Annotated in this window: 56 protein-coding genes (1 of these 56 cut by a window edge); 34 read left to right on the top strand and 22 right to left on the bottom strand. The window is 69.5% G+C overall.

Features of this window, described 5'->3' with window-relative positions; translation table 11 throughout:
* From GGQ93_RS10255 to GGQ93_RS10225, 7 genes are all read left to right on the top strand, one after another.
* On the top strand, positions 1–565 hold the 3' portion of the coding sequence (locus tag GGQ93_RS10255) for an alpha/beta hydrolase (RefSeq protein ID WP_183216789.1). 410 nt of this gene lie to the left of the window's left edge; only the last 565 of its 975 coding nucleotides appear in the window; its start codon lies off the left edge, out of view; it ends in the stop codon at positions 563–565.
* 96 nt (positions 566–661) lie between these two features.
* Complete coding sequence (locus tag GGQ93_RS10250; RefSeq protein ID WP_183216787.1) at positions 662–1,642, top strand: sensor histidine kinase; 981 nt, start codon at positions 662–664, stop codon at positions 1,640–1,642.
* A 629-nt stretch (positions 1,643–2,271) separates the two neighbouring features.
* Positions 2,272–3,315, top strand: a complete 1,044-nt coding sequence (locus tag GGQ93_RS10245) for an ABC transporter substrate-binding protein (RefSeq protein ID WP_183216785.1) — start codon at positions 2,272–2,274, stop codon at positions 3,313–3,315.
* Entirely contained in the window at positions 3,308–4,078 is a 771-nt protein-coding gene (locus GGQ93_RS10240) for an ABC transporter ATP-binding protein (protein WP_183216783.1), read from the top strand. The genes GGQ93_RS10245 and GGQ93_RS10240 overlap by 8 nt, the downstream gene beginning before the upstream one ends.
* Positions 4,075–4,845, top strand: a complete 771-nt coding sequence (locus GGQ93_RS10235) for an ABC transporter permease (protein ID WP_054764877.1) — start codon at positions 4,075–4,077, stop codon at positions 4,843–4,845. Before GGQ93_RS10240 ends, GGQ93_RS10235 begins: the two co-directional genes overlap by 4 nt.
* 35 nt (positions 4,846–4,880) lie before the next feature.
* Entirely contained in the window at positions 4,881–5,774 is an 894-nt protein-coding gene (locus GGQ93_RS10230; protein ID WP_183216781.1) for a hypothetical protein, read from the top strand.
* Positions 5,771–6,889 (top strand): DUF2336 domain-containing protein, encoded by a 1,119-nt coding sequence (locus GGQ93_RS10225; RefSeq protein ID WP_152949617.1) that lies wholly within the window; start codon positions 5,771–5,773, stop codon positions 6,887–6,889. Before GGQ93_RS10230 ends, GGQ93_RS10225 begins: the two co-directional genes overlap by 4 nt.
* A 111-nt stretch (positions 6,890–7,000) precedes the next feature.
* Here the strand turns inward: GGQ93_RS10225 and GGQ93_RS10220 are convergent, their stop codons facing one another.
* The 3 genes from GGQ93_RS10220 to cysK all read right to left on the bottom strand — a co-directional run bounded on the left by GGQ93_RS10220 (position 7,001) and on the right by cysK (position 9,833).
* Positions 7,001–7,429 (bottom strand): Ros/MucR family transcriptional regulator, encoded by a 429-nt coding sequence (locus GGQ93_RS10220; RefSeq protein ID WP_054764874.1) that lies wholly within the window; start codon positions 7,427–7,429, stop codon positions 7,001–7,003.
* A gap of 149 nt (positions 7,430–7,578) precedes the next feature.
* Entirely contained in the window at positions 7,579–8,799 is a 1,221-nt protein-coding gene (locus GGQ93_RS10215; protein WP_183216779.1) for a DUF2336 domain-containing protein, read from the bottom strand.
* 47 nt (positions 8,800–8,846) lie between these two features.
* Positions 8,847–9,833, bottom strand: coding sequence for a cysteine synthase A (gene cysK, locus GGQ93_RS10210; protein WP_054764872.1), 987 nt, complete (start codon positions 9,831–9,833; stop codon positions 8,847–8,849).
* 221 nt (positions 9,834–10,054) lie between these two features.
* Here cysK and GGQ93_RS10205 point away from each other — a divergent pair, with 221 nt between their 5' ends.
* Complete coding sequence (locus GGQ93_RS10205) at positions 10,055–11,692, top strand: DNA methyltransferase (RefSeq protein ID WP_183216777.1); 1,638 nt, start codon at positions 10,055–10,057, stop codon at positions 11,690–11,692.
* On the opposite strand, the gene GGQ93_RS10200 is transcribed toward GGQ93_RS10205, so the two are convergent.
* Positions 11,689–13,632 carry a methyl-accepting chemotaxis protein gene (locus GGQ93_RS10200; protein WP_183216775.1) on the bottom strand — a complete coding sequence of 648 codons (1,944 nt, stop codon included), beginning with the start codon at positions 13,630–13,632 and terminating at the stop codon, positions 11,689–11,691. The two genes, GGQ93_RS10205 and GGQ93_RS10200, sit on opposite strands and share 4 nt — an antisense overlap.
* 153 nt (positions 13,633–13,785) lie before the next feature.
* On the opposite strand from GGQ93_RS10200, the gene GGQ93_RS10195 reads away from it, so the two are divergent.
* Positions 13,786–14,991 carry a carbohydrate porin gene (locus tag GGQ93_RS10195; protein WP_183216773.1) on the top strand — a complete coding sequence of 402 codons (1,206 nt, stop codon included), beginning with the start codon at positions 13,786–13,788 and terminating at the stop codon, positions 14,989–14,991.
* Here GGQ93_RS10195 and GGQ93_RS10190 read toward each other — a convergent pair.
* The gene (locus tag GGQ93_RS10190; protein ID WP_182714391.1) at positions 14,988–15,467 is read right to left on the bottom strand and encodes an Lrp/AsnC family transcriptional regulator; all 480 of its coding nucleotides are present in this window, start codon (positions 15,465–15,467) and stop codon (positions 14,988–14,990) included. The two genes, GGQ93_RS10195 and GGQ93_RS10190, sit on opposite strands and share 4 nt — an antisense overlap.
* A gap of 85 nt (positions 15,468–15,552) precedes the next feature.
* On the opposite strand from GGQ93_RS10190, the gene GGQ93_RS10185 reads away from it, so the two are divergent.
* From GGQ93_RS10185 to GGQ93_RS10170, 4 genes are all read left to right on the top strand, one after another.
* On the top strand, positions 15,553–16,455 hold the full coding sequence (locus tag GGQ93_RS10185) for an EamA family transporter (RefSeq protein WP_182714390.1): 903 nt from the start codon (positions 15,553–15,555) through the stop codon (positions 16,453–16,455).
* 65 nt (positions 16,456–16,520) lie between these two features.
* Positions 16,521–17,864 (top strand): flagellar protein export ATPase FliI, encoded by a 1,344-nt coding sequence (fliI, locus tag GGQ93_RS10180; protein WP_183216771.1) that lies wholly within the window; start codon positions 16,521–16,523, stop codon positions 17,862–17,864.
* 4 nt (positions 17,865–17,868) lie between these two features.
* On the top strand, positions 17,869–18,279 hold the full coding sequence (locus GGQ93_RS10175; protein WP_054764866.1) for a flagellar export protein FliJ: 411 nt from the start codon (positions 17,869–17,871) through the stop codon (positions 18,277–18,279).
* Between the two features lie 181 nt (positions 18,280–18,460).
* Positions 18,461–19,495: an endo-1,4-beta-xylanase gene (locus tag GGQ93_RS10170; RefSeq protein WP_224764344.1), complete on the top strand. Its 1,035-nt coding sequence runs from the start codon at positions 18,461–18,463 to the stop codon at positions 19,493–19,495.
* Positions 19,496–19,559: 64 nt separating this feature from the next.
* On the opposite strand, the gene GGQ93_RS10165 is transcribed toward GGQ93_RS10170, so the two are convergent.
* Positions 19,560–19,808: a hypothetical protein gene (locus GGQ93_RS10165; RefSeq protein ID WP_183216767.1), complete on the bottom strand. Its 249-nt coding sequence runs from the start codon at positions 19,806–19,808 to the stop codon at positions 19,560–19,562.
* A gap of 195 nt (positions 19,809–20,003) precedes the next feature.
* On the opposite strand from GGQ93_RS10165, the gene GGQ93_RS10160 reads away from it, so the two are divergent.
* The 5 genes from GGQ93_RS10160 (at position 20,004) to GGQ93_RS10140 (ending at position 24,363) form a co-directional block, all read left to right on the top strand.
* Positions 20,004–20,714, top strand: coding sequence for a response regulator (locus GGQ93_RS10160; RefSeq protein ID WP_054764863.1), 711 nt, complete (start codon positions 20,004–20,006; stop codon positions 20,712–20,714).
* Positions 20,702–22,048 (top strand): ATP-binding protein, encoded by a 1,347-nt coding sequence (locus GGQ93_RS10155; protein ID WP_183216765.1) that lies wholly within the window; start codon positions 20,702–20,704, stop codon positions 22,046–22,048. Before GGQ93_RS10160 ends, GGQ93_RS10155 begins: the two co-directional genes overlap by 13 nt.
* Positions 22,049–22,130: 82 nt before the next feature.
* Positions 22,131–22,442 carry a type II toxin-antitoxin system HigB family toxin gene (locus GGQ93_RS10150; RefSeq protein WP_042823454.1) on the top strand — a complete coding sequence of 104 codons (312 nt, stop codon included), beginning with the start codon at positions 22,131–22,133 and terminating at the stop codon, positions 22,440–22,442.
* A gap of 17 nt (positions 22,443–22,459) precedes the next feature.
* A complete protein-coding gene (locus tag GGQ93_RS10145; RefSeq protein ID WP_152949606.1) occupies positions 22,460–22,843 on the top strand; it encodes a helix-turn-helix domain-containing protein in 384 nt (127 codons plus the stop codon).
* A gap of 143 nt (positions 22,844–22,986) precedes the next feature.
* Positions 22,987–24,363 carry a serine hydrolase gene (locus tag GGQ93_RS10140; protein WP_221233663.1) on the top strand — a complete coding sequence of 459 codons (1,377 nt, stop codon included), beginning with the start codon at positions 22,987–22,989 and terminating at the stop codon, positions 24,361–24,363.
* A gap of 66 nt (positions 24,364–24,429) precedes the next feature.
* On the opposite strand, the gene ctrA is transcribed toward GGQ93_RS10140, so the two are convergent.
* The gene (ctrA, locus tag GGQ93_RS10135; protein WP_054764860.1) at positions 24,430–25,131 is read right to left on the bottom strand and encodes a response regulator transcription factor CtrA; all 702 of its coding nucleotides are present in this window, start codon (positions 25,129–25,131) and stop codon (positions 24,430–24,432) included.
* Between the two features lie 367 nt (positions 25,132–25,498).
* Between ctrA and GGQ93_RS10130 the strand changes: the two genes are divergently transcribed.
* A complete protein-coding gene (locus GGQ93_RS10130) occupies positions 25,499–25,855 on the top strand; it encodes a chromosomal replication initiator DnaA (protein ID WP_152949605.1) in 357 nt (118 codons plus the stop codon).
* Positions 25,852–26,574, top strand: coding sequence for a DUF6456 domain-containing protein (locus tag GGQ93_RS10125; protein ID WP_183216763.1), 723 nt, complete (start codon positions 25,852–25,854; stop codon positions 26,572–26,574). Before GGQ93_RS10130 ends, GGQ93_RS10125 begins: the two co-directional genes overlap by 4 nt.
* Positions 26,575–26,576: 2 nt before the next feature.
* On the opposite strand, the gene GGQ93_RS10120 is transcribed toward GGQ93_RS10125, so the two are convergent.
* Positions 26,577–27,812, bottom strand: a complete 1,236-nt coding sequence (locus GGQ93_RS10120; RefSeq protein ID WP_260171199.1) for an acetyltransferase domain-containing protein — start codon at positions 27,810–27,812, stop codon at positions 26,577–26,579.
* A gap of 12 nt (positions 27,813–27,824) precedes the next feature.
* Between GGQ93_RS10120 and GGQ93_RS10115 the strand changes: the two genes are divergently transcribed.
* On the top strand, positions 27,825–29,912 hold the full coding sequence (locus GGQ93_RS10115) for a TonB-dependent siderophore receptor (protein WP_183216761.1): 2,088 nt from the start codon (positions 27,825–27,827) through the stop codon (positions 29,910–29,912).
* Between the two features lie 76 nt (positions 29,913–29,988).
* Positions 29,989–30,585, top strand: a complete 597-nt coding sequence (locus GGQ93_RS10110) for a methyltransferase domain-containing protein (protein WP_082382613.1) — start codon at positions 29,989–29,991, stop codon at positions 30,583–30,585.
* 13 nt (positions 30,586–30,598) lie between these two features.
* Here the strand turns inward: GGQ93_RS10110 and GGQ93_RS10105 are convergent, their stop codons facing one another.
* From GGQ93_RS10105 to GGQ93_RS10095, 3 genes are all read right to left on the bottom strand, one after another.
* On the bottom strand, positions 30,599–31,753 hold the full coding sequence (locus GGQ93_RS10105) for a glycosyltransferase family 4 protein (protein ID WP_183216760.1): 1,155 nt from the start codon (positions 31,751–31,753) through the stop codon (positions 30,599–30,601).
* A gap of 2 nt (positions 31,754–31,755) precedes the next feature.
* The gene (locus GGQ93_RS10100; protein WP_183216758.1) at positions 31,756–32,709 is read right to left on the bottom strand and encodes a glucosamine inositolphosphorylceramide transferase family protein; all 954 of its coding nucleotides are present in this window, start codon (positions 32,707–32,709) and stop codon (positions 31,756–31,758) included.
* Positions 32,710–32,875: 166 nt separating this feature from the next.
* A complete protein-coding gene (locus tag GGQ93_RS10095) occupies positions 32,876–33,313 on the bottom strand; it encodes a SufE family protein (protein ID WP_183216756.1) in 438 nt (145 codons plus the stop codon).
* A gap of 159 nt (positions 33,314–33,472) precedes the next feature.
* On the opposite strand from GGQ93_RS10095, the gene GGQ93_RS10090 reads away from it, so the two are divergent.
* Positions 33,473–35,176, top strand: coding sequence for a sensor histidine kinase (locus GGQ93_RS10090; RefSeq protein WP_224764345.1), 1,704 nt, complete (start codon positions 33,473–33,475; stop codon positions 35,174–35,176).
* A gap of 25 nt (positions 35,177–35,201) precedes the next feature.
* On the opposite strand, the gene GGQ93_RS10085 is transcribed toward GGQ93_RS10090, so the two are convergent.
* Complete coding sequence (locus GGQ93_RS10085; RefSeq protein WP_221233662.1) at positions 35,202–36,098, bottom strand: hypothetical protein; 897 nt, start codon at positions 36,096–36,098, stop codon at positions 35,202–35,204.
* A 55-nt stretch (positions 36,099–36,153) separates the two neighbouring features.
* Between GGQ93_RS10085 and GGQ93_RS10080 the strand changes: the two genes are divergently transcribed.
* From GGQ93_RS10080 to GGQ93_RS10070, 3 genes are all read left to right on the top strand, one after another.
* Positions 36,154–36,483, top strand: a complete 330-nt coding sequence (locus tag GGQ93_RS10080; protein WP_183216754.1) for a DUF1491 family protein — start codon at positions 36,154–36,156, stop codon at positions 36,481–36,483.
* Positions 36,484–36,593: 110 nt separating this feature from the next.
* A complete protein-coding gene (locus tag GGQ93_RS10075; protein WP_054764852.1) occupies positions 36,594–37,595 on the top strand; it encodes a GAF domain-containing protein in 1,002 nt (333 codons plus the stop codon).
* 61 nt (positions 37,596–37,656) lie between these two features.
* Complete coding sequence (locus GGQ93_RS10070; RefSeq protein ID WP_152949596.1) at positions 37,657–37,830, top strand: hypothetical protein; 174 nt, start codon at positions 37,657–37,659, stop codon at positions 37,828–37,830.
* 42 nt (positions 37,831–37,872) lie between these two features.
* On the opposite strand, the gene GGQ93_RS10065 is transcribed toward GGQ93_RS10070, so the two are convergent.
* Positions 37,873–38,274, bottom strand: coding sequence for a winged helix-turn-helix transcriptional regulator (locus GGQ93_RS10065; protein ID WP_224761268.1), 402 nt, complete (start codon positions 38,272–38,274; stop codon positions 37,873–37,875).
* Between the two features lie 112 nt (positions 38,275–38,386).
* Between GGQ93_RS10065 and GGQ93_RS10060 the strand changes: the two genes are divergently transcribed.
* Positions 38,387–39,139, top strand: coding sequence for an SDR family oxidoreductase (locus GGQ93_RS10060; RefSeq protein WP_183216752.1), 753 nt, complete (start codon positions 38,387–38,389; stop codon positions 39,137–39,139).
* Between the two features lie 74 nt (positions 39,140–39,213).
* Here GGQ93_RS10060 and GGQ93_RS10055 read toward each other — a convergent pair whose 3' ends face one another.
* From GGQ93_RS10055 to GGQ93_RS10040, 4 genes are all read right to left on the bottom strand, one after another.
* Complete coding sequence (locus tag GGQ93_RS10055) at positions 39,214–40,674, bottom strand: hypothetical protein (protein ID WP_183216750.1); 1,461 nt, start codon at positions 40,672–40,674, stop codon at positions 39,214–39,216.
* Between the two features lie 178 nt (positions 40,675–40,852).
* The gene (locus tag GGQ93_RS10050) at positions 40,853–41,137 is read right to left on the bottom strand and encodes an Hpt domain-containing protein (protein ID WP_183216748.1); all 285 of its coding nucleotides are present in this window, start codon (positions 41,135–41,137) and stop codon (positions 40,853–40,855) included.
* 7 nt (positions 41,138–41,144) lie between these two features.
* On the bottom strand, positions 41,145–41,528 hold the full coding sequence (locus tag GGQ93_RS10045) for a response regulator (protein ID WP_054764848.1): 384 nt from the start codon (positions 41,526–41,528) through the stop codon (positions 41,145–41,147).
* Positions 41,525–44,002, bottom strand: a complete 2,478-nt coding sequence (locus tag GGQ93_RS10040; RefSeq protein WP_183216746.1) for a CHASE3 domain-containing protein — start codon at positions 44,000–44,002, stop codon at positions 41,525–41,527. Before GGQ93_RS10040 ends, GGQ93_RS10045 begins: the two co-directional genes overlap by 4 nt.
* A 45-nt stretch (positions 44,003–44,047) precedes the next feature.
* Here GGQ93_RS10040 and GGQ93_RS10035 point away from each other — a divergent pair, with 45 nt between their 5' ends.
* The gene (locus GGQ93_RS10035) at positions 44,048–44,401 is read left to right on the top strand and encodes a response regulator (RefSeq protein ID WP_054764846.1); all 354 of its coding nucleotides are present in this window, start codon (positions 44,048–44,050) and stop codon (positions 44,399–44,401) included.
* Here GGQ93_RS10035 and GGQ93_RS10030 read toward each other — a convergent pair.
* Entirely contained in the window at positions 44,364–45,137 is a 774-nt protein-coding gene (locus GGQ93_RS10030) for a sterol desaturase family protein (protein WP_183216744.1), read from the bottom strand. The two genes, GGQ93_RS10035 and GGQ93_RS10030, sit on opposite strands and share 38 nt — an antisense overlap.
* Positions 45,138–45,211: 74 nt before the next feature.
* Here GGQ93_RS10030 and GGQ93_RS10025 point away from each other — a divergent pair, with 74 nt between their 5' ends.
* Complete coding sequence (locus tag GGQ93_RS10025) at positions 45,212–45,697, top strand: sterol desaturase family protein (protein ID WP_054764844.1); 486 nt, start codon at positions 45,212–45,214, stop codon at positions 45,695–45,697.
* Here the strand turns inward: GGQ93_RS10025 and fni are convergent.
* Positions 45,664–46,716: a type 2 isopentenyl-diphosphate Delta-isomerase gene (gene fni, locus GGQ93_RS10020; protein WP_182714372.1), complete on the bottom strand. Its 1,053-nt coding sequence runs from the start codon at positions 46,714–46,716 to the stop codon at positions 45,664–45,666. The two genes, GGQ93_RS10025 and fni, sit on opposite strands and share 34 nt — an antisense overlap.
* A gap of 139 nt (positions 46,717–46,855) precedes the next feature.
* Here fni and GGQ93_RS10015 point away from each other — a divergent pair, with 139 nt between their 5' ends.
* Genes GGQ93_RS10015 through GGQ93_RS10005 form a run of 3 tightly spaced genes read left to right on the top strand, consistent with a single transcriptional unit; the run spans position 46,856 to position 49,723 of the window.
* On the top strand, positions 46,856–47,752 hold the full coding sequence (locus GGQ93_RS10015) for a polyprenyl synthetase family protein (protein WP_182714371.1): 897 nt from the start codon (positions 46,856–46,858) through the stop codon (positions 47,750–47,752).
* Positions 47,742–48,659: an ABC transporter ATP-binding protein gene (locus GGQ93_RS10010; RefSeq protein WP_183216741.1), complete on the top strand. Its 918-nt coding sequence runs from the start codon at positions 47,742–47,744 to the stop codon at positions 48,657–48,659. Before GGQ93_RS10015 ends, GGQ93_RS10010 begins: the two co-directional genes overlap by 11 nt.
* Entirely contained in the window at positions 48,656–49,723 is a 1,068-nt protein-coding gene (locus GGQ93_RS10005; RefSeq protein ID WP_183216739.1) for an ABC transporter permease, read from the top strand. Before GGQ93_RS10010 ends, GGQ93_RS10005 begins: the two co-directional genes overlap by 4 nt.
* Before the next feature lie 6 nt (positions 49,724–49,729).
* Here GGQ93_RS10005 and GGQ93_RS10000 read toward each other — a convergent pair whose 3' ends face one another.
* From GGQ93_RS10000 to crtY, 3 genes are read right to left on the bottom strand one after another with little or no spacing between them, the layout of a single operon-like run.
* On the bottom strand, positions 49,730–50,662 hold the full coding sequence (locus tag GGQ93_RS10000; protein ID WP_183216737.1) for a phytoene/squalene synthase family protein: 933 nt from the start codon (positions 50,660–50,662) through the stop codon (positions 49,730–49,732).
* Complete coding sequence (locus tag GGQ93_RS09995) at positions 50,659–52,140, bottom strand: phytoene desaturase (protein WP_183216735.1); 1,482 nt, start codon at positions 52,138–52,140, stop codon at positions 50,659–50,661. The genes GGQ93_RS10000 and GGQ93_RS09995 overlap by 4 nt, the downstream gene beginning before the upstream one ends.
* Positions 52,140–53,318, bottom strand: a complete 1,179-nt coding sequence (gene crtY, locus GGQ93_RS09990) for a lycopene beta-cyclase CrtY (protein WP_183216733.1) — start codon at positions 53,316–53,318, stop codon at positions 52,140–52,142. The genes GGQ93_RS09995 and crtY overlap by 1 nt, the downstream gene beginning before the upstream one ends.
* A gap of 80 nt (positions 53,319–53,398) precedes the next feature.
* Here crtY and GGQ93_RS09985 point away from each other — a divergent pair, with 80 nt between their 5' ends.
* Positions 53,399–54,133 carry a fatty acid desaturase gene (locus GGQ93_RS09985; RefSeq protein ID WP_183216731.1) on the top strand — a complete coding sequence of 245 codons (735 nt, stop codon included), beginning with the start codon at positions 53,399–53,401 and terminating at the stop codon, positions 54,131–54,133.
* Positions 54,134–54,237: 104 nt separating this feature from the next.
* Positions 54,238–54,558 (top strand): hypothetical protein, encoded by a 321-nt coding sequence (locus tag GGQ93_RS09980; RefSeq protein ID WP_183216728.1) that lies wholly within the window; start codon positions 54,238–54,240, stop codon positions 54,556–54,558.
* The last annotated feature ends 79 nt before the right edge of the window (positions 54,559–54,637 follow it).

Raw genomic sequence — 54,637 nt, 5'->3', positions numbered from 1 at the left:
CTATATCGACGCCGCCATCGCCGACTGCCTGGCCGCCGCCCACTGGACCGTGACCCATGTCGACGATCTGGGCGCCGCGACCGTCTTTCTGACCGGGGAATCCGCCGGCGGCCATCTGGCGGCCCTGACCGCCGTCGCCCTGCGCGACCAGGGCCTGATCGACAAGGTCAAAGGCTGCGTCTTCACCTATGGGGTCTTCGACCTCTCGGGAACCGAGGACGTCCGCTCGGCGGGACCCGAGACCCTGCTGTTCGACGGCCCGACCATGCAGGCGGATCTGGCGCGGCTGGCGCCCGACCGCGACGAGGAGGCCTTGCGCCGGCCCGACGTCTCGCCCCTCTACGCCGACCTCGAGGGCCTGTCGCCCGCCCTTTTCCTGGTTGGGGAATACGACCCCCTGTTCGAAGACAGTCTGCTGATGGCGACCCGCTGGGGCGAGGCGTCGGACGCCGATCTGATCCGCGTCCCCGAGGCGCCCCACGGCTTCCTGCATTTCGGCGGCCCGGCCGCGCGCGGGGCGCGGGCGGCCGTCCGTCACTGGCTCAACAGACACCTGAAGTCCTAAGGAAAATTCCCGATTGTGGGACTGAGGGATTTCCCTTACCTCCCAAACCTTCACCACCGCGCGATCCGGACGCGGGAATCGGGGAGAAGTGAGGCTTTGAACCCGGTCCTGTTTCGCCGCCCCCTCTATGGCTACGGCCTGGCGGTCTGCGCCTGGCTGACCGCGTTCGGGGTGCGCATGGCCCTGGCCGACTGGTTCCCGCCGGGCTTCCCCTATCTGACCTTCTTCCCGGCCGTGGTGGTGATCGCCTATTTCTGCGGACTGGGGCCGGCGATCCTGACCGCCGTCCTGTCGGGCCTCAGCGCCTGGTGGTTCTGGATCGGGGCGCCGGGGTTCGACTGGAGCGCAGCGACCGGCCTGGCCCTGGCCTTCTACGTCTTCGTGGTGGCGGTCGACATCTTCTTCATCGTCGGCATGAATGCGGCGACCGACGGTCTGAAGCGCGAGGTGGCGCGCAACGCCGCCCTGGCCGAGAGCCGCGACCTCTTGCTGAAGGAGGTCCAGCACCGGGTGTCCAACAACATCCAGGTGGTCTCCAGCCTGCTGCGGCTGGAGGCCGGCATGACCCGGGACGAGACGGCCCGGCGCGTCCTGTCGGAGGCTGCGGCCCGCACCGCCCTGATCGCCAAGGTGCAGCGCAGCCTGTTGGACGCCGACGGCGCCGCCGCCCCCTTCGACGACCTGGCCCGCCGTCTGGTCGCCGACGCCCTGGAGGCCACGGGCCGCACGGATGTGACGATCGAGGTCGAGCGCGCCTGCCACGCCCTGACGGCGGAAGAGGCCACGCCGGTCGCCCTGATCCTGCTGGAATGCGTCAACAACGCCCTGGAGCACGCCTTCCCCGGCCGCCCCGGCCGGATCGAAATCCGCCTGTACGAGGCGGACGGGGAGCGCCGGCTGGAGGTGCGTGACGACGGCTGCGGCCCGCCGCCCGCCTTCGACCCCGGCCAGAGCCGCAGCCTGGGCCTGCGGATCGTTCTGGGCCTGACCGAACAGCTGCGCGGTCGGTTCAGTCTGGTCGACGGCGCGCCCGGCGCCCTGTGCCGCCTGACCTATCCGCGTCCCGCCGATCACTGATCGCCCGGCTTCCGTTTCTGTGGAAGACGCAAAGCCCTGATCCGCAAAAGCGAATTTGATCCGTCCACCGATGTTCACAGGCTTGTCCACCGCCGCCGGGCCGGTCATGCACATCGGGGCGAGTTCGGGCGCTTGCCTCATACCGGCTTTCGCGAGAACGTCAACAGGCCGAGGGACACGGCGGCGCGGAAAACGGGGGAGACCCCGGCTTCAAGCGGACCGGCCCGGCTCTCCGACCCGGCGTAACGGGCGATCTTCAGGATCGTAACGGACGTCAGGCGGGATCCAGGCTTCCGGCCTTCGACGGTCTTCAGGACCGGCGGACGCAGGGAGAACCGGATCGGGATCGACGGACGACGCGGACGCAATCCGCGGAACGCCTGAGACCAGGGGCGCGACAGGATACAGCCGACCGTCCTCGCGGGCTCCCGCCCCGACGACGCCCAGGCCGAGGTCCGAACCCACCCGGCCAAGTCCAACCCGGACTTGGCGAGGGGACGAAGCACACGGGCTCCCCCGCACGCTTCGTCCCCTCGCTCAATTGGGACGCTGCGCGGTCGCCGCCGTCGGATACGGCTTCATCGCTCCCCCGCCTTCCCAAGGCCGCCTTCCCCTCGTAAAGCAGGGCCATGATCCAGCGTGGGAATCGCCTGCTGAGCCGTCGCCGCGCCCTGCTCGCGGGCGGGGCGGCCGTGGTCGCGGGGGCGGCCCTGGGCCTGAGGGGCTGCGGCCGGTCCGAGGCGCCGGTGGACGAACAGGGCCGGGTGCGGCTGCGCTTCGCCACCGACTGGCGCGCCCAGGCCGAACAGGGCGGCTTCTATCAGGCCCTGGCGACCGGCGCCTATGAGAAGCGCGGGCTGAACGTCCAGATCGTCCAGGGCGGACCGGGCGTGAACGTGCCGCAACTGCTGGCCTCCGGCGCCGTCGAACTGGGCATGGGGTCCAACAGCTTCATCCCGATGAATCTGGTCGCGGCCGGCGCGCCCGTTAAGGCCGTCGCCGCCTTCTTCCAGAAGGACCCCCAGGTCCTGATCGCCCACCCGGACCCGGCGCTGGAGACGATCGCCGACCTGAAGGGCCGCCCCTTCCTGCTGGCCGACGCCTCGATCAACGCCTTCTGGGTCTGGCTGAAGGCCAAATACGGCTTCACCGACGATCAGGTGCGCAAATACACCTTCAACCTGGCGCCGTTCCTGGCCGACGAGCGGGCGGTGCAGCAGGGCTATCTGACCAGCGAACCCTACACCATCGAACAGGAGGCGGGTTTCGAGCCCAAGGTCTTCCTGCTGGCCGACGAGGGCTATCCCTCCTACGCCGCCATGGTCCTGGCCCCCAACGCCTTCGCGCGGGACAATGCGGCGGCCCTGCGCAGCTTCATCGCCGCCTCGGCGGAGGGCTGGCGCGACTATCTACGGGGCGATCCGGCGCCGGGCGACGCCCTGATCCGCAAGGACAATCCGGAGATGACCCAGGCCATCCTGGACCAGGCCCGGCAGAAGCTGCGCGACAACGCCATCGTCGACGGGGGCGACGCGGCGCTCTACGGCCTGGGCGCCATGACGGCCGACCGCTGGCAGGCCTTCTTCGACGTGACCAGCCAGGCGGGCGTCTTCGATCCGGGCCTGAACTGGCGCGAGGCCTTCACCGACAACTATCTGCCGGGCCGTGGCTGAGCCCATCGCCGCCCTGCGCGGAGCGACGGTCGATCTGGCCGGGCGCGGCGCGCTGGGGCCGCTGGACCTGATCGTGGCGCGGGGCGAGATCGTCGCCCTGGTCGGCGCCTCGGGCGCAGGCAAGTCCACGACCTTGCGCCTGCTGGCCGGGCTCCAGTCGCCCAGCGCCGGAACCGTCACGCGCGCCGTCGGACCGGGCCGCACCGGCTTCGTCTTCCAGAGTCCGACCCTGACGCCCTGGGCCGACGCCCAGGCCAATGTCGCCCTGCCGCTGGAGCTGGCGGGACGACCCCGCGCCGAGGCGCGCGAGCGGGCGGCCGCCGCCCTGAGCGCCGTCGGTCTGGGCGACCGGCTGGACGCCCGGCCGTCGGAACTGTCGGGCGGCATGGCCATGCGCGTCGCCCTGGCCCGCGCACTGGTGACGGGGCCCGAGCTTCTGCTGCTGGACGAGCCCTTCGCCGCCCTGGACAGCGTCACCCGCCGCCGTCTGATCGAGGATCTGCACGCCCTGTGGGCTGCGGCCGACCCCCGCCCCGCCGTCGTATTCGTCACCCATGACGTCGAGGAGGCCGTCTATCTGGCGCAGCGGATCGTGGTGCTGGAGGCGGCGACCGGCCGGCCCGTCGCCGATCTGCCCACGCCGTGCGCCCCGCCGCGCCCCGCCCGCTGGCGCGCCGATCCCGCCTATCGTCAGGCCGTGGAGACGACGGCCGAGGCCCTGGAGGCGGCGATGACGTCTCAGACGGCGGAGACTGCGGCGTGAGGCGGTCGGCCGAGCTGATCCCGCCCCTGCTGCTGGGCGTCGTCCTGCTGGCGGCCTGGGAGGGGGCCTGCCGTCTTCTGGACCTGCCGCCCTATTTCCTGCCGCCGCCCAGCGCCGTGGCCGCCGCCCTGATCGAGGCGGGGCCGCGTCTGGCCGCCTCCGCCTGGATCACCTTCGTCATGGCGGTCCAGGCCCTGATCGTCGCGGGCTTGGTCGGGGGCGGCCTGGCGCTTATGGTGTCGCTGCACGCCTCGGCCGAGCGGGCGGTGCGGCCCCTGGCGGTGGCGCTTCAGGTCACGCCGGTGGTGGCCGTCGCCCCCCTGGTCCTGATCTGGGCCGGGCTGGACCACGCCGACCGGGCGGTGGTCGCCCTGGCCGCCCTGGTCGCCTTCTTTCCCCTGTTCTCGGGCGTCCTGACGGGGCTGAAGTCGGCCGATCCGGATCTGGAGCGGCTGTTCGACCTCTATGGCGCCACGCCCCTGCAGCGGCTGTGGCGGCTGCGCCTGCCCTCGGCCCTGCCCTTTGCGCTGGAAGGTTTGCGGGTCGCGGCGGGCCTCGCTGTCATCGGCGCCGTGGTGGCCGAGTTCGTCTCGGGCTCGGGCGCCACCCAGGGGCTGGCCTGGCGCCTGCTGGAGGCCGGAAACCGGCTGCGGACCGCCGAGATGCTGGCCGGGGTTCTGTGCCTGACCCTGCTGGGCCTGGCGCTGAACGCGGCCGTGGGATTGGTCGAGCGAATCGTGACGGTGCGAATCCGGGTCCGCCGTTAGCGGCGGATTAAGCGATGGCCGCCTAGGCTTGCCCGATGTCATTCGCCCGAGGCCGTCTCTTGCGCCCTGTCCTGCTCCTGTCCAGCGTCCTGTTCGCGGCCCTTATGGGCGCGGGCGCGGCTGCGGCCCAGGTCGCCACGACGTCCGAGGGGCTGCGCTATCTGTCCTGGCCCGGCAAGCCGCCGGTCGCCCGCGGCCCCGACGCCCGCGCCTCGTCCGCTCGGACGACCGCTCCGCGCGCGACTCTTGCCGCGCTTCCCCTGGCCCGGCTGGACGCCCCAGCCTCCACGGCCGTCGCTGCCCGGCGGGGCCTGACCCCCGCCAGCGACTGGCTCTCGCCCGCCGTCGCGTCCCAGCCGGTGTCGCAGCCCCGCCCCTATGAGGCGACGACGCCCCAGCCCGCTCCCGTTCAAGTCGCTTCTGCGCAGCCGGAACCTGTTCAAGCCCCAGTCGTCCAGGCCCCAGTCGTCCAGGCCGCTGCGGTCCGGGTCGCGCCGCCCCCCCAGAACGCGCCCCAACCGGCGCCCCAGGCCGACGCCCTGGGCGATCCCATGGCGCCTCGCCGCGACGCCCCGATCTTCCGCCTGACGCAGACAAGCATGGCCGCCGCCGCCCCGGCCGCGACGCCGCCGGTTCAGACGGCCGCCGTTCAGGCCGAGGCGTCGCCGCTCGCCTCTGTCCCCTCGGCCGTTCCCCAGGGGGCCCGCTTCTATTCCGTCCATCGCCAGGCGGGTCATCGTCCTGACCCCATCCCCCAGGCGCAACCGGTCTATCTGGACGCCCTGCCGGTCGAGATGAGCCAGACGCCGTCCTCGGCGGACCTGGCTCAGCCCGACGGCCCGCCGGCCCTGATCCGCAATCGCGACGGCTCGGTGCGAGCCGCCCCGCCGTCGGCGGGCGGGTCCGACGCCGTGGACGAACGCTCATGAGCGAAGCCCTGCCCCCCGAAGACGCCGAGGCGATCAAGGCCTCGCGCCTGCCCCAGCTGATCGCCCTTGCGGAAGAGGCGTCCAGCGAGAAGCGCCGCCTGCTGCTGCGCGAACTGACCGACCAGTTCTTCGGCGACGTCGAGCACAGCGCGGCCGAGACCGACCTCTACGGCGCCGTGCTGGAAACCCTGTGCGAAGACATGGAGGTCGCGGTTCGGGCCGAACTGGCCGCGCGGTTCGCCGTCGCGCCCGATGCGCCCCACAGCCTGATCAAACGGCTGGCCCATGATGCGATCGAGGTGGCCGAGCCGGTGCTGCGCGGCTCCACCGTCCTGACCGACGCCGATCTGATCGGCGTGGTCTCCAAACACGGCCAGGACCATCTGCGGGCCGTATCCGGCCGGGTCGAGGTGCCCGAGGCGGTGTCCGAAATCATCGTGGCGCGCGGCGACGACCACACCCTGGGCGCCCTGTTGCGCAACGACGGCGCCCGGCTGTCGCGCGCCGCCTCCGAGACGGCGGTCGAGCGGGCCAAGGTCAATCCGGCGCTTCACGCCCCCGCAGTCGAGCGCAAGGGCCTGCCGATCGACCTGCTGAACGAAATGTATTTCGTCGTGGAGGCCCGGCTGCGCCACCAGATCCTGGAGCAGAACGCCAGCCTGGACCCGGCCCTGCTGGAGGCGGCCCTGGCGGCCGGGCGCACCCGCGTCGCCACCAGCGACGGCGCCCTGCCGCCCGACTACGCCGAGAGCCAGGCCTATGTCGAAGAACTGCATGCAGCCGGCCAGCTGACGCCCCAGGTGCTGATCCGTTTCCTGCGGTCCAAGGGCCGGACCCCTTTCCTGGTCGCCCTGTCGCGCCTGGCCGACATCGACTTCCACACCGCGCGCGGCATCGTCGATCGCCGCGACCTGGACGCCCTGGCCGTGGTCTGCAAGGCGGCCGACATCGACCGGGCCATCTTCCTGACCTATGCGGTGTCGCTGCTGGGCGCGGATTCCAACCCGATGGGCAAGGCCGCCGCCTATGGCCGGATGTACGGCGAACTGACCACGGAGGCCGCCGGGCGCACCCTGCGCTTCTGGCGCATGCGCCGCGTCGCCCAGGCGGCCTGATTCCGACAGGTCGCTCTCCCTTTCCCTGCCGGGAGTGAGAGATGCGCCTCATCCAAACAAAAACGCCCGCCTCTGGAAGGAGGCGGGCGTTCTATACCGATCAGTCCGGGCTTACTTCTTGGCGCGCGGCGCGCGGGCCGGCTTACGGCCGCCCTGGCCCAGGCCCATCTGCTTGGCCAGTTCGGAACGCGCCTTGGCGTAGTTCGGCGCGACCATGGGATAGTCCTTCGGCAGGTTCCACTTGGCGCGGTATTCTTCCGGGCTCATGTCGTATTTGGTGCGCAGATGGCGCTTCAGCGACTTGAACTTGCGGCCGTCTTCCAGGCAGATCAGGAAATCGGGGTTGATGGACTTGCGAATCGGCACCGCCGGTTCCTTGGGTTCCGGCTCGGCCTCGACCGGACCGCTCGAAACACCCGACAGGGCGGCGTGAATATTAGCGATCAACGCCGGAAGGGCCTCAGCCGTGACGGTGTTGTTGCCGACATAGGCCGATACGATGTCGGCGGTCATCTCGAGCAGTTCGGGCTTTTCTTCCATGCCTTGCGTCGCTTTCTGATTCTATTCAACTCGACTGAAACGCCAGCCGCGTTTTCACACCAGTCTCATAGAGTTATTGGTCGGCAAAAGCAATCGCAGAAGGAAACGCCGATTTTCGGCGGAAAAGCTTCGCGGAAAGCTGACAGGGATCAGCGGCCGAAGTCTTCGGCCAAGGCCAGCATCGCCGCTCGTTCCGGGGCTGAATATTCATCCACCTGTTCATCATCCCCGGCCCGAATAGCCTGCAACAGCGCCGGCGTCAGGGCCGATGACAGCGACCAGTTCCAGTAACGCAATACCGTCTGGGCCCGATCAACCGCCAGCAGGTCATAGGTGATCTGAACCCTCTCCCAGTCGGGATGAACCGAGCCGTCAGGCTGAACCTCGGGGCGACGCATGGATCTCCACAAGTTGTGGACGTCGGTCTTGGACAGACCGGTCGCCTTACACAATATGGCCAGGGGTTCGCCCCCCGCGTCGCCCAGGATCTTGGCCCCCGTCAGGGGTTTGATCCCGGACAGATAGGCGATTTCACTGGCGATCTCGCGCGACAGGCCGTCGCGGGCGGCCGTGGCGACCGCCTGTTCCAGACTGTCGAAGGGGCTCTTTTCGATAGCGGCGCGGTTGCGCTGGCGCCGTTCGATGAACTGCAGGGCCTTGCGCGCGACCGGATCGGCCCAGCCCTCGCTCGCCGCCATGGGAAAGACGTCCTCAGCGACCTCCTGCATGACGTCGCGCGAGACGCCGAAGCGCTGGAGGATGGTGCGCCGATCATCGGCGCCGCACCACCAGAACATCACATAGGCCCCCGACGGCCGCAGCTCCGGCCGTTTCAGCAGGCCGCCGCACAGGCCCGGGTGGGTCCGGCTGAGGGCCACCACCGTCTCGATCCCGGCCTGGGACAGGCGGGCGGTCGAGTTGCGCAGCAAGGTCTCGATCACCTCCGGCTCGCCGAAACCGACCAGGGTCTCGCAGACGATTTCCGACAGGCCGCGCCGCGCGGCCATGACGCGCCGGTGCTCGGCGCCCGCTTCGCGGGCGCAGGCGACCAGATCGGCGTCGCTGAGGGCGGCGCACTGTTCGATCAGCACCTGGGCGATCTCGATCTCGTCGCGCAGCAGCAGCCGGGCCAGGGCGTCGGGCAGTTCGGCCAGGGCGGCCAGCCGCCCCGCCACCCGGCGACGCTCCTCCGGCGAGGCGAGGCGCAGCATGTCGACCAGCAGGTCCCCGACCACCGACCGTTCGAAGGCGTTGATCCGGCTGGCGGGCAGGGAGACCACGTCGGCCAGCCGTTTCAGCAGGGCCCGGCGCGCCCTCAACGGCGGCGGCCCGGCCTCCTCTTCCTCGATCAAGGTTGGCGGCTGGCTCATGGCGCCACCCTAAAACCTGGCGGGTTAAGCCGAAGTATCGCCGATCCTCACAGGCCTTCGAACAGGGCGGTCGACAGATAGCGTTCGGCGAAGGAGGGGATGACCACCACGATGGTCTGGCCCGCGCTCTCGGGCCGGGCCGCCAGACGGAAGGCGGCGACCAGGGCCGCGCCCGAGCTGATGCCGACCGGAATTCCCTCCAGCCGGGCCGCCTTGCGGGCCATGTCGAAGGCCTCGTCGTTCGACACCTGCTCCACCCCGTCCACCACCGACGGATCATAGATGGCCGGGACGAAGCCGGCGCCGATGCCCTGGATCTTGTGCGGGCCCGGCGCGCCGCCGGACAGGACGGGCGAGGCCTCGGGCTCGACCGCGATCATGCGGATCGAGGGCTTCTTGGCCTTCAGGGCCTGGCCCACGCCCGAAATGGTGCCGCCGGTGCCGACGCCGGCGACCACCACATCCACCGCCCCGTCGGTGTCGTTCCAGATCTCCTCGGCCGTTGTGGCGCGGTGGATGGCCGGATTGGCCAGGTTTTCGAACTGGGACGGGCTGACGGCGCCGGGCGTGGAGGCCAGCAGCTCCTCGGCCCGGGCGATGGCGCCCTTCATCCCTTTTTCAGCCGGGGTCAGCTCCAGCTGGGCGCCCAGCAGGGCCAGCATCTTGCGCCGTTCGATCGACATGCTCTCGGGCATGCACAGGATCAGCTTCAGCCCCTTGGCGGCGGCGACGAAGGCCAGGGCGATGCCGGTGTTGCCGCTGGTCGGTTCGATCAGGACGGTCTCGGGCGTGATCTTGCCCGCCGCCTCCAGCGCCTCGACCATGGCCACGCCGATCCGGTCCTTCACAGACGCGATCGGGTTGAAGAACTCCAGCTTGGCCAGGACCGTCGCCCCTTCGACCGGCGCCAGCTCGGCCGACAGGCGCGGCAGCCGCACCAGGGGGGTGTCGCCGATGGTGTCGACGATGGTGTCATAGACCTTGCCCCGGCCCTTCTTCACGTGACGGGACGCATCATAGTGGAAGTCGGACATGGGGCGGGCTCCGGGGTAGGGGACGGGTCGTTCAGGATGCGTAACAGATAGACGGCGCGTCCGATCCGCAAGGGGTCAGAGGCGATGATTTCTACGGCCGACCGTCAGAAGAGGCGCCGCCACATGCCGCCACATTATGCAGCCGACCTCGCCCCAACGTGTCCCATCGGACCTTGCCACCCTGGGGCGAAGCGGGGGAAAAGGACGCAGCCGGGGGATTCATGCGCCAGACGCCGACCAATAACACGCTGTTCTACGGCGACAACCTGACCATACTGCGCGAACATGTGGCCGATGAGAGCGTGGACCTGATCTATCTGGACCCGCCGTTCAACTCGAACGCCAACTACAATGTCCTGTTTCGGGCGCCGGGCGGGGAGCAGTCGCAGAGCCAGATCGAGGCGTTCGAGGACACCTGGCACTGGAACGTCACGGCCGAGCGCGCCTATGCCGAGGTGCTGCAATCGGGCAATTCGGACGCCGCCAACATGCTGTCGGCCATGCGGTCCTTCCTGGGGACCAATGACATGATGGCCTATCTTTCCATGATGGCGGTGCGTCTGCTGGAACTGCACCGGGTGCTGAAGCCGACGGGGTCGCTGTATCTGCACTGCGACCCCACGGCGAGCCATTATCTGAAGTTGCTGCTGGATGCTGTGTTTGGGCCGAAATTTTATAAAAACGAAATCATTTGGAAAAGAACTAGCTCACATGGAGATGCATCAACCGGATATGGCGATGTAACGGATACTATCCTGTTTTATTCCAAAACAGAAAAACCGACTTGGAACCGGCAATTCATAGAATTATCTCAAAAACATACCGATAGCAAATATACATCGATAGATCAAAGCGGACGCCGATACACAACGCGCGACTTGAGAAGCCCCAGCCCTCGTCCAAATCTGACCTATGAATACAAGGGATTTCAACCCCACCCTAACGGCTGGTCAATTTCTCGCGAACTAATGGCCGAGTATGACGCCAAAGGCCTTCTTCACTTCCCGAAGTCTGCAGAAGGTCGCATTAGAATGAAAATCTTCCTCGACGAGAGACGAGGAAAGCCGCTGCAGAATCTGTGGGACGACATTTCTCCTATCAACTCGCAAGCCCAGGAACGCCTCGGCTATCCCACCCAAAAACCGGTCGCGTTGCTCGAACGCATCCTCGCGGCCTCGTCTAACGAGGGCGACGTGGTGCTCGACCCCTTCTGCGGCTGCGGCACCACGGTCCATGCGGCGCAGAAGATGAACCGGCGCTGGATCGGCATCGACGTCACCCATCTGGCGGTCGGCCTGATTCAGCGGCGGCTGCGGGACGCCTTTCCCTTGGCGCAATTCCAGGTTCTGGGCACGCCCCGCGACCTGGACGCCGCCAAGGCCCTGGCCCAGGCCGACAAGCACCAGTTCCAGCTGTGGGCCCTATCGATGATCGACAACGCCGTGCCCTACAAGGGCGGACGCAAGGGCGCCGACGGCGGGGTGGACGGCTATGTCTATTTCCAGGTTCCGTCCGACGACGGGGCGGGCTCCAAGACCGTTACGGGCAAGGCCATCGTCTCGGTCAAGGGCGGCGGGGTCTCGGACCCCCAGGTCAAGGATCTGATCACCACCATCGACCACGAGGGCGCGCAGATGGGTCTGTTCGTCACCCTGCTGCCGCCTACGAAGCCGATGGTGGCGCGGGCGGCGGCGGCGGGCTTCTACGAAGCCGGAGGGCGGACCTATCCGAAGGTGCAGATTCTGACCATCGAACAGTTGTTCGACGGCAAACGGCCCGAAATGCCCTGGCTCGATCCCAGCGTATTCAAGAAGGCAAAGCGCGAGGCCGCCCCGAACACCCAGGGCACACTGCTTTAGAACGCCTCCCAGCCGTCCTCGTCCGGGGCGGCGGAGGGGGCGGGGGCGGCGCCGCCGCGGCCGACGCTCTTCAAGGCCGTGACGGCGGCCGAGGGGGACGGCGGGGGCGTGACCGCGACGGGCGTCGGGGTGGAACTGCGGGCGGCGGCGGGGGCGGCGGCGCCGACCTTGAAGCGGGCGACGGCGGCGTGCAGGCCGTCGGCCTCCTGGGACAGGGCGTGGCTGGCGGCGGTGGACTGTTCGACCATGGCGGCGTTCTGCTGGGTCATCTGGTCCATCTGATTGACGGCCGTATTGACCTCGGCCAGGCCGGTGGCCTGTTCGGCGGCCGAGGCGGAGATGTCGGTCACCAGGCTTTCGATCTGGGCGACATGGGCCACGATCCGGTCCAGGGCTGCGCCGGTCTCGGTCACCAGTTTGACGCCCGATCCGACCTGGGCGGTCGATTGGGTGATCAACCCCTTGATCTCCTTGGCGGCGTCGGCCGAGCGTTCGGCCAGGGCGCGCACCTCGGAGGCCACCACGGCGAAGCCGCGGCCGCTTTCGCCGGCCCGCGCCGCCTCGACCCCGGCGTTCAGGGCCAGGAGATTGGTCTGGAAGGCGATCTCGTCGATGACGCCGATGATCTGGCTGATCTGGCTGGACGAGCGTTCGATCTCGCCCATGGCGGCGACGGCGTCGCGCACCACCGAACCGCTCTTGTCGGCGTCGTCGCGGGCGGCCTGAACGGCGCCGGCGGCCTGGACCGCGCCTGAGGCGGTGGCGCGCACCGTGGCCGTGACCTGATCCAGGGCGGCGGCGGTCTCCTCCAGGCTGGCGGCCTGCTGTTCGGTGCGGCGCGACAGGTCGTCGGCGGCCTTGGCGATTTCGGCGGCGCCCGCATTGATGGCGCCCGTATTGGCGGCGATGGTGGCGATGGCCTGTTGCAGCCCGTCCACCGCCCCGTTGAAGTCGGTGCGCAGCCGTTCATAGGCGGCCGGGAAGGGATCGACGATGCGATAGGTCAGGTCGGCGCGCGCCAGGGCCTCCAGCCCATGGCCCAGGCCGGCGACGATGGCGGCCTGTTCGCGGGCGGTCGCCTCGCGCGTCGCCTCCTCGGCGCGGCGGCCCTGTTCGTCCTTCAGCCGCAGTTGTTCGGCCTGATCGGCCTCGGCCCGGACGCGGGCGGCGATCAGGGCCTGGATGTCGACCACGGCGCGGGCGATGTCGCCGATCTCGTCCTTGCGGGCGGCCTCGCCCAGTTTGACCTCGGTCCGGCCCTGGGCCAGGGCGCGCAGATCGTCGGTCAGGCGGCGGATCGGCGCCACCATGCCGCGCACCCCCGCCAGGATCAGGCCGGCGCTGATCAGCATGGCGGCGATGACGGCCGCGATCATGACGATGCGGCTGACGGCGGCCGTCGCCTCGGCGGCGGCGGCGTCGGACTGGGCCTCGGCCTCGATCTTCTCGGCGGCGGCGCCCATGGCGGTTTCCAGCACGCCGAACTGTTCCTGGAACTCGCCCATGCGCCGCTGGGCGGCGGCGGGATCGGCTTCAGCCAGATCGACCATCTGGCCCGCAGCCTGGACATAGGTGCGAAGCGGCGCCTCCACCTCCTGAAGCGCAGCCTTCAGCTCGGGATCGGTGGCCAGCTGCGTGTTTTCGGCGACGGCGGCCTCGAACGTCTCGCGGTGCTCCTTCAACCCGGCCTTCATCTCGGCGGGATCGACGCCGTTGGCCGGGTCCGACGACAGCAGCGCCCCGAAGACGTCGGAGCGCAGGGCGTCGTGCATCATGTCGGCCTGCATATGGTTGCGCAGGATCGAGGCCGAGACCGTCGCCCGGTCCAGGGCGTCGCCCAGGTCGGCGTTCATCTTCAACCCCAGGCCGGCGGTGCCGACGGAGAGGACCAGGACCGCGATCCCGGTCGCCGTCACCTTCTTGCCGATCGTCCAGTTCATCGCGCGCGCTCCCACACAATTCCGAACGGGGTTACGGGAGTTTGGGTTAACGCGCCGTTGCCGGTCCGATACGGCTTGCCCCCAATGTAATGCGAAGGTCCGTGTTCACCTTCCGAAGCTAGGCTGGAGGTTCAACATCACGGACTTCCGGCCATGCAGAATGCTAAGCCCCGCTCCCTTCTCCGCCGTCTGGCGGCCCTGGCCGGTCTGGCCGCCGTCGCGGCGCCGACCTTCGCCCTGGCCCAGGCCGAGACGGAGATCGAACCGACCTGGGCCTTCGCGGCCGAATACACCGCCGACGTCACGGGCGTCGTCTCGGGCGGGGCCGCGCGGGCGGGCCGCTATCTGGACAATCTGAGCGTCAGCCTGGACGGGGATCTGGAACGGGCCTGGGGCTGGCGCGGCGCGCGGCTGCATCTGTCGGGCCTTTACAACGGCGGGGGCGAGCCCAACGCCCTGGCCGGAACCCTGCAAGGGGTCGACAATATCGAGGTCGCCGCCCAGGGCGCACGACTGTATGAGGCCTGGATCGAACAGGACCTGGGCTGGGGAAGCCTGCTGGGCGGGCTTTATGATCTGAACAGCGAATTCTACGCCACCGAGGCCTCGGGCCTGCTGCTGGCGCCGCCGTTCGGCATCGGCTCGGAACTGGCCTCCACCGGTCCGAACGGCCCGGCCATCTTCCCCTCCACCTCCCTGGCGGCGCGGCTGCGGATCGGGGACGTCGAGACCTTTTACGCTCAAGGCGCGGTGGTGAACGCCGACGCCCGCACCATCGGCGACCGGGGCGGGGTGGCCACCACCCTGGATCACGGCGTCCTGGGCATCGTCGAGGTCGGGGGCCGCGTCAACGGGGCGGGCCGCTACGCCGTCGGCGTCTGGCGCTATGACCAGCATCAGGACGACATCCGCGACCTGACGCCCGACGGCGAACCGGCCCAGAGCCTGGCGCGCGGCGCCTACGCCCTGGCCGAGGGGCGGGTCTATGGGACGGCGAACCCGGACGGGCCCCAGGTCGATCTGTTCGGCCGGATCGGCGCCTCGGACGGGGACACCACCGATTTCGAAGGCGGCTGGCAGGCCGGCGTCCTGGTCAGCCAGGTCTGGGCGGGCCGCCCCGACAGCCAGGTCTCCTTGGGCGTCCATCAGGGCTGGCTGTCCGACAAGGGCCGCGCCAACATCGCCGACGCCGGCGACGACCCCGCCCATTACGAAGAGGGGCTGGAACTGACCTACGCCGACCGGATCGGCCGTTTCACCCTCCAGCCGGACGTCCAGCTGATCCGCTACGCCGGGGGTCTGCGCGACGCCGACACGGTGGTGGTGGTCGCGCTGCGGATCACGACCGCCCTCTATTAATCCACCACGGCGCGGGCGGGGTCGAAGCCGACCACCTCGCGGATCACGATCATGCTGCGATAGCTGCGGACCCCCTTTTCCGGGACCAGTTCGCGGATGCCGAAGGCTTCGTAATCGGCCATGGTCGGGACGGCCACGGTCAGCAGATAGTCGGTCTCGCCCGTCACGTCCCAGGCGCCCTGGACCTCGGGACTGGCCCTCATGGCCTGCTGGAAGGCGGTCATGACCTTGCGATCCTGAGTGTTCATCTCGACCAGCACATGCAGGACGATGCGCGGCTTGATCCGGGCCGGATCGACCAGGGCGACGTCGGCGACGATGACCCCTTCGGCCCGGAGGCGCCGCATCCGCCGCAGCACCGCCGATTCCGACAGGCCCACCGCCTGGGCCGTGACCCGCGCCGGCTCCTGATTGTCGCGCCGCGCCCGCGCCAGCAGCCGCCGGTCAAACTCGTCCAGGGTGACGAAATCCGTCATATCATGCTCTTTAACGCCGCTTTTCGGCGCAAGGAGGCCGGAAATCGGCGAGATACGCAAGCGGCTTTGGGCTATCTCTCGTCCCATGACCGCGCCCAGCCTGAGCCCGAGCCTGCAGTCCCCGCTGATCGCGCGGCTGATCCCCTACGCCGCCCTGTTCGCGGGGATGATGATCCTGGCGGGGGGCACATCCTTCGCCAAGAGCCTGTTTCCGGTGATCGGGGCGCAGGGGGCCACCGCCTATCGCGTCGGGATCTCGGCCCTGCTGCTGGTTCTGGTGTTCCGGCCCTGGCGGTTCGCCCTGACCCGGGCCGATCTGAAGGCCGTCGTCCTGTACGGCGCCGTCCTGGGGGCCATGAATCTGAGCTTCTACATGGCGCTGCGCACCATTCCGCTGGGCGTGGCCATCGCCATCGAATTCATCGGGCCGCTCAGCCTGGCCCTGATCCATTCGCGCCGGCCGATCCATTTCGTCTGCGTCGGTTTCGCTGTGCTGGGCCTGGGCCTGCTGCTGCCGCTGAAGGGCGGAGCGGGATCGCTGGACCCGGTCGGCGTGGCCCTGGCCGCCTTCGCCGGCCTGTGCTGGGCGCTGTACATCATCTTCGGCAAGCGGCTGACCCATTTGCATCCGGGCCAGTCGGTGGCCCTGGGCATGAGCGTGGCGGCGATGGTCGTCGTCCCCTTCGGCCTCGCCCACGCCGGGGCGGCCCTGTTCAACCCGGCCATCGTCGTCGCCGGCCTGGCGGTGGCGATCTTCTCCAGCGCCCTGCCCTATTCGCTGGAGATGGTGGCCCTGCGCGGCATTCCCAAACGCACCTTCGGCGTGGTGCTCAGCGCCGAACCCGCCATCGGCGCCCTGGCCGGCCTGATCGTCCTGCACGAACATCTGACCGGCCAGCAATGGATCGCCATCGCCGCCATCGTCATCGCCTCGGTCGGGGCCATCGCGACGACGCGGGAGACGCCGGTCGCAGGAGATCCGGTTTAACCCCCCCTTCACCCCCCGTTAACCATGATGGCGCAAACGGTTAACGCCTGTTTCTGGGGTTCGTCTTGCATAATCTCGTCGCCGCCGTCGAAGCGATCGACCCCCTGGTCGTCACCGGCAAGGTCGCGGGGGTGTCGGGCCTGCTGATCGAGTCGCGAGGCGGCCTGTCGCGGCTGGCGGTCGGGGCGCGGGCCGAGATCGGGCGGCGCGGGCTGGAGCCCCTGCCGGCCGAGGTGGTGGGGTTCCGCGACGCCAAGGCCCTGTTGATGCCGTTCGGCCCGGTCGAGGGGGTGGCGCCCGGCGCCGAGATCCGCATCGTCGACCAGGCCGCCAGCGTGCGCCCGACCACCGCCTGGCTGGGCCGCATCATCGACGCCTTCGGCAATCCCATCGACGGCCTGGGCCCCCTGCCCCAGGGGCCGGCGCCCTATCCCCTGCGCACGCCGCCGCCCCCGGCCCATTCGCGCGGCCGGGTGGGCGAGCGGCTGGACCTGGGGGTCAGGGCCATGGACGTCTTCACCACCACCTGCCGGGGCCAGCGGCTGGGCATCTTCGCGGGTTCCGGCGTGGGCAAGTCGGTGCTTTTGTCCATGCTGGCCAAACAGGCCAGCTGCGACGCGGTCGTGGTCGGCCTGATCGGCGAACGGGGCCGCGAAGTGCGCGAGTTCGTTGAAGAGACCCTGGGCGAAGAGGGGCTGAGACGCGCCGTCGTCGTGGTCGCCACCAGTGACGAGCCGGCCCTGAAACGCCGCCAGTCGGCCTATATGACCATGGCCATCGCCGAGTTCCTGCGTGATCAGGACCTGGAGGTCCTGTGCCTGATGGACAGCGTCACCCGTTTCGCCATGGCCCAGCGCGAGATCGGCCTGGCGGCGGGCGAGCCGCCGACGACCAAGGGCTATACCCCCACCGTCTTCACCGAACTGCCCAAGCTCTTGGAGCGGGCCGGGCCGGGGCCGATCCGGCCCGACGGCACGACGGCCGCGCCCATCACCGCCCTGTTCACCGTCCTGGTGGACGGGGGCGACCATGACGAGCCCATCGCCGACGCCGTGCGCGGCATTCTGGACGGCCATATCGTGATGGACCGTAAGATCGCCGAGCGCGGGCGTTTCCCCGCCATCGACGTGCTGAAATCCGTCAGCCGGACCATGCCCGCCTGCCAGACCCTGCCCGAGCGCGAGCTGAACAAGCGCGCCCGCCAGTGTCTGTCGGCCTATGGCAATATGGAGGAGCTGATCAAGATCGGCGCCTACCGCACCGGCGCCGACCCGATCGTGGACCGGGCCATCGCCCTGAACCCCGCGCTGGAAGAGTTTCTGAGCCAGGACAAGGACGACGTCACCCGTCTTTCCGATTCCTTTACCCGGCTGGAGACTATTCTGAACCAAGGCATGATCAGAGAGTGACGAAATGACCGCTTGGGCCCAATCCCTGATCCGCATCTCCAACTATGAGGTCGAAACCCTGCAAAAGCGCCTGGCCGAGGTCAGCGCACGCCGGGCCACGGCCGAGATGCGGCTGGCGGTTCTGGACGCCGAGGTCGAGGTGGAGCGCGAGCGCGCACGCCTGGACGCCGACGCCAATATGATGCTGGCCGCCTATCTGAACGGCTGGAAGGCCCGCCGCGCCGCCGCCGAAAGCGATCTGAGCGTCATCGACGCCGAAGAGGCCGGGGCCCGCGACGCCCTGACGGGCGCCTTCGAAGAGCTGAAGAAGTTCGAACACGTCGCCGAAACCACCCGGCTGAACAAGCTGATCGCCATCGCCAAGCGCGAAACCGCCGCCTTCGACGAGCTGGGCCTGCGGAAGCGTGCGGTCTGAGGACTCTCAGACCTTCCCCCGCTTGCGGGGGAAGTGTCAGCTCGTCGAGCGGAGCGAGACGGCTGACGATGGGGGAAGTCTTCTGTTGAGCAGCACGTCCCTCTCCGATCCTGGTTCGCTTCGCGAACGCCGGGCCACCTCTCCCGCAAGCGGGAGAGGGTTTGGTCTCTCTCGCCGCGCCGTGATCGCCTCGTCGCTGGCCCTGGCCGCCTGCGACCGCACCTCGGCCGAACCGACGCCGCCGAACCTTCCCGCGCTGAAGTCCGTCGCCCCCGCCCCGTTCGGCACGGCGATCAAGGCGATGCAGATCGACGACCCCGACTGGGTCGCCCTGGCCCGCGCCCAGGTCTGTCAACTCACGCCCGAGTGGGAGATGAAGATGGAATATGTCCTGGCCGACGGGCTGGACCGGCCCCGGTTCGACCGGTCGGACCGGATCGCCGCCTTCGCTGCCCGCAACGGCATGGCCCTGCACGGCCACACCCTGATCTGGTATTCGCAAGGGGCCGAGGCCTTTGCGGGCCTGTCCGGCGCGGCCTTCGACCGGGCCTTCGACGGCTATGTCGCCGCCGTGGCCGGCCGGTATCGCGGCAAGGTCCGCAGCTGGGACGTGGTCAATGAGCCGATTCTGGACGACGGCTCGGGCCTGCGCGACTGCCACTGGAGCGCCCGATACGGCCACGACGGCTATATTCTGCGCGCCTTCGAACAGGCGCGGGCGGCCGATCCGGACGCGGTGCTGTTCCTCAACGAATACAATCAGGAAAGCGTGCCGGCCAAGGGCATCCAGTTCCTGAAACTGGTCGAGCGGCTGTTGAAGGCGGGGTGTCCGCTTCAGGGGCTGGGGCTGCAGTCGCATCTTTGGATCGACATCCCCGAGGGGGCGATCAGCACCTTCATGCGCGAGGCGGCCCAGTTCGGCCTGCCGATCCATGTGTCGGAGCTGGACTGCACCTTGCGGACCGAGAACCGGCTGGACCTGCGCGGCGCAGGTCAGCGCACGGCCTTGCAGACGGCGCGGGTGCGGGAGTTGGCGGAAGCCTTTACAGCCCTGCCGGCGGCCCAGAGGTTCGCCTTCACCGTCTGGGGTCTGCGCGACACCGACAGCTGGTATCGTCAGGGCGACAAGGACGACGGGCGCGACCGGCCCCTGCCCTTCGACGGCGCGGGACGACCGGGGCCGATGGCGGCGGCCCTGGCCCAAGGGTTCGCTTAAAGTCGGGGGAAAAGACCGGCTTCGGGCGGTCGGCCGGGAGACCGCCCGAAGTCGGATCAGGGTCTCAGGACTTCTTCTTGGCCGTTTGAGCCGGGGTCTCGGCGCGCTGATGACGGCTGTGGCGGGCCGGACGCTGCGGACGGGCGGCCGAGGTCGTCGAATGGGCGGTCGAGGCGGTCGCGGCCGGGGCGCGGCCAGCGGCGGCGGCCGAAGCGGGGGCCGAGGCGGGGACGGTTCCGGCGAAGGCGGCGCCGCTGCTCAGGGCGACGACGGCCAGGGCGCCCAGGACGGCGGAGGTGCGGAAGGATTTCATCTGAAGTCTCTCTGTGTTGAGAACGTCCGTTCGTTTCGGACGACCCGTTTCTCGACGCCGGCTCCGGCGGGCGATGGGCGGTTCGGTGTCGGCCCGTGTCGGCGGGGCGGAGATTTGTGTCCGACTGTGTCGGCCGCCTTTTCGCCATCAGCCGGGCGGACAGAGACGACCGACCCGCCACGCTGAACCCGCCCCATGACCGCCGCCCCGCCCGTGCTTCTGGTCGTCGACGACGACCGCGATATCCGCACCCTTCTGGCCGATCATCTGGAGCAGCACGGCTTTCGCACCTTAAAGGCGGCCGACGGCCGGGCGGCCAAGGCGGCGCTGGAGGCCGGGCCGGTCGATCTGGTGGTGCTGGACCTCAATCTGCCGGACGAGGACGGCCTTAGCCTGTGCCGCGCCATCCGGGCGACGTCGCGGACCCCGGTCATCATGCTGACGGCGCGGGGCGATCCGATCGACCGGATCGTGGGGCTGGAGATGGGGGCCGACGACTATATGGCCAAGCCGTTCGAGCCGCGCGAGCTGGTGGCCCGCATCCGCACCGTCCTGCGCCGCGCCCGCCCGGAGGCCGAGCCGGTCCAGGGGCGCTGCGCCCAGTTCGCCGGCTGGTCCCTGGACGTCGCCGCCCGCAGCCTGACGGCGCCGGACGGGCGGGTGGCGCCCTTGTCCGGGGCGGATTTCGACCTGCTGCACGCCCTGGTCCGAAATGGCGGGCGGCCCCTGTCGCGCGAGCGCATCCGCGCCCTGTCCACCGTCGCCGACGCCGACGACCGGGCGGTCGATCTGAGGGTCAGCCGCCTGCGCCAGAAGCTGGGCGACGACGCCAAGAACCCGGTCCTGATCCGCACGGTGCGCAGCCTGGGCTATATGTTGTCGGGCCCGGTGACGTGGCGCGCCTAGGCCGGGGCTCGAAGCGGGGGCTGGGCGGCGCCGTCGACGGATCGACGGTCCGGCTGTTCGCCCTGGTCCTGGTCGGGGCCCTGGCGGCGGCGGCGGTGACCTTTCTGGCGCTTCAGCTGGGCCGCCATCACTGGCTGAAACAGGCCCATGACTTCACCACGGCCGAGCGGATCGGCGACCTGGCCCAGGCCGACGACGATCCGGCCGCCGCCGTGGCCGTGGCCCTGACCCCGGCCGACGGACAGCGGCGCGGGCCGCCCGACCCCGCCCTGACCCAGGCGGTGGCCCAGGCCCTGGCCCGACGCGGCGTGACCGGGGTCAAGGTGCGGGCCTATGAGGCGGCCAAGGCCGCCTGCGGCGCCCCGGCGGACGCGGCCCTGCGCTGTCGCATCCTGACCCTGGACCCCCAGGACGGGACGGCCGTGGCCCCGGTGGCGGTCAGCCTGCCGCCCGCCCCGCGCCCGTGGAATCTGGGGCGGGACAGCGCCCTGCTGCTGGCCGTGGGTCTGGCGACTGTGGCGGCGACGGCCTGGCTGGCGTCACGCCGGGCGGCGGCGCCCCTGGCGCGGCTGTCGGCCGGGGCCGAGGCCCTGGGCCGCGACCTGGACGGCCCGCCCCTGGCGGTGGAGGGGACGCGCGAGGTGCGCCAGGCGGCCCTGGCGCTGAACGCCATGCAGACCCGGCTTCAGGCCCTGATCGCCGAGCGGGCCCGCGTCCTGGCCGCCGTGGCCCACGATCTTCAGACGCCCCTGACCCGGCTGAGGCTGCGGGTCGAAAAGGTGGCGGACGAGACCCTGCGCGCTCAGCTGATTGCGGATCTGGCGGCCATGCAGCATCTGGTCCGCGAGGGGCTGGACCTGGCGCGGCTGGAGACCCGGATCGAGCCGGTCGTCCCGGTCGATCTGGACGCCCTGCTGTCGGCCCTGTGCGAGGATGCGGCCGAGGCGGGACAGCCGGTCGTCTTCGTTAAGGGCTGCGGGGCGGTGCGGCCGACCCGGCCCCTGGCTCTGAGGCGGTGCCTGACCAATCTGATCGACAACGCCGTGCGCCACGGCGGCGATGCGGCGGTCCGGGCCGAGGTCGAGGGCGAGACGGTGCGTCTGATCGTCCGCGACCACGGGCCGGGCGTTCCCGAAGACCGGCTGGAGGCCCTGTTCGAGCCCTTCTACCGGCTGGACCCGTCGCGGTCGCGCGACAGCGGCGGCTCGGGCCTGGGCCTGACCATCGCCCGCCGCATGGCCGAGATCGCCGGCGGCCGCCTGACCCTGGCCAATGCGGCGGACGGGGGAATGGAGGCGACGGTGACCTTCGCGCCGGACGAAGAACGGGGCTGATCGACAGGTGTCGGCCAACCCTTGAGTTCCCATATTGGAAACTTCTCCTTGTTTCCAGATTGGAAACATGCGATACGAACCCATGAACGTGATCGCGAAATCAGCCCTGGTGAAGTTCTGGGAGGCCCAGCCGAAGGGCAAGCCCCAGGATACGGCGAAGGCGGCGATGATCGAGTGGCACACTGCCGCCTCGGATGCCGACTGGAACAACTTCGCAGAGCTGAAGGCCACCTTCAGCAGCGCCGACTATGTGGTGGACGGCAAGATCGTCTTCGACGTGGGCGGCAACAAATACCGGATCGTCGGTCTGGTGGGGTTTCGGGCCAAGAGGATTTTCATCCTCTTCGTCGGGACTCACGCTGAATACGACAAGATCGATGTGGCGAAACTATAGGATTGGAGAGAGCGACGATGACGATGGACATAAGCACGATCCGCACCCTGGCTGACGAGGCCGAATACCAAGCGGCGCTGAAGGCGGTGCGGCCCTATTTCGAGAACGAACCTGCTGAAGGCTCCGAGGCGGCCGCCCATTACGACGCCCTGGTCCTGCTGATCGAGGACTATGAGCGCCGGCACTATCCAATCCCACGGGCCGAGCCGGTCGATGTGCTGAAGTTCGTCATGCAGGCGAACAACTATACGCAGTCAGATCTGACCGAGATCCTCGGCTCCAAGGCGCGCGCCTCCGAGCTGCTGAACGGCAAGCGGGAGATCAACCTCGATCAAATCCGAAAGATCAGCCGGGCTTGGCGGATTCCGGCCGGATCGCTTGTCGGCGACTTAGCCGCCTAACACGGTCAAGGGCGCCCATGTCCTCCACGCCAGGAACACAACTAGAAGCGACATCGGTCCTGCTCACCACCAGATCGCCCAGCTGCATCCGAACGCCCGGTTCGCAGCCTCTAAAGGCTTAAAGCCCTTTTCAGGAGACGCCCGTGCCCCTTTTCCTTCGCCTTCGTCGCGGCCGTCTCGCGGCCTCCGTCCTGGCCCTGGCTCTGGCCCCCGTCCTGGCGGCGGGCCCCCTCGCAGCCCAGGATCGGGCGCCGGACGTGGCCCGAATGGACCAGATCGTCCGGGCCTCCAGCGAGGCCGACGCCTTTTCCGGCGCCGTCCTGGTCGCGCGCGACGGGGAGATCCTGCTGGACCGGGGCTATGGTCTGGCGAACCGGGAATGGGGCGTCCCCAATGACGGCGACGTCAAATTCCGCCTGGGCTCGCTGAGCAAACAGTTCACGGCCGTCGCCGTCCTGCTGTTGAGCGAACAGGGCAAGGTCGATCTGGACGCCCCGATCAAGACCTGGCTGCCCGACGCCCCGGCCGCCTGGGACGCCGTCACCCCGCGCCGGCTTTTGAGCCACACCGCCGGCCTGCCCAACTTCACCACCTTTGCCGACTATGAGGCGCTGAAGACCCGGCCGGCCACGACGGCCCAGCTGATCGCCCGGTTCAGCGGGCGGCCCCTGGACTTCGCGCCGGGCGAAGGCTTCGCCTATTCCAACTCGGGCTATATCCTGCTGAGCGCGGTGATCGAAGCGGCCAGCGGTCAGACCTACGCCGACTTCATTCAACAGGCGCTGTTCACCCCGCTCGGCATGGCCGACAGCGGCTATGACCGGCACGACCGCATCCTGCCTCGACGCGCCTCGGGCTATACGAAGGAGGCGTCCGGCGTGGTCCACGCCGACTATGTGGACATGAGCATCCCCCTGGGCGCGGGCGCCCTGTACTCGACCACCCACGACCTCTTGAAATGGGAACAGGCCCTGTTCGGGGGCCGGGTCCTGAAGCCCCAGTCCCTGGCCGCCCTGACCACCCCGGTCAGGAACGGCTACGCCCTGGGTTTGGCCGCGACGCCGGACCGGAAGCTGGTCTGGCACAATGGGGCGATCGAGGGGTTCAACACCTATATGGCCTATGCGCCGGACGACCGGATCGCCGTCATCGTCCTGGCCAATCTGAACGGCCAGGCGCCCGACAAGCTGGGGCCGGACCTGATGACCCTGGCGCGCGGCGGGACCGTGACCCTGGCCTCGGAACGCCGCGTCGTGACCCTGCCGGCCGAGGCCCTGGCCGCCTATGTCGGGGTCTATTCCCTGTCGCCGACCTTCGCCCTGACGATCACCGCCGCAGAGGGCGGGCTGAAGGTCCAGGCCACCGGCCAGCCCGCCTTCGAGCTGAAGGCGCAAGGGGACGACGCCTTCTTCCTGACCGAGGTGGACGCCCAGATCACCTTCACCCGCGACGCCGAAGGCCGGGTCGACGGCCTGGTCCTGCACCAGGGCGGCCGCGACATGCCGGCGAAGCGGCAGTAGGCGCAAATAGAAAACGCCCGCCGGAGGGACCGGCGGGCGTTTTCAGGATCAGCACGGAGCGGCCGTTCAGGCGGCGACGCTGTTTCCGGCCTCGGCCGGGTCGCGCAGGACGTAGCCGCGGCCCCAGACGGTTTCGATATAGTGTTTGCCGTCGGCGGCGGTGGCCAGCTTCTTGCGCAGCTTGCAGATGAAGACGTCGATGATCTTCAGCTCGGGCTCGTCCATGCCGCCGTACAGGTGGTTCAGGAACATTTCCTTGGTCAGGGTCGTGCCCTTGCGGAGCGAGAGCAGCTCCAGCATCTGATATTCCTTGCCGGTCAGGTGGACGCGGTGACCGTTCACCTCCACCGTCTTGGCGTCCAGGTTCACGGCGATCTCGCCGGTGTGGATGATGGCCTGGGCGTGGCCCTTGGAGCGACGGACCACGGCGTGGGTGCGCGCGATCAGCTCGTCCTTGTGGAAGGGCTTGGTCAGATAGTCGTCGGCGCCGCCGCCGAAGGTCTTGACCTTGGTTTCGATCTCATGGGTGCCCGACAGGATCATGACCGGGGTGTTGATCTTGCCGACGCGCAGCTGACGCAGCACCTCAAGGCCGCTCATGTCCGGCAGGTTCAGGTCAAGCAGAATGAGGTCGTAGTCATAGATCTTGCCCAGATCGATGCCTTCTTCGCCCAGGTCGGTCGTATAGACATTGAAGCCTTCCGACTTCAGCATCAGCTCGATGCTCTGGGCGGTGGCGTGATCGTCTTCAATCAACAGGACGCGCATTCGTGCCCCTCCAGGCAAAAGCTTTGCGGTAATCACCCTGGCGCACGACCGGGTAACCTTGTTCGCAGGTTAAGACCCGAAAACCTTAAGAAGGGTTAACGGCGAGCTATGAGTCGTTCCTAAGCTGATTTGCGAATCGGCGTCGAGAGTCCCGAGTCAATGATTCGAAAATAATTAACCATGATGCGGACCGGACTCAGCCTGCGGCTCCCCGCGCAGAGCCGGTCGGAACGCGGATCCGCCCTGACGCAACCTCAAGTCCGATCCGGCGCCACGTCCGATTCTGACGCGGAGTAGGACGATATTCCTATCGTGACGCCGCGCCCGCCTAGGATGGGGCGTCGAGGTTCGTGAACGGGAGTGAGGCATGGTTGAGGCATACAGGGCGCCGGTTCGGGAGGCGGACCGGTGCAAGGCGGGGCTGGCCCTGCATCTGGTGGCGGCGCGGACCGGGGCCAGCCCGGACCGGATGACGGCCGGTCGGCGGATCGATCCGCTCAACGCCCGGTCGCGCTGGCTGGCCATGTATCTGGCCCACATCGCCTTCGGCTGGACGCTGGAGCGGGTCGGCCACGTCTTCGGGGTCAACCGCAGCACGGTGGGGGCGGCCTGCCGCTGGGTGGAGGACGAGCGCGACCGCCGGGCTGTGGACGAACTGCTGTCGCAGTTGGAGGCCTGTCTGACCACGGTCTACAGCGCGCCCCGCTGGGAGGCCGTGCAATGAGCCGGACGGTGGAGCGGGCGCGCTGTCTTCTGGCCCGGCCCGGCGCCTGGCTGGGCGCCGAACAGGGGGTCTATGCGCTGCGTCTGGGGCCGGACCGGCGGGGACGGATCAGCCTGACCCTGAGCGAGCCGGAGTTCCGCGCCCTGATCGAACGGCCGGGCCTGAGGCGGCGGCCGCAGGGCGGATGGACCGCGCGCGTCGGGGGCGAGGCGGCCCCCGGCAAGGCCGAAACCCCGCCGCCCGGCCGCCCCGGCTTCATCGCGGGCGAACGCGAGTTGATCGGAGCGGACGGGCGGATGGTCCGCCACGCCGCCAATCTGGGCGAAAGCCCGATCGCCTGGCTGGCGCGACGCAAGGATGCGGCCGGCCGCCCCTGGCTGAGCCCCGCCGAGGTCGCCGCCGGCGAACGGCTGAGGCGGGAGGTCGAACAGGCCGGCGCCGGCCCGGCCCTGACCATGGGCTGGGACGCCCTGCCCCGCGCCGGGTCGGGCGGAACGATGCGGGTCGAACCCGGCGACCGCGCCCTGTCGGCCGGACGACGGGTGGAGGCGGCCCTGTCCGCCGTCGGCCCGCGCCTGAGGCCGATGCTGACGCGGATCTGCATCCACGGCGACAGTCTGAAACTGGCCGAGACCGGCCTGGGCCTGCGCCGCCGCCAGGGCAAGACGGTGCTGAAACAGGCGCTGGCCGCCCTGGCCGATCACTACGGGATCGGCTGAGGTCAGAGGTATTTCATCCAGGGCCGGTCGCTGGCGCGCTTGATCCGGGCGAACCAGCGGCAGGCGAACCAGCAGGGGACGGCGACCACGGCGGCCAGGGCCAACAGGGCGGCGACGCCCGGCACGCTGAAGCCCTGGCCCTGATTGGGACCGAACAGGGCCCGGGCCGTCAGATTCAGCAGATGCAGGCCGTAGAGGTGGATCAGATAGAAGAACAGCGGCGCCCCCCCGAAGACCGCCAACAGACCGATCAGACGGTCCGAGGCCCGCTCCAGTCCCGCCAGGATCAGGGCCCCCAGGCCCAGGGTCAGCAGCAGAAAGTCGGCCGAGGGCGGATATTTGGTGACGTTCAGCACGCTCATCGCCGTCCGCAGCGGCGTGTCCTGCACGCTCCAGGGCGTCGGGTCGCCGTACAGATTGATCGACCTGAGCAGGGCGAACAGGGCCAGGGCGCCCAGGCCGGTGACGACCAGACGCCGGAGCCGCGCCCCCTGGGGCCCGACGAACCACGGCCCGATCGCATAGCCCAGGGCCGCCACCCCGATCCACGGCAGCAGGGGATAGGAGGTGCGAACCTGTCCGCCCCAGGGCAGGTCCATCAGGCTGCGGTCGTGCAGCACGGCCCACAGCACATGGGCCGGACCTTCGGCGAAGGCGATCGGGTCCAAGAGATTGTGGCCCAGGGCCAGGACCAGGCCGACGGCGATCAGCCAGGCGCGCGGTAGATGAGCCAGGCCCGCCAGGGCGATCATCGACAGCCCGATGACCCAGATCACCTGGAGATAGAGGATCGGCGGCGTCAGGGAGAAGCCCCAGGCGAAGTTGACCAGGGTCAGCTCCAGCACCACCAGGAACAGGCCCCGCTTCAGCAGAAAGGCCGAGGCCGCCCCGGCGGCGGACCCTCCGCTGACCTCGGCTGTCTTGTTTCCGTAGAGCCAGGCGCCCAGGCCCGTCAAAGCGACGAAGATCGGGGCGCACAGATGGGCCGACAGACGGGTGAAGAACAGGGCCGGATCGGTCGCCTCGACATTCATCGGGTCCGGGACCTGAGCGTGGAAATAGAAGAACTCGCGCGTGTGATCGACCAGCATCAGCAGGATGACCAGACCGCGCAGGGCGTCGATCGAACGAATGCGCGCGGCCGGGCGGACGGCCGGAACGGCGAGGGCGGAAACGGGAAGGGCGGCGGTTGACAGCATGAGGCGCGAACGGATAGCCGCTATAGTATAACGTTTCAACGGAGTTCGTCCTTGCCCCTCCTTTCGAGCTGCGCCGGCCTGTGTCTTATTGCCGCCGCAACCGCCCCGACCCCAGTCCTGGTCCCCGTTGATGCGGCTCAGGCCGAGCCCCACGCCCTGGGCGAGATCGTGGTCCTGGGCCGCCGGGGTTCGCCGCACGACCATACGCTGGGCGTCGGGGCGATCACGGAGCGGATGTCGCCGTCCAGCCGTTCCATCGAAAGCGACCTGCTGCGCGCCGTGGGCGCCACCCGCCTGTCCGACGCCCTGGAGCTGGTCAGCGGGATCAGCCAGCAGAACAATCGCGGCGGGGTGATGGACAATTTCGCCATCCGCGGCTTCCTGGGCACGCCCGACGGCGGGGCGGAATATTATGTGGACGGCTTCCTGGCGAACCGGGGCATGGCGCCGCCGCGCGACCCGGCCACGGCCGAGCGGATCGAGGTGCTGAAGGGGCCGGCCGGCGCCCTGTTCGGGGACATCGACCCGGCCGGCCGGATCAACATCGTCTCCAAGACCCCGCGTTTCACACCCGACGCCGTCTTCACCGGCACGGTCGGCTCCTTCGGCCTGAGGCGGGGGGAGTTGGACGTGACCGGCCCGATCTCCCAGACCCTGGCTGGGCGGCTGGTCCTGGCCGGCGAGACCAGCAACGGTTGGCGCGACCATGTCGGCCTGGACCGGACGGCGGTCGCCCCCTCCCTGACCTGGCGGCCCAATGAGGATCTGCGCCTAACCTATGTGGGCGAGCTCACCGTCTTTTCGACCCTGTTCGACCGGGGCATGCCCGCGATCAACGGCGACGCCCTGGCCCTGCCGGAATCCAACTACTACGGCGAGCCCGGCGACGGCCGGACCCGGTTCCGCAACGCGCGGCACCAGATCACCGGCGAATACCGCCTCAACGACGGCTGGAGCCTGAACGGAGGGGTCGCCTGGCGGGGCGGCTCGCTGAAGGGCCTGTCCAGCGACCAGTCCCGCCTGGTCGGCGATGCGCTGTGGCGCCAGCGCCGGGGCCGGGACTTCTCGGTCGAGGACCTGTCGGCGCGGCTGGAGCTGAACGGGGAGGTCCAGACCGGCCTGGGCGTCCACACCCTGGGCCTCGGCGTGAAGGCCTATCGGCTGACCTATGGCGAGAAATGGCTGCGCATCAATCCGACGGCGGCCAATCCCTATCCGATCTCGGTCTTCAACCCCGTCTATGGGGCGGTCGTCCCGCCGACGCCCCTGCCCTTCACCGACAATCTGGAGACGCGGGACGTCGTCACCCTGTACGCCCAGGACCTGTGGGAGGTGAACGACCGCCTCAGCTTGGTCGCGGGCCTTCGCTGGGACGACTACAGCCAGACCATCCGCAACAACCGCACCGGCGCCGTGGGCGAGACCAAGGACAGCCCGGTCGATTACCGGTTCGCCGCCCGTTATCGCCTGACCGACGGCCTGACCGCCCACGCCAGCTATGGCCGGTCCTTCGTGCTGAACTCGGGCACGGGGCGGACCGGCTCCGGCTTCGCCCCGGAAGAGGGCAAGGGCTATGAGATCGGCCTGTCCGGCGCCTGGCAGGGGATCGACCTGGCGGCCACCCTGTTCGATATCGAAAAGGCGAACATACTGACCACCGATCCCGTCGACCCCAACTATCTGGCGCCGGTAGGCAAGCTGACCTCGCGGGGAATCGAGCTGGACGGGTCGGTCCGGCTGGGCGAGGCGTGGCAGGTGGTGGCCAACTACGGCTGGACCGACGCCAAGGCCGACGACGACGCCTTCCCCACCGACCGGGTGCTGAACGTGCCCGAACATTCGGGCTCCCTGTTCGTGGTCGGCCGTTTCCCCACCCCGCACGGCACGGACTGGTCGATGACGGCGGGCGCCGCCTATGTCGGCGACCGGGCCGGCGGCCTTGCGCTCGGCGCGCCCGAACTGCCGGCCTATTGGAAGGCCAAGGCGGCGGTGGACTATGGCCTGACGCCCCAGGTCACGGCGCGGGTCGAGGTCGATAATCTGCTCGACGAACGCTACGCCGCCAGCTCCTACAGCGCCCTGTGGATCTTCCCCGGCGCGCCGCGCAGCGTGCGGGCCTCGCTGCGGATCGCCCTTTGACCTGCGCCTTGCCGCATCGAACGGTTGGCGCGCGAGCGGCGGTCCGATAACACCGGACAGGGATGGGGAGACCGAGATGGGCCTTGGGCGGCGGATCAGAGCATGGCTGGGCGCCAAAGGCGACGTCCAGGGCGGCGCAAGGCGCTCAGCCAAGGCGCGGCGGATCCGGACCCTGCCCGACCGGCGGGTGATGGCCGAAAGCTACGTGCCCGCCCTGTCGGCCCTGGGCGGGCGCATCCTGTGGGTCGGGTGCCGGGAATATACGCTGGACGACTACGCCGCCCTGGAGGCGGGCGGGGGCGAGGTCTGGACCACCGACATCGACCCCGGCGCCGCTCGCTGGGGCCGGGCGGGCCGCCACCGGACCGGAGACGTCTGTCAGGCCGACGCCCTGTTCGCCGACCTGACCTTCGATACGGTGGTGTGCAACGGGGTGCTGGGCTACGGCGTGGATCATCCCGAACAGCAGCGTCAGGCCCTGGCGGCCCTGGCGGCGGTGCTGCGGCCCGGCGGGCGGCTGCTGCTGGGATGGAACACCGACAAGGTCGAGGATCCGCTGGGGGCGGGCCTGATCGACCAGGCGTTCGAACCGGCGCCCCTGGGCGATCGGCCGCCCCGCGTGACCTTCGAGGCGGTCACCCACGTCTATGACAGTCTGATCCGAAAGGGCTGAGCGGCCCCTCCCCTCAAGCCCGGCCGAGCGGCGGCAGGCCCAGACGCGGCAGGCTGAAGCGCGGGCGCGGCGGCGCCTCCGCCCGCCGTCGGCGCGCCTGTTCGGTCCAGGCTTCGCGCAGCCGATCCAGCTGGGCCGCCCGCGCCTCGGGGGCGTGGACCTCGGCCACGAAGGTTTGGCCGGACCGGGCCAGGGCCAGCCGTGTCTCCGGCTCCGTGATCAGCCGCTCCAGGGCGGCGGCGAGGGGGTCGGGTCCGTCCACCTCGACATAGAGGGCGTGGTCGCCGCTGGCTTCGCGCAGACCCCCGCGACCGGAGGAGACCAGGGCGCAGCCGGCGGCGTGGGCCTCCAGAGCGGTCAGGCCCAGGGCCTCGCGCACCCGCGACGGGGTCGCCGCGATCGCCGCCCGCCGCGTGACCGCCCGCACCGCCTCCAGCGGGGCCGACTTCAGGATTTCGACCCGGTCGCCGAACCGGTCCAGCAGGCCCAGATAGGGATCGGCCCAGGCCTGGTGCCGCTCCCAGTCGCCCAGAACCAGGGCCCCGCGCCAGTCGGGATGGGCGTCCAGGGCGCGGGCCAGGGCGATGCAGAACAGGTCCAGCCCCTTGTCCGCCATGGCCCGGCCGCAGAACAGGATCAGCTTCTCCTTGTCGGCGGGATCGGCGCGCCAGGCCTCGACCGCAATGGGGTTGCACACCACGCTGACCCGGTCGGCCAGGGCCGGATAGTCGGCTGCGAACTCCTGCCCCGCCGCCTCGCTGACGAAGACCAGCCGGTCGAACCGCGCCAGCCGACGTCCGTAGCGCCAGGCGTCCAGCGGATGGCGGGGCGGCTTGATCCGGGTGTGGCGGTAAAGGACGTAGGTCGCCGGCGGCCCCTCGGCGGCCAGGTCCGAGGCCGACTTCAGCTGCTGGTGATATTCGACCACATCCGGCTGGAGGGTCTCCAACAGGGCCTTGATCCGCCGGTTTCGCGCCCGCCCGCCCAGGCCGGGAGGCACCGTCAGAAGCCGGGGATCGGAGGCGGTCGCCTGGTCCGCGTCGCAGATCAGGGTCACGGCCGACTGGGACCGGGCGTGGGCCGCCAGGGTCCGCACCACCGTCTCCATCGAATTGGCCCGGTCGGGGCGGAAGCCGCAACCGCGCGGCAGGACGACGGCGACACGCATGGTCAACTCTGAGACGCGGAGGGCGGAGAAAAGAGGGCCGGATGGACGTCCACGCCGGTCCGGCGCGAACCGTTCAGCCCCAGGGCGCGGCGCAGCTTGTACTGCGTCTTCAGCCAGGGCTCGGCGCGGTCGCGGCGCACCGACTTGAGGTCGAGGAAACTGACGCCGCCCGCGCCCGACAGGGTGTGCAGCCCGTCGGAAAAGCCCGCCGCCAGATCGCCCGGTTCGAACCGCCGCACCACCGTGGCGGCGAAGTTCTGGGGCGTCAGGACGTCGATCCGCAAGAGGTTGACCGCCGCCCCATAGGCGGGGGCGCAGTCCTGGACCGGCAGATGCAGGGCGCCGTCATGGACGAAGGCCGAGCCGCCCGGCCGCGAGGTCTGAAAGCCGCTCATCACCGGGCGACCGGCGTGAGGCGTCCAGGGCCCGGTCAGCCGCTCGGCCCAGGCCAGATGCAGTTCGCGCATGGCCCGGTCGTCCGGTCCCGGCAGGGCGTGGAACATCCACCATCGGCCGTCGTGGCGCACCACCGTCGCATCAATGGCCGGCGACGCGCCCAGCCGCGCCACCGCCTCCCAGTCGTCGGGAAAACGCCGGCAGCGATAAAGGATCAGGCCGCCGCTCTTATAGGCTTCGGGCAGCATATAGAGCTCGCCCCCGTCCTCGATCAGGGTCGGATAGGACAGGTGCCAGGGCTCGGCCAAGGCCACCCCCTGCCCCACCAGCCGGTCGTCGGCGTCATATTGGCAGTAGTGGATGTCGCCCCGCCGGACCCGATAGTCGAAGGCCTCGACAAAGACCGTCAGAACCCCGTCGCGTTCCAGGCCGAAGGGGTCGGCGTAAAAGGCGTGGGGGCCGCGGTCGGGCAGCCAGACGATCTCGTCGGGGCGAGGGGGTCGATCCATGACCTCGGTCAGGGGACGCCTCAGATATCCGGACCGCCAGATGTCGAACATTCGGAGTTGAAATCCTGGCCCGACGCGCGACGGCCGATGGGGAAGAGGGTGACCGACCAGCCGGCCGGACTTGATTGCAAGCCGGGCCATGACGCCGTTAAGCCGCGCCTGTGTCAACTAAGCGACATTACTCTAAAAGCGTAGCGCACTATGACCTTAGCAAGCGTCAGGCCGTCGCGAGGGCCGCCTCGCGGATGCGGCCGACCATGCTGTTCAGGCCGTTGGCGCGCTGGCGGGTCAGGGCCGAGGGCAGGCCCAGCCGGTCCAGGGCGGCCTTGGCGTCGAAGGCCAGGATCTCGGCCGGGGTCCGGCCCGAATAGAGTTTCAGCAGAAGGGCGATATTGCCCTTGGACAGGGCGCTGTCGCTGTCGGCGTCGAACCACAGCCGCCCCTCGGCCGGATGGACCGCCAGCCAGACCTGGGCGGCGCAGCCCGGCACCTTGTTGGCCTCCACCCGATCGGCCGCGTCCAGGGGCGCCAGCCCCTTGCCCAGTTCGATGACGTATTCGATCCGCTGCTCCCAGTCGCCCAGGAGGTCGAAATCCTCGGCGAGGTCGGCCAGGGTCTGGTCCAGGCTGTCGGCGGGCGGCGTGCGATCGGTCATGGCCGCCAGATAGGCCGCCCGGCCGTTAACGACAACCGGCCGGTTTGTCCCCCGAAATTCATGGTGAACGCGCGGTTGCAGATCGCCTGACACGGGAGGGGCCTCGCGCCGACTCGGCGCGGCGTTTAGTCTGGGGACGACCCATGATGGCGACGGCGCTTGCATAATCACCCTCCACAACCCGGGCTGGCGGTCCCGACCGCAGCGGCGTCGGCGGCTCAGCCGTCGGCGGCGCCGGTCGCCCTGTGGCATGCGGGCTGGGCGGCGGCGGTCGCCCTGACGGCCCTGGCGGCCCAGAGCTTCGCCCGGCTGGAGCCCACGGTCCTGGCGGCCCTGCTGCTGACGGCCGCGCCGGGCGTGGCGGGCGTGGCCCTGATGGTGCGCGACACGGCGGGTCTGAGGTTCAGCCTGATGGGCGGCTGGCTTCTGGCGACCGTGGCGGCGGCGGGCCTGACCGGCGGGGCCACCGGGGCGACGCCGGGGCTTCTGCTGCTGCCCCTGGCGGCCGGGCTGGTGCTTGACGATCCCAGGATCGGCGAAGACCGGCTGATCCGGCTGGGCACGGCGGGCCTGGCCCTGCCGCTGATCTCGGGCCTGATCTCGACCCTGCTGATCGGATCGACCGCCCAGCCGCCGGTCCTGGCGGCGGCGTCGGGCCTGTTGGCGGTTCTGGCCCTGGCCGGGGCGGCCCGTCTGTCGAGCAACCGCCGCATGGCCCGTCTGACTCGCGCCGAACAGGACGGCGCCCTGGTCCAGGCCGTGCTGAACGCCCAGCCGGGCCTGACCCTGCTGCTGGAGCCGACCGGCCGCGCCCTGGCCGCCTGGGGCGCGCCCCCGCCGTCCGTCTCGGTCCCGGCCCTGATGGACCAGGGGCTGATCGCCGCCGTCCACGCCCCCGACCGCCCCGGCGTCGCCGGCGCCCTGCAACGCGCCGCCCAGGGCCAGCCGGCCGAGGTGATGTTCAGCCCCCGGATCGCCCTGGACCGACGGGTGGTGCTGATCCTGCGCCGGTACGACGGCGAGACGGGGGCGGTGGCGGGGGCGCCGCGCCTGATCGCCCAGGCCTTCGACGGCACGGCCCAGTTCGCCCGCGAGCTGGGGCTGGAAAGCGCCCGGGTCGAGGCCGAGGCACAGAGCGCGGGCAAGACCCGCTTCCTGGCCAATATGAGCCATGAGCTGCGCACCCCGCTGAACGCCGTGATCGGCTTCGCCGACATCATGCGCCAGCGCCTGTTCGGCCCCCTGCCCGACCGATACGCCGACTATGCCGAGTCCATCCATCAGGCGGGCGGCCATCTGCTGGACCTGATCAACGACGTTCTGGACCTGTCCAAGATCGAGGCCGAGCGGTATGAACTGGCCCTGGACCGGTTCGACGCCCGCGATCCCGTTTCGGCCGCCGTGGCCCTGATCCGGCCCCAGGCCGACGAAAAAGGCGTGCATCTGGCCCCCGTCCTGCCGCCCCATCCGCTGGAGGTCGAGGCCGACGCCCGCGCCCTGAAGCAGATGGCGCTGAACCTCTTGTCCAATGCGGTGAAGTTCACCCCGGCGGGCGGGTCGGTGACCCTGACGCTGGACGGGATCGGCCCCTATCTGGAGCTGGTGGTGTCCGACACCGGCGTGGGGATCGCGCCCGAGGATCTGCAAAGGCTGGGCCGGCCGTTCGAACAGGCCGGCGGCGCCGATCAGAAGGCGCAAGGGACGGGGCTGGGCCTGTCGCTGGTCCGGTCGCTGGCGGAACTGCACGGCGGGCGCCTGACGATCGACAGCACCCTGGGCGAAGGGGTGGCGGCCATGGTGCGCCTGCCGGTCGCGACCCTGTCGACGCCTGCCGAGGACGCGGGACCGCAGGACGAGGCGTGAGCCGGGCGGACGTCCAGGTCAGGCTCTAAGTCTGGCCCATGGCCAGAAAGGCGCGGCCGGCGGCGAAGTCGCCCGCCTCGAAGACCGTGCGCGCCACGCTGCCGTCGCGGAAGACGAACTCCACCGTAAAGACCTCGCGCGGATCGAGGCCGGACAGGGCGTCGGCCGCCGCCAGGGGGAAGCGCCAGGCCTGACCCGCCGTGCGCCCCTGGACCAGCAGGCCGGGATCGGCCGTCGTCACGCCCGAGGCCCAGAAGACCCGGCGCTGGGCCGCAGGCGGCAGTTCGCGCGCCAGCCAGGGCCGGGGCGCCACCGTCGTGTCGCGCATGACCAGCCGCACCCCGGTCGGTCGCGACCGCCCCTGCCAGGAGACCACCGCCGTCAATTGATCCGCCCGGTCCATCGCCCCGACCAGGCCGAACCGCACCGGCGAGCCGCCGACGGCGGTTCCCTGCATCAGCCGCCAGGTCGGGCGGCTGTAGGCGGCGCGGTCGGCGCTCCATGCGGCCCGGTCGCCGGGAAAGGTCATCCGCGCCGTGCGCGACCAGCCGGCGAAGGCGGCCTTCACCCGACCGCTGACCGTCTTCATGTCGGCGGAATCGCAGGCGGCGGCGGCGGCGCGGGCGCGGGCGCGGGCGGCGGCCTCTGACAGTCGCCGCGGATCGGCGCCGGCCCGCAGGGCCGCGCCCCGCGCCTGCCAGGTCGAGGCGCTCAGGGCCGCCGTCAGCTGGGGCTGAAACAGGCCGCACCGCTCATTGGCGGCCAGGACGAAGCTGCGCTCATAGAAGCGGTCGGCCGCCCCCGAGGCGGCCTGGGCCGCGACCGGATCGCCCGCGATCACCACCGCCCCGACCACGGCCGCGCCGATCAGGGCCGCGCCGATAGGGACTTGGGTTCGCCGGGGATAAGGCCGTAAGATCATGGGCCGAGCCTAGCGGCCGGGCCTTTGAGTCTGGTTTCCTTACAGGGTTAGCGAATTGCTTCTGTCCAGCGACCTGTGGGTCGGCGCCCTGATCCGCCGCGCCGAGATCGAAGGCGCCCACGCCGTCGTGGTGAACAAGGGCGACCCCCGCGCCGGCGCCGTGATCGTCAAGGCCTATGACACCTCGACCCGCACGGCCCGCCTCTATGCCGAAGCCTTCGGCCCCGACGGCGAGCGGCTGTGGATCCAGCCCGTGACCTCGGACAGCGAGGCCGAACTGGACGCCTATATCGCCCGCCAGCGCCAATACGACCCCGACCTGTGGATCGTCGAAATCGAAGACCGCCAGGGCCGGCATTTCCTGACGGAGAAGGTGCAAGGGTAGGGGGCGGAAGCGCAACCGAGACCTGTTCCCAGCCCCCTTTAAAGTCGTCTCCCATCCTGTTTCCGGCTAGGGTGATCCATGGCGTGCAGGCGCGGCCGGGGAGGATGCGGATGGACGATTTCGACAAGTTTGAAACGCAGCTTCGCGGCGACGCCCGCGACGTCCTGACCAAATATTCTGACCGGGTGCTGCATCTTGAGCGGTATCGGCCTTGGCTGATCGGCCTCGGCGCCCTGGGCGCCTTGATCGTGGCCCTGTCGCGACTGGATCCGACCGGCACGCCCGGTCTGGTCGCCCTGATCGCCGGTGTCATTCTGGCCTTCGTCAGCGCGGCGCTGGTAGGCGCCATGGATTTCAAGAAGATCGAGATCGGCGCCCAGTTCAAATCGACGGAGGACGCGGCCGAGCAGGCGATCAAGCTGGGCCGGGAGATTGCGGCGGACCGTCGGAAGGTCGAGGACGGCGCCACCGCCCTGGACGAGCGACGGCGGAAACGGCTGCAAGCCATCGAACAGATGCTGCAGGCCGTCGAGGCCGGGCTTCTGTCCTCGGACGAGGCGGCGAAGAAGGCGACCGCCGCGACCCTGCTGAGGCGATCCATCACCTCCATCCGCAGCGCCGTCGACTATAAGGCCGCCGACGTCTTCACCGTCTCCATCTTCCGACGCGAAGGCGATCAGATGGTGCGCATCGCGGCGGAGTGGACCGATCCCGAGCTTGCCCGGACCGGGGGGCGCAGTTGGCGAAAGGGCAAGGGTTTCACCGGCGCCGCCTGGCACAAGGCCGAGGCCAATCCAGACGGCGAGGTCATCCTGCCCGACACGGCCCAAGACTACATCCTCTCCGAATATCCCGTCCCGGACCGCGATCCCCGGCGTGAGGAACTTTACAGGTCGGTTGCGTCCATCCCGATCCTGATCCGGCACAACAACGAGGTCTGGGGCGTGGTGACGGCCACAAGCAATCGGCCGGGCGTGTTTGATCGCAGCGGTCCAGGGCTCCAGAACGTGGATGTCGTCCGCGACATCGCTCGGATCGCGGCCCTGCTCGCCGGGCTGAACGCCCCTGCGCCGCCCGGCCGCACCCGCGGCAAACCCGCAGCGGCCGATTGAAAATTGGGCTGGGATCGGCCATTGTCAGACCTGATCCCATGCCCCTCTCTAGGAGGCGAAAGTGCAAGACGACGAAACGCTCGAGCGGGAATATCGCATCCTGTCCGCAAAGGTGACCTATGCGGAGGTCGCCGGACAGAAGGTCGAGCCCGCCGATGAAAAGCGGCTGGAGGAGCTGGCCGAACTCAGGGTCAAAGCGGTGCAGCCCGACTTCCGCGATTACGCCGCCGCCTGATCCGGCCCAGACGGCGACGTCATCGGGCGGATCGGCCCCTCTTCACTTCCTCGCGTCGAACGCCGCCCGCGCGGCTTCGATGCGGTCGATATTGGCCTCGGCCCAGGTCCAGACGCCGCAGAAGGCCTCGGCCAGGGTGAAGCCCAGGTCGGTCAGGCGGTATTCGACCTTGGGCGGGATGACCGGATGGACCGTGCGCACCACCAGGCCGTCGCGCTCCATCTGGCGCAGGGTCTGGGTCAGCATCTTCTGGCTGATGCCGCCCACCAGTTCGCCCACGCGAGTGAACCGGGTCTCGCCGTGTTCGGCCAGGACCTCCAGGATCAGCATGGTCCATTTGTCCGCCACACGCCCGATCACCTCATTGACCAGGGCCTCGACGCGCGGATCGGCGACCTCGCCGGTTTCAGGATGCGAAATTCTTGCGGGCGGATAGGCCGTCATGTCCATTTCTTTCCTGCGGGTAAGTATGGCGGGTTTCGGTGCCTACTTTCCAGTGGAGAGCGACCGTCATAACTGAGTTTCCGCACTGACGCATCCCCTGAAGGAGAGCCCCATGAACATCAGCGGAAACACCATACTGATCACCGGCGGCGGCACGGGCATCGGCCGCGCCCTGGCCGAGGCCCTGCATGCGCGCGGCAATCAGATCGTCATCACGGGTCGCCGCGCGGACGTGCTGAAAGACGCCGCCGCCGCCAATCCCGGCATGGCCTGGGCGACGCTGGACGTCGCCGATCCCACAGCCGTCGCCGCCTTCGGCGAACAGGTGGTCAAGGACCACCCCGCCCTGAACGCGGTCATATTGAACGCCGGGATCATGAAGACCGAGGATTTGAAGGCCGAACCGTTCGACCTGGCGACGGTGGAGGCGACCATCGCCACCAACCTCCTGGGACCGATCCGGCTGACGGCGGCCCTCCTGCCCCATCTGACGGCCCAGCCCCAGGCCACGGTCATGACCGTCACCTCCGGCCTGGCCTTCATCCCCCTGACGGCCACCCCGACCTATAACGCCACCAAGGCGGCCCTCCACTCCTGGACCCAGTCCCTGCGCCATCAGCTGCGCGACACGGCGGTGGAAGTGCTGGAGCTGGCGCCGCCCGGCGTGGCCACCGACCTGATGCCCGGCCATGCCCAGAACCCCGCCTCCATGCCCCTGGCCGACTATACGGCCGAGGTGATGGACCTGATCGAGCGGGGCGAAACGCCGCGCGGCGAAATCCTGGTCGAACGGGTCAAGCCGCTGCGCTTCGCCGAGGCTGACGGCTATCAGGCCGTGTTCGAGGCCCTGAACGGAGCGGGGTGAGATCAGAACATCGATAGGAAGGAAAGCCGCCGCCTTGGCAGGCGGCGGCCCTCAAGAGTGGTGACAGATTGGCTCTATGGGGCGATCCAAGCGTCCGTCATCTGGAACTCGGTATGGATGACGCCGACATAGACCTCAAAGCGGAAGGTTTGCGCGTCGGGATGGCGCGTGAAGACGCCCTGGAAAAAGCGATAACGTTGCCCCACCTGCGCCGGCGTCGCGGCCGTTGAAACCACATTCCCGCTACCATCAATCTGATGCACGACGACCGTTACGGGATAGGTGTTACCGCCACTGGCGTAGGGAGCCTTTATTGCGGCTCCATAGCTGAACGTCTGGAACGGCGTGTTCAGCGGTGCAGTGTCCTGATAGATGGACTGGCCGCTGGGCTGGGACGGAATCGAGAAAAGCACCGCGCAGTTGGCGCTTTCCCGCGGCGCCTGGGGATTCTGGTTAAAACCCCAGTTGAGATCGCCGATCCGCGACCAGGGCGCCATCACCCTGCATTGGCTGCCGGACTGACCGCAAATGCGCGTGCGACCGCTGCTGTCAGTACAGCGCATATGGGTGTTGGTCAGCAGATTCTCGCTCGTGTAAAGCGGATCGATATGGAAGTTCGCCGGGTTCCAGCCGCCGTTCGCGGCAGGAAAGATGAATGTCCAATCGTGGCAATCGACCAGATAGTAGGTCGTATTTCCATAATGAGCCACGCCATTATCAGTCCCCACTCCACAACGCTCGACGGCGACAGGGTTGGGACCTGAGACCTTATCGGACGACTGCCATGCCTCCCACTTGGTCTTTCCATACTCCTTCGTGAACATGAAAACTTCGATTGCGTCGGAGTTCGAACTGTTCTGGCTGAAATGCCAGGACTTGATCGTGTTGAGGCGCTTGCCGCTCTGATAAAGATAGTTTGGGTAATAGTTCCATCGCGTCATGGACTGACTGAAACGATCCACTGTCGGGCATTGCGGGAAGCTGGCCGTAAGCGTTGTGGTCGCCTGCCCCTGTCCGAAGGGAATCTGCAGGCCGATGGGCGCGACGATCCATGAATCCAGCAGGCTGCACTGGGCGTTTCGCCAGAAGGGCTGCCAGCCTCCGCCTTGGTCGTAGGTGCCGGCGAACGACGCATAGGCGCCTTCGGTCACACCCAGATCATAGGCCGACACGCCGTCGTTGGGCCCACCCGGCGCGAAATAAGGTATTTGATCGTCTCGCGTGAAGTAGAAGCTCGAAACAACCCTTTCCTGACCATACGCTGTTTGAATAGGATAAGAGTCGCTGATCTGAGCCAAGTTGGACTGTTGAGGCATGTCCCATTTATGATAAGGCAGCATCTCGCCAGGCAAGAGTTTACGCGTACGTCCAGGACAGCTTACCGGGTCTTCCGAGGTTACCGCGCCAGCGGCGTCCAGGCATACTTGCTGTACCAGGTAATCCCTTATGGTGTCCGCGCGCGCAGGACTGGGTCCTGCCAATATCAGCGCGGAAATGAAGCCGACCCAAGCGGCATTGAAAATCGCCCACCTCATACTTCACCCCTCACCTTGAGCTAAACGTCAAACTCAACCAAATCACGATACGTCCATAACCCCAAGTTACATAATTGCGACGGCGCTCTTGAGGTAGGGCGACACAGCCGTGGATTTCTTGCTTCGCGCAAGAATAGGAAGCCTGTCGCGTCAGACGATCGACTGCCCCCTGAGCGGCTCAGCCCTGCCGCCGCGCCAGGGCGTCGCGGATGGCCTGGGCCAAGGTTTCGATCAGGGCGGGGTCGGGCGTGCGGTCCTGGGCGAAGGCGTCGTCGCAGTCGCCGGCCGCTTCGCTGATCGCTGGGAAGCCGAAGACGGCGCCGGCGCCGGCGAGGCTGTGGACCAGGCGGCGCAATTCATCGGCGTCCCAGGCGCCCCGCGCGACGAGACGGTCGATCCGCGCCAGATCGCCGACGCACCGGTCTAGGAACCGGGTCCGCAGATCGGCCATGTCCGCCGTCACGGCCCCCTCACCCGGCCTGGGCCAGGATCGTCCGAATCTCCTCCACCAGGGTCATCGGGTCGAAGGGTTTGACGATGACGTCCAGGGCGCCCAGGGCGCGATAACGGCTGATCTCGCTCGACTGAGCCCGGGCGGTCATGAAGATGACCGGCGTCGTCTCATGTCCCGCCCGTTCGCGGATGCGCGCCAGGGCTGCGGGACCGTCCAGAACGGGCATCATCACATCCATCAGGACGACGTCGGGACGAAGCCCGCCGTCCAGCGCGGCCAGGGCCGCCTCGCCCGAGGCCACCGAGGTCACCGTAACCTGGGGGTCCAGCGTCAGGGCGAAGGCGGTCACGTCGCGAATGTCCTTGTCATCCTCGACGTGCAGGATGTGGAGAGCGGTCATGCAACACCTCGGGCGCGGGGGGCCAGGCGACGCACGGTCCGCGCCAGCTGGGTCAGGGACATGCGGGACTTGATCAGGACCGCCTGAACGGCCGGGGCGGCCTCTCGGTCCATGTCCTGAGCCGAATAGATGATGACGGGAATGGTGCGGCCGTCCTCCTCGGTCAACAGCGGCAAGAGGTCCAGGCCGTTGCCGTCGGGCAGGCCCAGGTCCAGAATCACCAGGTCCGGTCGCCGCCGCGCCAGGGCCTCGCGCGCCGCGGCCAGGCTCTCGACCGGCACGACCTCGACCGTATCCAGGGCCTGGCGCGTCACCTCCAGAATGTCGCGGTCGTCGTCGACGTGCAGAACCACCGGCTTGTCGTCGGCGCTGAACAGGGCGCGGACGGCCTGGCGCAGCCGGTCCTGATCGACCGGCTTTTCGACCCAGTCGGCCACCTCCAGCGAGCGGCCGCGCACCCGGCCCCGGGCCACGTCGCCGGAGACGACCACCACCGGCATGGCGCGCGTCGCCTCATCGGCCTTCAGCTGCCGGATCAGGCTGACCCCGTCGGCGTCGGGCAGTTGAAGGTCGATGAGGGCGGCGGCGTAGGGCGCGCGGCGGGCCAGGGTCAGCGCCTCGCGCGCCGTGTCGGCCACATCGGCCTTGAACCCTTCATAGGACAGCATCTCGACCAGGATGCGCGCGGCGTCGGGATCGTCTTCACAGATCAGCAGCCGCACCGCCTCCTCGTCATGCGCCGCATCGGCCTGGTCCAGCGGCAGGTCCAGATGGAAGGTCGCCCCCTCGCCCTCGGCGGATTCGAACCACAGCCGCCCGCCGTGGCGTTCGGCGATCTCCTTGGCGATGGCCAGGCCCAGGCCCGTGCCGCCCTTTTCACGCGCATCGGTCGAATCCGCCTGGGCGAACTTGCCGAAGATGCGCGAGCGGAACTCGTCGGCTATGCCGGGGCCGCGGTCGGATACGCTGAGCCGGGCGATCCGGGTCTCGGGATTGACCGTCACCCGGACCTCGCCGCCGGACGGCGAGAACTTGACCGCGTTTGACAGAAGATTGGTCGCCACCTGGATCAGCCGATCGCCGTCGCCCCGCACCGGCGCCGGCGGGCCGTCGTTCAGGCTGACACCCACGCCCAGCTGATCGGCGTAGCCCTGGATCCCCTCGACCGCTCGGGCGGCGACGTCGCGCAGGTCCAGCGGGGCCAGGGTCATCTTCAGCTGCCCGGCCTCCAGCTTCTCCACATCCAGGATGTCGTTGATCAGCCGCACCAGACGGCGGCTGTTGGCGTGGGCGATGTCGATCAGGCGGGCCGCCTTTTCCGGCAAGCGTCCGCCCGCCCCGGCCGCGACCAGGCCCAGGGAGCCGGCGATGGAGGTCAGGGGGGTGCGCAGTTCGTGGCTGACGGTCGAGACGAAGGCGTCCTTCATCTCGGCGATGCGGCGGCGTTCGGTGGCGTCGCGGATCACCGCCACCACATGGCGGCCCGTCGGCAGGTCCATGGCCGCAAGAGCGACGTCGACCGGGAAGCGCGCCCCGTCCCGGCGCTTGCCGGTCAGTTCGAGCAGAAGCCCCTGCTCCAGATCGCCGTGGCTGGCGTCCAGCCGGTCCAGAAAGGCGCCCTCTCCGTTTTCGGCCAGATCATCGACCAGAAGGCCGACGTCGCGGCGCTCGACCTCCGGCGCCGACCAGCCGAACAGCCGTTCCGCCGCCGGATTCAGCGTCTCGATGCTGCCGCTGGGGTTCAGGGTCACGATGGCGTCGAAGGCGCTGTCCAGGGTGGCGCTGTGGCGGGCGGCGGCGGCCTCAAGCCGCTCCAGCAGGGCGCTGCGGGTCGCCAGATAGCGCCAGACCAGGAAGGCGGTCCCCAAGGCGGTCAAGACCAGAACCTTGAACATCAGGGCCACCAGGAATTCGGTATGCCGGGTCCGTTCGCGCGCGTCGGCCGACAGCGCCGACAGCAGGTCGGCCTCACGCTGCGTCATCCGATCCACGATCTGGCGGATATCATCCATTGTCAGCTTGCCTCGCCCGCTGATCACGAGGCTGATGGCGGCGGACGCCTGGCCGGATTCGCGCAGCGCGATGGTCCGCTGCATCTCCAGCCGCTTCTGCCGGACCCGTTCCGACAGAAGACGCTGGTTCTCGGCCTGTGGCGGGTCCTTAGCCGAAAGACCCGCAAGCTTGTTCATTTGAGCGTCCAACCGGTCGAGGGCGCGATCATAAGGCTCAAGGAAGGTCTCGTCCCCGGTGATGATATAGCCGCGCTGGCCGGTCTCAGCGTCCTGAACCAATGAGAAGACGGACTGAATCTGCAGCCGGGTGTCATAGGATTGCTCGACCGCATCGCGCAGAGCGTCCGCGCTGGAGAATTCTCGTTGCAGCGTCACCCCAGTGGCCGCCAGAAGCAGGGTCACGACCGCGCCCGCCAAGGCGATGGCCAGTCGGAAACGCCGTCTTCCGAGTTGACGCAACATGGGATTCATCCGTTAGTTCCCCCTGATCGCATCTGGAGGTTGGGCGTGAAAGTCTGCGTGATTGAGGACGATTCGCTGGTTCTGCTTCATCTAGAGGAGATGCTGAAACGGCTGGGTTGCCAAGTCCTGACCGCAGCAACGGTCAACGAAGGGTTGCGGATCGTCGAGGACTGGTCGCCCGACGCCGTGCTGGTGGACATTCTGATGCCGGACCGCGACGGGCTGAACTTCATCATGGACACCCGGCATTTGAGGGACTCCCTGCGGGTCATCGCCATGAGCGGCGGGGGACGTCTGGCCTCGTCGTCCATACTGCAGATGGCGACCGGCCTGGGCGCCCACGCCGCCCTGACCAAGCCGATCACCGAAGAGGCGCTGAGGGCCGCTCTGGAGGGATGACCGGGGATGGTCGCGAGGGGGCGGCCGAAACCTCAGTCCCGGCCCAGCGGTCCCAGAACTGGAAATAGAGGCCGTAGTTTCCGTTGAACCGCTTGTGGTGGGCGTCGTGGTGGGTGGCGGTGATCAGCCAGCGAAGCGGCGCCCGCTCCAGCCAGGCGGCGGGCCAGACCTCGCGCCCCGCATGGTTCAGGGCGGCCGTCAGCGACATCAGCGTCAGCAGGGTCAGGGCCACGCCCCAGTGGATCGGCACGATCAGGGCCAGGGCGGGCAGGAACCAGGCGGTGGCCGCAGCCTCGGCCGGGTCGAAGGCGAAGGAGGCGAAGGCGCTGGGGTCGCGCGACCGGTGGTGTTCGGCATGGGCCCAGCCGAAGACGCGCGGGTGATGCAGGGCCCGGTGCACCCAATAGTAGAAGGCGTCGTGCGCCAGCAGATAGACGATCAGACTGACCGGCAGCCACCACAGGGGCCAGGCGTGGGGATCGCTGTAGATCGCCGTCCCGCCCCGCTTCCACAGCTCCAGCACCAGGGCCGCCGGCAGGGCGTAGATGGGGCAGGCGATCAGGGAGGCGACGATCTCGGCGCGGATGCGCTTCATTGCCGGCGGCCGCAGGTTCAGCGCCCGTCCCCGGCCCGCCCCGGCCCACAGCAGCCCATGGGCCGCCGCGCCGACCAGCAGATAGCGCAGGCCGATGATCAGGCTCAGCGCCAGGGTGGTGATGAGCAGGTCCCTCGACATGGGGGCACAGACGGTCAAATCCCTGCGGCGGTCAAGTCGTGGCTAAGGCGGATCAAACCGCCTATGCTGGGGCCATGGCCTGGCTGACGTGGATCGCGCTGTTCCTGACCGCCTTTTTGGGCATGGAGGCGTTCGCCTGGATCATGCACCGCTATGTGATGCACGGCTTCCTGTGGTCCTGGCACCGCAGCCATCATGAGCCGCACGATCACCCACTGGAGAAGAACGACCTGTTCGCCGTGGTCTTCGCCGCCCCGGCCATCGTCATGGTGGCCGTGGGTCTGCACCTGTGGCCCTGGGCCCTGCCGGTCGGCCTGGGGATCACGGCCTATGGGATGGTCTATTTCTTCTTCCACGACGGGCTGGTGCACCGGCGGTTCCCGACGGGCTTTTCCGGGCGGTCCGGCTTCTGGACGCGGCGCATCCAGGCGCACCGTCTGCATCACGCCGTGCGCACGCGCGAAGGCTGCGTCTCCTTCGGCTTTCTGTGGGTGCGGTCGGCGCGGGCGCTGAAGGCCGAACTGGCTCAGAAGCGGGGCTCTTCCAGCAGCGGCGCCTGAGCGAGGGCCGCCAGATCGGCGGAGCCCGTGCAGAAACAGGCGAGCCGCAGCTGGGCCGCCATCAGCTCGAAATGATCGACCACCGCCTGGGTCGAGGTCAGGGCCGCCTCCAGCACCCCGGCGGCCTGGCCGACCAGATCGGCCCCCAGGCGGACGGCGCGGGCCGCATCCAGACCGTCCTTGATCCCGCCCGAGCCGATCAGCCCCAGGTCCGGGGCGGCCTGGGCGCAGTCGCGGAGGCTGCGGGCCGTCGGCACCCCCCAGTCGGCGAAGGGGGCGGCCAAGGCCTCGGCCCGCCCGCCGGTGGCCCGCGCCCCTTCGATCAGGCCCCAGTTGGTGCCGCCCGCCCCCGCCACGTCCAGGGCCGCGACGCCCATGTCGGCCAGGCGCCGGGCGACGGCGGCCGACAGGCCGGCGCCGGTCTCCTTGACCACCACCTGGCCCGGAAAGGCGGCGGCGATCCGCTCGATCCCCTGGGCCACGCCGCGCCAGTCGCGGTCGCCCTCGGGCTGGACGCCTTCCTGAAGCGGATTCAGATGCAGGATCAGGGCGTCGGCGCCGATCATCTCCATGGCCCGGCGCGCCTCGTCCACCCCATAGCCCAGGGCGAACTGCACCGCCCCCAGATTGGCCAGGATCAGGGCGTCGGGCGCCCGGCGGCGCAGATCCGGCCCCAAGCCCGAGCCGCCGGACCCGCCGGCCGTCTCCAGGGCGACGCGCTGGGAGCCGACCGCCAGGGCCACGCCCAGGGCCTGGGCCGCCTCGGCCAGCCGCGCATTGATCGCCTCGGCCCGCGACGGGCCGCCGGTCATCGAACTGATCAGGAAGGGCAGGTTCAGCCGCCGCCCCAGGAAACGGGCGGACAGGTCGATCTGGTCCAGGGCCAGGTCCGGCAAGGCGTCATGGACGAAACGCACCGCCTCCAGTCCCGAGGACGCGCCGCTGAGACCCCGTCCGGCCCGCACGTGGTCGATGTGTTCGTCCTTGCGTCGGATCAGGGCGTCGTCGGGGGTGGGCATCGCAAACGCTCCTAGCGGTTCCCTCCGAAACGATCATGCTCTGGCGGGTTGCATCCGACGCAGTCGTGATGCCGTATGTGATCATAATGCGTCAGCCCAGGGTCGCAACGCGACTGTCGAAGGACATCAGGAGACCCGTATGGCGATCGTCGGCTTAAGGCCCCAGCCCGTGTCGGACCCCGAACCTCAGTCGCCCGAGAATCTGCGTGGCCTGGTGCAGGACCGGCTGGCCGAGACGGCGCCCTCATCGGACGGTCTTTTAGCCCTCGCCGCGCGCGAGGCCCTGCTGGGACCGGGCAAGCGGGTCAGGCCGGTCGTGGCCATGTTGGCCGCCGCGCACGTCGGCGGGCGGGCCGAGGACGCCCTGGATTTCGGTTGCGCGGTCGAAATGGCCCACGCCGCCTCCCTGGTTCTGGACGACCTGCCCTGTATGGATGATGCGGCCTTGCGGCGCGGTCAGCCGACCCTGCACCGCCGCCACGGCGAGGATGCGGCCGTGCTGGCGGCCGTGGCCCTTTTGAACCAATCGACCCGGCTGATTCTGCAAAGCCGGGCGCCGGCGGAGGCGCGGCTGGGCGCCCTGGACGATTTGACGCAGGCGATCGGCTTCGACGGCCTGGCCGAGGGCCAGATGCGCGATCTGCGCGACGATCCCGTTCAGCGCGACGTGGTCGCCCTGCGTCGGATCAACGATCTGAAGACCGGCGCCCTGTTCGTCGCGGCCGCGCGGGGCGGCGGCCGGATGGGCGGCGGCGATGCGGACGACCTGGCGCGTCTCGCCGCCTTCGGCGAGGCGGTCGGCTTCGCCTTCCAGCTTTGCGACGACCTGATGGACGCCTGTTCGACGAGCGAGGCCCTGGGCAAGGACGTGGGTCAGGATCAGGGCGTGACCACCTTCGTGGACCTGTGGGGCGAAGGCCGGGTCCGCGCCGGGGTGCGCCAGTCACTGGCCCGGGCGGCCGAGGCGGTCGGGCACGACAGCCCCCTGACGACCTATGTCCTTCATCTCTTCCGGCAGGCCGAACTTGGACGCTAGCGTCGCGCCGGCGCTGGTTCTGAAGGACGTCGAGGCGGGCTACGGCGAAGGGCCGGTGCTGCGCGATTTCAACCTGACCGTCGCGGCCGGAGAGGTTTACGCCCTGCTGGGTCCGAACGGGGCGGGCAAGTCCACGGCGGCTCGGGTGGCCTGCGGCCTGATCCCCGTCCGGCGCGGGCGGGCGACGGCCGGCGAAGGCGCGCCCCGTCGCGGACGCATCGGCCTTGCGCCCCAGGACTGCGCCCTCTTTCCCGCCCTGACGCCGCGCGAGAACGTCGCGGCGGTCGCGGCCCTGTGCGGCCTTCCCCGTTCCAACCGCCCTGCGGCGGTGGAGCGGGCCCTGGCCCTGACCGGATGCGCCCCCAGGGCGGACGAGCCGGTTCATTCACTGTCGGGCGGATGGCGTCGGCGCGCCAACCTCAGCGCCGCCCTGGTCGGGCGCCCGCGCCTGCTGATCGCCGACGAACCGACCGAAGGGGTGGACGCCGCCGCCCGCGTCGTCCTGTCGTCCGCCCTGCGCGAGACGGTCCAGGCGGGCGCCGGCTGTCTGCTGATCAGCCACGACGAGGCCTTCGTCTCCGAGACGGCCGATCGGATCGGCGTCCTGGCCCAGGGCCGGCTGCTGGCGGAAGGACCGCCCAAGGCCCTGCTGCGTCAGGCCTTCGGCCTGGCGCGGCTGCTGGTCGTCAAACTGCCGCGGCCCGCCTCGCGCCTGGCCGCGAGCCGGTTCGCCCAGTCGGGTCTGGCGCCCTCCAAGGACGGGCTGGAATGGCGGCTGCTGTGCGAGGACGCCCTGGGCGCGGCCCAGAGGGTTTCGCCCGAGGCGGACGCCGAGGGGGGCGAGGTCGCCGTGCGTCGCCCCGGCCTGGACGACCTGGTCGCCCATCTGTCGGACGCCTCGTCATGATGGCGGTGGCGGGCGCCTGGGCGCGCGGCTTCTGGCGGGACCGTTCGGGCATGGCCCTGACCCTGGTTTTGCCGCCCCTGGTCTATCTGCTGTTCGCCGCCGTCTTCGGCGCGGGGGCGCGTGGCGACATCGACGCCAGCGTGGCCCTGCTCGATGCGGCGCACACCCCGGCCACGGCCGCCGTCGGCGACGCCCTGTCGCGGGATCTGGGGCCGCGCCTTCGCCGTCTGGACGACGTCCAGGCGGTGGAGCGGGCCGTGATCGACGGCCGCGCCGACGCCGGCGTTCTGATCACCCGCGACGAGGCAGGCGCGCCCCAGGTGACGGTGGTGTCGGCGGCGGGTCGAGACGTGGCGGCGGCGGCGCTCCAGGCGCGGCTGGTTCCCATGGCGGCGGCCCTGGCCGGCCGGCCCGCGCCCCCGTCGCGCGCGGTCTCGATCCGCCAGGTCGGGCCGCAGGGCGACGTCCAGGCCGCCTATTACGCCGGGGCGGTCAGCGTGATGTTCGTCTTCTTCGCCGCCATGCACGGCGCCATGGGCGGGTTGGACGAACGGCGCTCGGGCCTGCAGGCGCGGCTGGCCCTGGCGCGGGGCGGGACGGCGCCCATACTGGCGGGACGGGCGATCTGGCTGACGACGGTCGGCCTGATGCAGTCGGCGGCCGTCTTCCTGGCGGCCTGGCCTCGGCTGCCGGATCTTGCGTTTTGGCAGGCGGCGGCGGCGCTCCTGACCGCCGCCCTGGTCGCCCTGTGCGCGGCGGGGGTGGCCCTGGCCCTGACGGCGGCCTGTCGGTCGCGCGAACAGGCCCAGCCCCTGACCACCTTCGTCGCCCTGCTGCTGGCGGCCCTGGGCGGGTCGATGGCGCCGCGCTTCCTGATGCCCGAAGCCTTCCGCGCCCTGGGCTGGATCACGCCCCATGCCTGGGCCGTGGAGACCTATCAGGCCCTGATCTGGCGCGGCGACTTCAACGCCGGGGTCCTGGCCGGCTGGGCCGCCCTGGGCGGCGTGGGTCTGGCCGGGATCGCCCTGGCCGTGATGATGGAGCACAGACGCGCCGGGCGCTGAGCGCCGTCAGATGTGGGTCCACAGGGCCGGGCGCGGCGGCGGTTCACGCCAGGCGTCCAGGGTCTTGCACCACAGGGTGATCAGTGCCCCGCGCCCCACCAGGGCCAGCTTGCCCGCCTTGTCGACCGAGGTCCGGCCGTCCCAGGCCGTGGCGCCCGAGCGCGAGACGTGGCGGCCGATGGCGCGATAGACGCCCCGCGCCGTGGCGACGGCCCAGGCCGAGCGCGGATTGAGATCGCGCAAGCCCCAGCGCGCCGAGGCGTAATAGGGCTCCGCCGCCGCCACCAACCGCTGGGCGGTGCGGGCGACAGCCTGACGGTGCCGGGGCTGATCGACCTGGTCGCGCGGCACGCCCGCCTCGTCCAGCCACTGGCCGGGCAGATAGACCCGCCCGCCCCTGGCGTCCTCCACCACGTCTCGGGCGATGTTGGTCAGCTGAAAGGCCAGGCCCAGGTCCTGGGCGCGGCGCAGGGTCGGCGCGTCCTGAACCCCCATGATCCGGGCCATCATCACCCCGACCACGCCGGCGACGTGATAGGCGTAGTCCAGCGTGTCCTCCAGGGTGTCGTAGCGGCGGCCCTCCACGTCCATCTCGAACCCCTGCAACAGGTCCATCGCCTCCTCTGCCGGAATGGCGTGGCGGGCGGCGACGCGCTGAAAGGCGGTGAAGACCGGGTCCGTCTGCGGCTCTCCGGCCAGGGCGGCGGCGGTGCGTTCACGCAGTTCGACCAGTTTGCGCCCCGCCAGGACCGGGTCGATGCCGACCGCCCCATGGCCCAGGACCTGGCCGTCGATCTCATCGTCGCAATGGCGGCACCAGGCGTAGAACATCCAGGCGTCGTCCCGGATGGCCGCCGGAAACAGCCGGGCGGCGGCGGCAAAGCTCTTGGAGCCCTGCTCCATCGACTGGCGGCTGTGGTCCAGGACGGCGTCGCTCATGCGGTCCGCCCCGCGTCTTCGATCATCAGGCCGGCGGTGGCCTTGGCCGAGCCCACCACCCCCGGCACGCCCGCGCCCGGATGGGTCCCGGCGCCGACGAAATAGAGGTTGGGGATCTGGTCGTCGCGATTATGGACGCGGAAATAGGCGCTCTGGGTCAGGATCGGCTCCAGCGAGAAGGCCGAGCCCTGGTGGGCGTTCAGCTGGTCGCGGAAATCCACGGGCGTGAAGATGCGGCAGGTGTCCAGATCGGCGGTCAGGCCGGGAATGTAGTGCTGCTCCAGATAGGCCAGGACCCGGTCGCGATAGCGCGGCCCCTCGACCGCCCAGTCGATGTCGGCCGAGGCCAGGTGCGGCACCGGCGCCAGCACATAGAAGGCGTCGCATCCCTCGGGCGCCAGGGACGGATCGGTGCGGGTCGGGGCGTGCAGATAGAGGGAAAAGTCCTCCGGCAGGTCCGGCCCCTTGAAGATTTCGCCGATCAGCTCGCGGTAGCGGGGACCGAACAGCACCGTGTGGTGGCGCACCTCCGGGTGGACCCGCTTCAGACCGAAATAGATGACGAACAGCGACATGGAATGCCGCTTGGCGGCCAGACGCGCCCCCTCCCTGCGGCCGCGCGGCTCCTGGCCCAGCAGGCGCTGATAGGTGTGGACCACGTCCGCATTGGAGGCGACCATGTCGAAGGCCAGGGCCTGGCCGCCGACCACCACCCCGTCGGCGCGCCCGTTGGCCAGGGTGATCCGCTCGACCGGACTGTTCAGCCGGATTTCGCCGCCCAGGTCCTGAAACAGCCGCACCATGGCCTGGATCAGGGCGCCGGTGCCGCCGCGCGGGAACCAAACGCCCCAGCGCCGCTCCAGCGCGTGGATCAGGGCGTAGATCGATGAGGTGGCGAACGGATTGCCGCCCACCAGCAGGGAGTGAAAGCTGAAGGCCTGACGCAGATGCTCGTCCTGGATATAGCCGGCGACCTTGTCATAGACCGACCGCCAGGCCTGGAGCCGCATCAACTCCGGCGCCGCCTTGACCATGCTGGCGAAGTCCAGAAAGGGCACGGCGCCCAGCTTCAGATAGCCTTCCTTCAGCAGGTCCTGGGAATAGGCCAGGAACCGGCGATAGCCCTGCTTGTCGGCCGGATTGCGCGCGACGATCTGACGGTCCAGTTCGTCCTGATCGTTGACGTAGTCGAAGACGTCCCCGTCTTCCCAGCACAGCCGATAGAAGGGGGCGACCGGCAGCAGTTCGACGTAGTCGGACAGCTTGCGCCCCGCGCCCTCGAACAGCTCCTCCAGCGCGGACGGATCGGTGATCACGGTCGGACCGGCGTCGAAGGTGTAGCCCTTGTCCTTATAGACATAGGCCCGGCCGCCAGGCAGGTCGCGCGCCTCGAAGACCGTGGTCTGAATCCCCGCCGTCTGAAGGCGGATGGCCAGCGACAGCCCCCCGAACCCCGATCCGATCACTGCTGCTCGCATTACGCACGTCCTCTTTCGACCAGACAGGTCAGGGCGGCGCCGATCGGCACCGGGGGTTTGCCGCTGAGGATCCGCGCCTTGTCGCCCAAGGTCGTCTCCCCCGCATAGAAGCGTTCGATCAGCGGCTGGGGCAGGCGGTAAAACCGCTCCAGCACCCTGTACCTCTGATCCGGCCGCGCGGCCCGAAACAGCATGCGGTTCAGCAGCCGATAAAAGCCTCTTTGCGCCCATACGTCGCGCGCATGGCGACGGATGACCTGGGCCAGGGCCGGGCCGTCCGGCGCCGCTTCGATACGCTCCGCCAGATGATCCGCCAGCCGCACCGCGTCCGGCAGGGAATAGCCGGTAGTCGGATGAAACAGACCGGCGCGCAGGCCGCTCAGCGCCGTCGGCCCCAGCCGCTTCAGATGGGCGGCGATGTCGCCGTCCAGGGCGACCGGCAGCACCCCCTCCTCCTCGCGCAGAACCGTCTCTATGACCCAGCCCCGCTGCGCGGCGTAGTCCCTGACGCCCGTTCGGAACAGGTCGCGATCCAGGTCGTCGCCGTCGGTGTAGCGGGTGTCCTCGATCAGCAGGGTCCGGTCGTCGAACGGCAGGACATAGAGGAAACGATAGCCCCCCGCCTGATCGACGCAGGCGTCCATGACGATCGGTTCCTTCAGCCCGTGGGGCGCGGTCAGCCGCACCTCCAGGCCGACGAATTTCTGAAACCCCAGGGCCAGGTCCGGCGCACCGGTCGGCCCCCGCCCGTCGATCACCGCCCGGGCCGTCAACCGCCGACCGTCGGCCAGAACCGCCTCGGTCGGCCCGGCCGATGCCACCGAGACGCCCGTCATGATCCGTCCCGGCAGGGCGCGGTCCACGGCTTGGGCGAACCGCGCCGCCGTCACGCTGGAATATCCGGTCGCCAGACGCCGTTCGACCTTGGGAAACCGCACGGAATAGCCGGGCCAGCTATGGGCGATCAGCGGCGCGATCCACGCCCGCTGCCTCGGCGTCAGATCGGGTTCGAAGAAGGACCAGGTGTGAACCCCGCCCAGCCGGTCGGCCGCCTCCACGATCCGCACGTCCAGTTCGGGCCGGACCTGGGACAGGCGCAGGGCCAGAAGGCCGTTGGCCAGACCGCCCCCCAGCAGCAAAAGGTCCGGCGCGGAACTGTCGGGGGCGGCGGCCTGCATCCGCGACAGGTGGCACGGGCGGACGTGACGGGCAAGCCGCCTGGATGCCTCCGACGCCGGCATAGGCTAGATTGAAGTCCATGACCGCCGCCGTCGCCGAGCCACGCACCGTCCCGCGCCAGACCTGGATCGGTCTGACCCTGGCGGGAATGATCGTGGCGGGATGGGCGGTTCTGCATGTCTACGGCGTCTATTTTCACCGATGGGGGCCGTTGACCCTGGTGATCGCCCCGGCGATCGTGGCGGTCCAGACCTGGTTGTCGGTCGGCCTTTTCATCGTCGCCCATGACGCCATGCACGGCTCCCTGGCGCCGGGACGGCCGCGGCTGAACGCCGCAGTCGGCCGGCTGACCCTGGGGCTCTATGCGGGCTTCCGCTTCGATCGGCTGAAGACGGCGCACCACGCCCACCACGCCGCGCCCGGCACGGCCGACGACCCGGATTTTCACGCCCCGGCGCCCCGCGCCTTCCTTCCCTGGTTCCTGAACTTCTTTCGCACCTATTTCGGCTGGCGCGAGATGGCGGTCCTGACCGCCCTGGTCCTGATCGCCCTCTTCGGCCTGGGGGCGCGGCCGGCCAATCTCCTGACCTTCTGGGCCGCGCCGGCCCTGCTTTCAGCGCTTCAGCTCTTCACCTTCGGCACCTGGCTGCCGCACCGCCACACCGACCAGCCGTTCGCCGACGCGCACCACGCCCGCAGCAGCGGCTACGGCCCCGTGCTTTCCCTGCTCACCTGTTTCCACTTCGGCCGCCACCACGAACACCATCTGAGCCCCTGGCGGCCCTGGTGGCGTCTGTGGCGCGGCGAGTCTTGATCCAGGGCTGGGGCGCGGGCCGCGAAGACCTGTTCGGCGACCTTTGTATCGACGAAGGGAACACGGCCGCGTTCAGGGCCTTATAGGTGAGAAGGAACTCGCCCATGCCCCTCGCCCTGCTGTTCGCTCTTGCCGCCCTCAGTTCGACGCCGGCGCCCGCCGCCGATCTGGCGAAGGCCCAGCCCAAGACGTCTGGCGGGATCAAGACGGCGGCCCAATCCTCAGCGCCCGTCTTGGACGACGTCAGGGTTCGACTGCGATGCATTGGGCGTGCCGACGGCCGGGTTTCGGATTGCGTGGTGCTGTCGGAGAGCCGGCCGGGCTATGGGTTCGGCGATGCGGCTGTGGCCCTGATGAACGGGACCGCGACGCCCCCCTCGCGCGACGGCGGCCGCCCGATCGACGGCCCTGACGTGACCCCCTGAAACTCCTCCAGGAATAGCTAGAGTCCGCCCCTCGAAAGGACGGACAGAATGAAGCGATCACGGTTCACGGAAGAGCAAA

The sequence above is a fragment of the Brevundimonas aurantiaca genome (assembly GCF_014199955.1).
GTDB lineage: Bacteria > Pseudomonadota > Alphaproteobacteria > Caulobacterales > Caulobacteraceae > Brevundimonas > Brevundimonas aurantiaca.
The sequence above is the reverse complement of the archived record's forward strand: the minus strand, read 5'-3'. Positions and strand labels throughout refer to the sequence as shown.

Excerpts from the sequence above, each read along its gene's own strand:
- GGQ93_RS10245 (WP_183216785.1), top strand. The coding sequence starts at position 2,272 with ATGATCCAGCGTGGGAATCGCCTGCTGAGCCGTCGCCGCGCCCTGCTC.
- GGQ93_RS10230 (WP_183216781.1), top strand. The coding sequence starts at position 4,881 with ATGTCATTCGCCCGAGGCCGTCTCTTGCGCCCTGTCCTGCTCCTGTCC.
- GGQ93_RS10225 (WP_152949617.1), top strand. The coding sequence starts at position 5,771 with ATGAGCGAAGCCCTGCCCCCCGAAGACGCCGAGGCGATCAAGGCCTCG.
- GGQ93_RS10220 (WP_054764874.1), bottom strand. The coding sequence starts at position 7,429 with ATGGAAGAAAAGCCCGAACTGCTCGAGATGACCGCCGACATCGTATCG.
- GGQ93_RS10215 (WP_183216779.1), bottom strand. The coding sequence starts at position 8,799 with ATGAGCCAGCCGCCAACCTTGATCGAGGAAGAGGAGGCCGGGCCGCCG.
- cysK (WP_054764872.1), bottom strand. The coding sequence starts at position 9,833 with ATGTCCGACTTCCACTATGATGCGTCCCGTCACGTGAAGAAGGGCCGG.
- GGQ93_RS10205 (WP_183216777.1), top strand. The coding sequence starts at position 10,055 with ATGCGCCAGACGCCGACCAATAACACGCTGTTCTACGGCGACAACCTG.
- GGQ93_RS10200 (WP_183216775.1), bottom strand. The coding sequence starts at position 13,632 with ATGAACTGGACGATCGGCAAGAAGGTGACGGCGACCGGGATCGCGGTC.
- GGQ93_RS10195 (WP_183216773.1), top strand. The coding sequence starts at position 13,786 with ATGCAGAATGCTAAGCCCCGCTCCCTTCTCCGCCGTCTGGCGGCCCTG.
- GGQ93_RS10190 (WP_182714391.1), bottom strand. The coding sequence starts at position 15,467 with ATGACGGATTTCGTCACCCTGGACGAGTTTGACCGGCGGCTGCTGGCG.
- GGQ93_RS10185 (WP_182714390.1), top strand. The coding sequence starts at position 15,553 with ATGACCGCGCCCAGCCTGAGCCCGAGCCTGCAGTCCCCGCTGATCGCG.
- GGQ93_RS10175 (WP_054764866.1), top strand. The coding sequence starts at position 17,869 with ATGACCGCTTGGGCCCAATCCCTGATCCGCATCTCCAACTATGAGGTC.
- GGQ93_RS10165 (WP_183216767.1), bottom strand. The coding sequence starts at position 19,808 with ATGAAATCCTTCCGCACCTCCGCCGTCCTGGGCGCCCTGGCCGTCGTC.
- GGQ93_RS10160 (WP_054764863.1), top strand. The coding sequence starts at position 20,004 with ATGACCGCCGCCCCGCCCGTGCTTCTGGTCGTCGACGACGACCGCGAT.
- GGQ93_RS10150 (WP_042823454.1), top strand. The coding sequence starts at position 22,131 with ATGAACGTGATCGCGAAATCAGCCCTGGTGAAGTTCTGGGAGGCCCAG.
- GGQ93_RS10145 (WP_152949606.1), top strand. The coding sequence starts at position 22,460 with ATGACGATGGACATAAGCACGATCCGCACCCTGGCTGACGAGGCCGAA.
- ctrA (WP_054764860.1), bottom strand. The coding sequence starts at position 25,131 with ATGCGCGTCCTGTTGATTGAAGACGATCACGCCACCGCCCAGAGCATC.
- GGQ93_RS10130 (WP_152949605.1), top strand. The coding sequence starts at position 25,499 with ATGGTTGAGGCATACAGGGCGCCGGTTCGGGAGGCGGACCGGTGCAAG.
- GGQ93_RS10125 (WP_183216763.1), top strand. The coding sequence starts at position 25,852 with ATGAGCCGGACGGTGGAGCGGGCGCGCTGTCTTCTGGCCCGGCCCGGC.
- GGQ93_RS10110 (WP_082382613.1), top strand. The coding sequence starts at position 29,989 with ATGGGCCTTGGGCGGCGGATCAGAGCATGGCTGGGCGCCAAAGGCGAC.
- GGQ93_RS10105 (WP_183216760.1), bottom strand. The coding sequence starts at position 31,753 with ATGCGTGTCGCCGTCGTCCTGCCGCGCGGTTGCGGCTTCCGCCCCGAC.
- GGQ93_RS10100 (WP_183216758.1), bottom strand. The coding sequence starts at position 32,709 with ATGTTCGACATCTGGCGGTCCGGATATCTGAGGCGTCCCCTGACCGAG.
- GGQ93_RS10095 (WP_183216756.1), bottom strand. The coding sequence starts at position 33,313 with ATGACCGATCGCACGCCGCCCGCCGACAGCCTGGACCAGACCCTGGCC.
- GGQ93_RS10085 (WP_221233662.1), bottom strand. The coding sequence starts at position 36,098 with ATGATCTTACGGCCTTATCCCCGGCGAACCCAAGTCCCTATCGGCGCG.
- GGQ93_RS10075 (WP_054764852.1), top strand. The coding sequence starts at position 36,594 with ATGGACGATTTCGACAAGTTTGAAACGCAGCTTCGCGGCGACGCCCGC.
- GGQ93_RS10065 (WP_224761268.1), bottom strand. The coding sequence starts at position 38,274 with ATGACGGCCTATCCGCCCGCAAGAATTTCGCATCCTGAAACCGGCGAG.
- GGQ93_RS10060 (WP_183216752.1), top strand. The coding sequence starts at position 38,387 with ATGAACATCAGCGGAAACACCATACTGATCACCGGCGGCGGCACGGGC.
- GGQ93_RS10055 (WP_183216750.1), bottom strand. The coding sequence starts at position 40,674 with ATGAGGTGGGCGATTTTCAATGCCGCTTGGGTCGGCTTCATTTCCGCG.
- GGQ93_RS10045 (WP_054764848.1), bottom strand. The coding sequence starts at position 41,528 with ATGACCGCTCTCCACATCCTGCACGTCGAGGATGACAAGGACATTCGC.
- GGQ93_RS10040 (WP_183216746.1), bottom strand. The coding sequence starts at position 44,002 with ATGTTGCGTCAACTCGGAAGACGGCGTTTCCGACTGGCCATCGCCTTG.
- GGQ93_RS10030 (WP_183216744.1), bottom strand. The coding sequence starts at position 45,137 with ATGTCGAGGGACCTGCTCATCACCACCCTGGCGCTGAGCCTGATCATC.
- GGQ93_RS10025 (WP_054764844.1), top strand. The coding sequence starts at position 45,212 with ATGGCCTGGCTGACGTGGATCGCGCTGTTCCTGACCGCCTTTTTGGGC.
- fni (WP_182714372.1), bottom strand. The coding sequence starts at position 46,716 with ATGCCCACCCCCGACGACGCCCTGATCCGACGCAAGGACGAACACATC.
- GGQ93_RS10015 (WP_182714371.1), top strand. The coding sequence starts at position 46,856 with ATGGCGATCGTCGGCTTAAGGCCCCAGCCCGTGTCGGACCCCGAACCT.
- GGQ93_RS10005 (WP_183216739.1), top strand. The coding sequence starts at position 48,656 with ATGATGGCGGTGGCGGGCGCCTGGGCGCGCGGCTTCTGGCGGGACCGT.
- GGQ93_RS10000 (WP_183216737.1), bottom strand. The coding sequence starts at position 50,662 with ATGAGCGACGCCGTCCTGGACCACAGCCGCCAGTCGATGGAGCAGGGC.
- GGQ93_RS09995 (WP_183216735.1), bottom strand. The coding sequence starts at position 52,140 with ATGCGAGCAGCAGTGATCGGATCGGGGTTCGGGGGGCTGTCGCTGGCC.
- crtY (WP_183216733.1), bottom strand. The coding sequence starts at position 53,318 with ATGCAGGCCGCCGCCCCCGACAGTTCCGCGCCGGACCTTTTGCTGCTG.
- GGQ93_RS09985 (WP_183216731.1), top strand. The coding sequence starts at position 53,399 with ATGACCGCCGCCGTCGCCGAGCCACGCACCGTCCCGCGCCAGACCTGG.
- GGQ93_RS09980 (WP_183216728.1), top strand. The coding sequence starts at position 54,238 with ATGCCCCTCGCCCTGCTGTTCGCTCTTGCCGCCCTCAGTTCGACGCCG.